This is a genomic window from Paenibacillus sp. sgz302115 (genome assembly GCF_056120445.1).
This window is the reverse complement of record NZ_JBVYOK010000006.1, coordinates 57,672-115,342: the sequence shown is the minus strand read 5'-3', so window position 1 is coordinate 115,342 and position 57,671 is coordinate 57,672. Positions and strand designations below refer to the sequence as shown.

The window sequence follows — 57,671 nt, the reverse complement described above, 5'->3', positions numbered from 1 at the left end:
GCCATAGTCCAGCCCCATACCGGGACATAGGCAAAAAGAATAATATACAGCATCAAGGGAACAGACATCCAAATTAGCTGGTTCTGATTTTTAATCAGCGACCAGGTGATAGGCTGCTTCTTTTTTTTCTTTGGATGCAAGGCGACGCTTTCTTTCCCTAGGGTCTCATCCATATAAGTTTGTCTCCCCACACAATCATTTTAATGCAGGAGGTGAGGGCCAGCCTTCGGCCCCGCACCTCCTGTCAGATCCTACAAGAATACTTTCCGCCTATTTACTCCACTTTTCGATTCTCCATTTAATCTGCTCGTTGATCTTGTCTTCGTAGGCTTTCACATTCGACTTGGCAATCTGTCCAACATAATCGCTCCATACAGAGTCGAAATCGCCCGCATTAGCGAGGATGGCCTTCGGCAGGAACTTGGTAGACAGCTCATTCAGCTTGGTATTGGCAACTTTGGCATCCGAGCCTTCCACGAGGTCAATGGACCAGGCCGGGTAATAGACAGGGTTAGCCGGCGGTGTACTGAAGAAATCCACATAGCTGTTATATCCGTATGCAGCAAGGACTTCCTTGTCGTACGGCTTCACACTGGCTGCATATTCTTCAGGCTGCGCTGCCGCATCTGTAGAGTTGCCGTCACTATAGCTGCCTTCAAGCTTAGGCAGGAAACCGTAGAAAGTCTTGGCCTTGTTAGCCATTTGCCAAGTCGGATCGGCGGCATCATCCCGCTGCTTCTGGGTTTTCATAAATCTGCCGTCCTTGACAATGTAATCTTCACCCTCAATACCCCAGGAGAAGGTCTTCTGCCAATCCTCGCTGATCAGCGTTTCGAGCAGCTTGATAATCTTCACAGGGTCCTTGGCATTGATGCTGATTCCGAATCCATTGTTCAGGTTCAGCACTGCAAGATCCCGGTAGTAGTCTTTGGTGGATGCGTCATAGACCAGAGGAAGCCCAACATAGGTCCGCTCGATCTTCCCTTGTGTGGTTAAGGAGTCCTCCGCTGCGTTGAAGTTCCAGTGCTGGTCGAACATACCGAGAACCGTACCGCTGGACAGCTTCGCCATATACTGGTCGTAGTTCTGGACGAAGGTTTCTTTGTCAATCAGCCCCTGCTGATTCATTTCGTTCAGCTTCTGATAATATTTCTTGGCATAATCTTTATCTGCAAAAATCTCGGCTACGCCATCCTTCACCACAACGCCGCCATTGTTCGGTTGGCCGATCAAATGTTGAGGCGCATTGAGCAGACCCCAGTTTTTCCAGTCATAGTTAAGTATTTCGAAGCCAACGGTCGGGCTTCCGTCAATCTTCGGATATTTTTCTTTGTATTTGGCAATCAGGTCGAAATATTCATCCAGTGTTTTAACTTTTGGATAACCGAATTCCTTGAGCACGGCTTTTTGAATCCAGAAGGCCGGTCCTGAATACCATGAGCTCTTTACTTCACCGTTGTATACACCATAGTTAGGCAGAATGTAGATATGTCCATCATTCGGGTCCTTCATCATGTTCCAGTAATCTGCGTAATGCGCTTTCAAATTTGGTGCGTATTTCTCAATGAGATCTTCCAGCGGAATGTAGGCGCCTGCCGCCGTAAGCTTCGTATTTCCTGTCATCATATCCGGGTAATCCTGCCCTGCGATCATAACGCCGAGCTTCTGATTGATATCCCCGGCCAAATATTCGAAATTGAAGTTGGCTCCTGTTTCGTCCTTGATCTTCTTGAAGATCTTGTTATCCGGCGTCGGCGGCTGGCCCGCTTCACCGATGAAGACACTGATGTCGAACGGCTCAACCTTGCCATCCGTGCTAGCTGCCGTTTCTGTTGCAGCAGCCCCACCATTCTTCGCCGCATCCTTGCTATTGTTGCTGTTGTTGCCACCACAGCCTGCCAGTGTAAAGCTTAGGGATAGCAGAACAATTAAGGATAACTTAAATACGTTTTTCGACTTGCCCCCCATAAAGCACCTCCATATTTTGTTTGCACAACTTTTTTGTAAGCACTTACATATTTGAATTATAGAGGCGGAGCAGAGTGGAAAAAACGGCTGAACTAAAGGTATACCCCCAAAAAGTTTAGAACTTTGCGTTGCGGTATTGTCCTGGGCCCACTCCCATTTTCTTTTCGAACTGCTTCAGAAACTGCCCATAGTTGGAATAACCTACCTGCTCGGCGATCTCCGAAATTTTCAATTCATTCTGGCGCAATAGTGCAGCTGCCTCTTCAATCCGCAGGCTATGAAGCTGCTCGTTGAAATGAATCCCGTTCTTCTTGCGGAGCAGCTGCCCGAGATATACCGGATGCAGATAGAAGATTTCTGCCAGCTTTTGTATCGTCAGGCTTTCGCGGTAATGCCCCCCGATATATTGATTGATCTCCCGCACAATTCCGTATGAGTTCTGGTTCTGTTCTTGTACAAGCAGGCCGATTCCGGCTTCGCCGCAGTCCAGTAACCGGTCCATTAACCCGGTTAATGAAGTTATGGTCTGCGGAATTTCAGCAGCGCCAAAGCCGCCCGGCAGGGCCGACCTTCGGCCCCCGCCCTCCTCCGGGATAAGCTCGAAGATCCGGTACATGATATGAATGACCAGCTTTTTCACCACTTCTGGTGCCACAAGCTGCTCGCGGAAGCTTCGGGCGGCCGCAGCTACCGCCTGCCGGAAGCCTGCCAGGTCCAGTGTATTGACAGGTCCCATAATGGCATCCATAAGCCGGATATGATCATAGTGGTAGCTGAACGGTCTGTCCTTAATTTCCTGGTAAGCCAGAAGACCGTAAGGCTCCGTTTGATAAAAGAAATGCATAAGCGCTTCCTTCGCCGTACGGTAGCTGTCCGCCAAATGAAGCGGGGATGACACAGCGGCTCCAACCGCTATGAGCAGCGGCTTATCCGCATATTTTTGCTGCAAGGGAGCCCGTACAGCCTCCGCTGCTTCGGGTTCCCCGGAAGACTCTCCCGTGCCATATACGATGGCTAAACTGCTTGTATCCAGGTCTATCAAATACATAGCCGCATGACCAGCTGAGAGGGCTGCCGCACTCCCCCTCAGCTCCGCGTACAGCTCCGGCACACTCTGGAGCAAAATAACGTTCCACGAATTCAGTCCCTCCGGCAGTCCCGCCGGAAGCTCCGGTTCTCCCTTGTCCTCCGGTTTATGGTGCATCAGCATCTTCAGCTGCGCTGTCGCCGCCTCCGAGAAAGCGATTTGATCAAGCATCACCTTGCGTCTCTCCTGCTCCAGCTCCTCATGCATTTCCCGCAGCTCTTCGGCAGCTTCCTCCGGAAAAATCGGCTTCAGCAAATAATGATAAATGCCATACCGGATTGCCGTCTGGGCGTATTCGAATTCGCTGTAGCCGCTTAATATGGCGAACCGGACGGTCTCCGGCGATTCCTGGCGCCAGGCGGCAACCATCTCCAGCCCGTTCATCACAGGCATGTTCACATCCGTAATGACCAGATCCGGCTGCAGCCGCTTCATCATTTGCAGCCCCTCCCGGCCATTAGCGCAGGTGCCGCAGATCTCAAAGCCCAGCTCCTCCCAATCAATCCATAGCAGCAAGCCCTCAAGGCTGCTTGGCTCATCATCAATCAAAAGCACTTTATATTTCATAATCCTTCCTCACCTTCTAGCGGGTTCAGCCTCTCCAGCAGCCGGAGCGGGATGCCAATGGATACTACCGTTCCCTGGTCCGGCGCACTGATGATCTCAAAACGGACCTGATCCTCGTAATACAGCTCCAGCCTGCGGTAGACGTTGCGCAGCCCGATATTCGCTCCCGAGGAATCCTCATTCCGAATGGCATAGAGCAATTCCTTGAGCCTGGCGGCTTCAATCCCTTTGCCGTTGTCGGAGATGGTAATCTGCAGCCGCTTCTCCTCCACGGTAGTCTTCACCGTGATAATGCCAAGCCCTTCTATCGTCTGCAGCCCATGCTTGCAGGAATTCTCCACCAGCGGCTGCATGCTCAGCTTCGGAATCTTGTATTTGCGCGACTGCTCGTCAATCTCAAAGACATAGTCGAACTTGTCCCTGAACCTGAATTTCTCAATCTTCAGATACATCTCGATAAAGATGATCTCCTCATCCAGCAACACCAGATCCTCTTTCCAGCTAAGAAGCCTGCGGAGCAGTTTGGACAAGCTTTTCACAATATCCGTCACGTCGGAGTAGTTGTTCTTGGTACAGACGACCAGAATAGCATTGAGGGTGTTGAACAGAAAATGGGGGTTCATCTGGCTCTGCAGGAAATTCAGCTCGGCTCTAACCCGCTCCATTTCCAGATTTTTTTTCTGAATCTCCAGCTTGTACACATCGTTGATGAGTGAATTGATCCGGGTAGTCATCCGGTTGAAGTTATGGATCAGGCCGCCGATTTCATCCCGCCCCTCGTCGATGAGGATCAGCTCGAACTTCTCATTCGTGACCTTCTGCATATGTCTAGCCAGCCGTTTGACCCGGTAGTTGTAGGATCTCAGCATCACATAGATAAAGCCGCTGGTCAGAAGGGTAATTGTCGTCGCCAAAAAAGCGGCATACAGCCGCATGTCCAGCACTGCCTGGGTAATCCGCTCGCCCTGGGTTATCCCGACAAGCTTCCAGCCCTTCAAATAGCTGGCCGTACCTACTGGCACGACACGAACATCCTGCTGCCCAGCATCCATCTGCTTGAAAAGCGGATAGGGATCTTGGGTCACCCGCTGGTAGCCGCTGTCCGCCGACATCACAATCTTATTCTGATCATTGACCAGATAGAGACTTAGATAATCTTTTTCACGGACAATGACGTCATAGATTTCGCTAAGATCCAGATCAATCCGCAGCAGCTTCTCGTACTTATTGTATGCGCTGTATTTATCCATTGTCTCAAGCACGCTGAGGGTGGGAATTGAAGAGGTGCTGCCGTTCTCGCTTGTTCTGTAAGCGGTAACAATTAACTTGCCATTCGAAGACTTGAGTTGTCTGTACCAGTCACTGTTCCAAACCTGCTCATTCATGACATGATAGTTGCCCCCGGATACGATAGTCTGGTTCTTCGTGAATACACTGATCCGCTCAATCTGATTGTTCACCGGCATATAGCTGTTCATCCGGTCACGCAGCTGTTCATCAAAGGCACTGTAAAAATCAATAGAATCCTTATAATTCCGGTCCAGCATTTCATACAGGTTCTTATCTGCGGCCAGCGTATAGCTGACGGCAACTCCGCCCTCGATATAGTCATGGATATCCTTCCGTGCTCTCTCCAGTGAAATTTCCAGGTTCTGCTGCTCTCTTGATTTGATCAGATCAGTAATCCGGCCCAGAAACACAAGATTAATAATCATAATGGGCAGCAGCACACCTACGAAGTAGATCAGGAAAAATTTATAGTTCAGCGGAATGTCATTGACGAAACGGGCGAATCTGAATCTCTTTTTCTCCATGGCGCGCACCGGCTTTCTTATATCTGCTTTTTCCTATCCGCATGCTTATAGACAGAGGGCGGAACCCCCACGATCCCCTTGAATTTATCAATAAAATAGTCCGTATTCGAAAATCCGACCTGCTGCGCGATATCCGATATTTTTAGCTGCGTCCGCTTCAGAAGGCCTTTGGCGGCTTCAATCCGTTTCTCATTTACGTATTCGCTGAAGCTGCGCCCCGTCTCCTTGCGGAACAGTTGTCCCAGGTAGGTGGAATTCATATGGAAGTGCCTTGCCAGGTCCTGGAGCTGCAGCTTGCCCCGAAACTCAAGGTCCACGTATTGTATAACGTTATACATCGTGTTCCCTTCATTCGCCCGCTTCAATTCCGCCAGGTAGCCTGCGGTCTCCATACACAGCTTGTGGACATAATGGCTCAGCAGAAAATAATCCCCCAGCCCGCCTAAATTCCCATGCTCCGCCTGCAGCTTACTCATGATCCGGTCAGGATCGCCATTCATCTCCTTAACCTGCCGGCATAGGGTCATTTCCAGATGGGCAACCTCGGCCTGAACCTCTTCAACCGTCAACAGCTCCCCGGCAAACACAGCGAAGGCATCCCTGACGCATGACAGCAGATCTGCCGTATCACCGGCTTTGACCTTCTGCAGCAGCTCTTTGAAGCTGTCCTCATGAATCTCCCGTTCATTCTTGAGCTTTTTTAGGTCGCTGTAATAAAAGATTCTGCTCTTCTCTCTCCGGTACTTCAGCTTCCACACCTCAAGGGTCTGCAAATAGAGCTCCCGGATGGAACCGATCCCTGTCAGCCTGTCACTGACAACCACGGCGACAGGCTCCGGCTGCAGCTCCGCAAGCTCCCGTTGCAGCAGAATGGCGGCTGCTTCCAGACTTTCGGGTGTGAGCGAAGCAGACTGGACAAGCAGGCCGTAGCGTCCTTCATTATCCTGAAAGGCACTGCTTAGCTCCCACGGAAAGCCCTCGCTCATCTTCAGCTCTGTATCGAACCCGGAGGAAGCGGCAGGGATAAGGATGCATACCAGTTCAGTATCCGGCTGCAGCTTCAGCAGATGATGCGCCAAATGCCTTAGCTCTTTGTTGTCTTCACCTTGAATGAACCTTCCCAGCAGATGACTGCAAATTGAGGCCTGTCTTATGCGGCTCTCGTTCTCGGAAGCGATTTCATTTTGAATCAGACTGCCGAGCCTGCTTAGCAGTGTCCCGATTTCCTCATCATCAATCGGCTTCAGCAGATATTGCTCCACCCGCTGACGCAGCGCTGTCTTGGCATATTGAAAGTCATCATAGCCGCTGAGAATTACAAAACGCGGGGGCTTCGCCATGACTTCATTCAGCCTGGTGATCAGCTCCAGGCCATTAATGGCCGGAATATTGATATCCGTCAGAACCAGATCCGGCCGCTGCTCCTGAATCAATCTCAGTGCATCCGGCCCGTTAAGGGCTTCCCCGCATACCTCGAAGCCGTATTTCTCCCAGTCCACCATTGTTCTCAGCCCTTCAAGCACCAACGGCTCATCATCAACAATGATTACTTTTAGCATAAACCCTGCTCCCTTTCCCATATTATAGAAAAATGTGTCAGCAAAATAATATAAATTATGCTAGCACACTTGGATAATGATGTGAAACATAACTTGTAACAGGAAATTGTGTTAGATAACGTGACATCATCATTTACATTTTGGTTTTTTTCTCTATAATTCTTTGTAATAAGGTTTTATTCAGGCTAGGTATTTAGCTGAACTAAAGATGAATCGAAATGGGCTGAGGCGTGACTGCAGGGAATGTTTGGACTTCCGGCCGCTGTTATCTTCAAGTTTCTTGATTTATACCGCTTTTAGCGGATGAAACTTGAAGACAAAGGCGGACGCGTTCGCTCCTCCAGTTCCAAACTTCCCCTCCGTCACTTTCGCCCTTTTTGGTAAATTTCAAGTTCACTATTAGCTGAACTAAAGATGAGTCGAATGGGCTGAGACGTAACTGCGGGGAATGTTTGGACTTCCGGCCGCTGCCCGCCTGCAGATTTCTTGATTGTATACCGCTCTTCGCGGTTGAAATCCGCAGACTGCCGATGCTTCCGAAGCGAGCTTTCCTACGGAAAGCTTTCAGGCGGACGCTGACGCTCCTCCAGTTCCAAACTTCCCCTCCGTCACTTCCGCCCTTTTTGATAATAAATTCTTTATTTCACTGTATATATCCAGTTATAAGGGAAGTGGGATGCATGTCGGTGGCCGGGCTTCTTTCATCCAATGAATTCAAGAAACGCTTGTCCCGCTGTTATAACGAAGTGCACAAGGAATTGTATGGCGTGGGAGTGACACAGCTCAAGATTGAAGCTGCCAGCGAAGCCATGATCATGTTCCTGGTCAAGCATCAGCGGGTAACTGCTCTGCGGGCGCTGGAAGAGCATTATCCCGAGCTTAAGCAGTCCGTCGATGCCGCGCTCCATCAGGAGTTCAAGCAGCGGATACAGAGGAAGCTCACCGAAGAGCTGGGCCTGACGGTCACAGGGGTGCTGCGGGATTATGATCCCGGAACCAACTGGGCCTGTACGATTGTAATTAGTGAAGCCGGTTCAGGGCAATGATGCAGGATTTATCTTGCTGACCTCCTGCTGACCCGGCAAAAAAATAAGGCTTGCCCGATTTCTGTTCACAGACTGAAGGAAGCCGTTGATTAGAGAAGGTCTCTATTTCAACGGCTTCTTTTTTTGTTTTTGCAGCGCAAAATCCACACCCAAAGGAGCATAAATTATGAAAATTATTGTTGCAGTTACAGGAGCCAGCGGGGCGATCTACGCCTATTCGCTGATCCGCAGCCTCCATCAGCTTGGGATCGAAACCTATGTCATAGCGACCAGCGCCGGTGAAAATGTGCTGAAATACGAGTGCGGCGTCCAGATGCAGGAAATCGCCGAATATGCCACCGCGCTGCACAATAATGACCTGTTCGCTCCAGTAGCAAGCGGATCATTCAAGACGGACGGCATGGTGATCATCCCTTGCTCGATGAATACACTTGGCGCCATTGCGAACGGCATGGGCGACACGCTGCTCAGCCGCGCGGCCAGCGTCATGCTCAAGGAGAAGCGCAGGCTGATCATTGTGCCTCGCGAAACGCCGCTGCATCTGATCCATCTGGAGAATATGCTGCGGGTTGCCCGCGCAGGAGCGGACATCATGCCCGCGTCCCCGGGCTTCTACAATCATCCGAAGGAAATCTGGGAGCTGGTGAATTTCATGAACGCCCGCGTCCTCGACGCGCTCGGCATTGATCATCAGCTAATGAAGCGGTGGGGCGAAGCTTAGCGGGAGCGGGAGCGCCGATGTCCAAGAACAAAGGTGCTTCAACAACTGCATTTCTGCTGTTGTTGCTGAACAAACTGACCGTTTGCGCCTCAACAACGGCATTTCTGCTGTTGTTGCTGAACAAACCGACCATTCGCAACTCAACAACGGCATTTCTGCTGTTGTTACTGAACAAACCGACCGTTCGCGCTTCAACAACGGCATTTCTGCCGTTGTTACTGAACAAGTTCATCATTTCCTCAATAAATGAAAATTGTAATTTCCTAAACAGTAAAAAAGGGAAGACCGCAGCCTGCCTCACATGGCTGCGGTCTTCCCTTTTAGTGCCGAAGCCGAATAACTCAATAGGCTTCGCTTCGTGCTGTCATTTCCGGACTTCAAGCTCCGCGCGAAGCTTCAGGAACACTTGATAGCTCCGCTCCGCAACCTCCGATATCGCAATCGGGTGGAAGCCGGGCAGATCGGCATACAGCGTATCGTTAAGAGGGGCCGTCCATTGGGCCGGCAGCCGCGCGGCTCCCAGCTTCGCTCCCATGATGGAGCCAACCGTAGCGCCGTTGCAATCCGTATCCATTCCCGCGTATACCGAAGCCACTACTGCCTTCTCGAAATCATCGCCCCCATACACCAGCGAGGCGGCGACAATGGCGGCATTGTTGTTCGCATGTACGGGATCGTAATGGCTGAACCGGTCCCACAGCCTGCTGACCAGTTCCCGCTCGCTGCCTGCCTTCTGCGCGATTTCGATCCCCTGCAGGACATCGCTGGCCAGCCTGCTCGTCTGTGGAATCTCGCTCAGCCCGATTTCCACAATACGCTCATTGTCCAGCCCGGCGAACGCGGCGGAAATCATCGCGGCATTGAACATTTCACCGTAAATTCCGTTCTTCACATGTGAAAAGGAGGCATCCCGGAAGCCCAGCTCCGCCGCCAGCTCGGGATATCCGGCCGCTCCATAGGCCAGTCCGTCCGCACGGATAGCCGCTCCGATCCATTCCCGGTACGGATTGAGGTGCATCCGCACCCGCTCCTGCCGCAGCGGCCAATCCTCCGGCTTCTCCCCATGCAAATGGGAGGTTTCCTGGGCGAAATTCATATAGGCCTGCGTTTCCGCTGTGCATACCTGACTGTAGGTCAGATGGCCGTGCCACAGCTTGCCGATATCCCATGAATCCCAGTCCAGCCCCTTCTGCTCCAGCAGCAGCAGGCTTAAGACGGTATAACGGATATCATCGTCGCTTTCCATATATGAGATTTTCTCCCGGGTGCTCGTGAACGACCAGTCGCTCAAGCGGAGGCCATATTCCTTCTCCGCCCGCGAATGCTCCGGGGTATAGCCAGTGATCGGCCAGGCATCCGCGCCGCGGAACCACAGCTCAATATTCTCCCAGCCCGGACGCCCGTCCTTGCCGTACAGATAATCCCAATATTCCAGTGGCTTGCCGAGTGCACAGCCAACGCTTCTGCCCAGCCAGGCTCCGTAGAATCTGTCCATCCACTGCTCCGGGGTCCACTCCACCGCAAGCCTGCGCGGCCCATCCGGGCGCAGCTTCCGTATCGCCGGAAGGTCCGACGGCTCCTGATACGGGAAGTCCTCTGCCACAGTCAGTGCCATCAGCTCCCGGTAAACTTCCATAAGCTTGCTTTCATCGCTTCCAGCGGCAGTAAACTTTTCTGACAGGCTACCGGTCCGGCAGCCCTCCTCTCCGCGCTGCAGCAGCTCCAGCCGCACCGTCTCTTGCAGACGTTCCCAGCCCGCCATCCGCTATTTCTCTCCCGCCGCAAGCCCATGCTCACGGTCGAGTCTCTCTAACGAATCAAACAGCAGCTTGATGAAGGCTTCGCGGTCCACTCCCATCAGCACCTGCGCATTTGCAGCACGGTCCGGCTTCTTGCGCCGGTCGGCAACGGTCATGCCCCGGGTCAGCTTGCCTTCGGTTTCTACCGTAACGTATAGCTGCTCTGATTCGAACAGCTCAGGGTGCAATAACCAGGCGACGGCACATGGATCATGCAGCGCATTGCCGATATAGCCCATTTTTTTGCCATAGATCGAATAGAAATCCAGCAGCTCACCGACCATTACGGACACGGGTCCCCGGGTTTTCAGCTCCAGAATCTCCTCTTCAAAAATAGCCGCCTTATCCGTCACATCCAGCCCGCTCATCACAATCGGAATCCCGGATTCGAAAACAATCCGCGCCGCTTCGGGGTCTACATAAATATTGAACTCCGCTGTTGACGTTACATTTCCGTAAGCCAGTCCGCCGCCCATCAGGGAAATTTTCTCGATTTTGTCCTTCACTTCAGGGTAAGCCGTAATGAGCAGGGCGATGTTCGTGAGCGGTGCTGTCGGCACCAGCGTAATTTTCTCTTCCGATGACCGGATGATCTCCAGCATGAATTCTACCGCTCCCTGGTCCACCGGCTTGAATTTGCTGGCCGGAAGCGCCGGGCCGTCCATGCCGGACTCGCCATGCGCCTCCTCCCCCGTTACCAGCTTGCCCAGCAGCGGCGCCGCCGCGCCTTTGGCTACAGGAATGTCGGCATTCACAAAGCTCAGAACTTTGAGCGCATTGTCGGTGATTTTATCAAGGATCTGGTTGCCGCCAACCGTGGTGATTCCCCGGATCTCCAGCTGCTCAGGATGAGCCAGCGCAAGCAGTATGGCAATCGCGTCATCATGCCCCGGATCGCAGTCAATAATGATAGGTGTTGGCATCGTTGTCGCTCCCTTGTATGTTTATCGTGAAAAATAATAAAACGAAATGAAGCTGTTGCTCCAATTGTGGTTGGTCGTAACTGCGGGGAATGTTTGGACTTCCGGCCGCTGTTATGCCCCAATTTCCTGATTTGAAACGCTGTTCGCGGTTGAAATTGGTCCATAAAGGCGGACGCTATCGCTCCTCCAGTTCCAAACTTCCCCTCCGCTACTCACACCTTATTGCCTATGTCTTTATTCCGTCTTTTATAAGGCAGACCTAGCAGGTCCCCACCTATTTCGCAGTAGTCTTAAGCTTCTTGTTCTTCTTCCGCGATTCGGATACCGCGTAAATAATCAGACCGATCACCGTCGCCACATAAGGAAGCGTACCGATCAGCTCGGCTGGAATCTTCAGCACCTGAAGCGCATTAGCGAGTGCGTCGGCGGCTCCGAAGAGGAGTGAGGTCAGCGCTGTTCCAATCGTCGTGCTCCGGCCCATGGATTCGGCGGCAATCGCGATCCAGCCCCGGCCTGCAACCATATCGCGGGTGAACAGCGACAGATAGCCCATCGACATATATGCGCCGCCCAGACTGGCGAAGAATCCGCTAAGCAGGAGCGCAGTATACTGGATTTTGATCACACTGACCCCGACCGACTGGGCCGCATGCGGGTTCTCGCCTACCGAACGGATGCGCAGCCCCAGCGGTGTGCGGTTCAACAGATAATAGACCACCAGCACGGACAGAATGGAGAAATAGGTCAGAATATGATGTCCCGACAGAATCGGCCCCAGCACCGGAATGTCCTTCAATAGCGGAATTTCCACACTCGGCAGCACCTTGCTGGCCAGAGTGGTAGACGAACCTTTATCCCCGCTGAGCAGATACAGAATGAACACCGTACCGCCCGATGCGAACATATTGATCGCCACACCGCCAAGAATGATATGGGTTTTGAACTTCAAGGTGAAAAAAGCCAGCATTCCCGCAATAAGCGTACCGAGCAGCACCGCACCGAGCAGTCCGACCCATGCGCTATGCGTATAGGCACTGACAATTACCCCGGCCAAGGCCGAAACCAGCATGATCCCTTCCATCCCGATGTTGATGATGCCGGCACGGTTCGAGATCAATGCCCCCAGCGCAGCGAACAGAATCGGTGTCGTTACACGAAGTACGGAGAAAGCAAAATCCGTCGTCAAAATAACATTCAACAGACTGTTCATGCTTCTTTCGCCTCCTTCAGCAGCATCCGGTTCTTCCAGAACTTAAGGAATTGCTCTGCAGAAATCAGCAGAATAATAACAGCCTGGATGATCGAGATCATCTCCGACGGCACATCGGACAGCCGCGCCATCAGGTCGGCCCCGATCCGAATGTAGGCCAGGAACAGAGCAGAGGCAATGACGGATAGCGGATTGTTTTTGGCGAGCATCGCCACCAGCGCTCCATCCAGGCCGTAACCCGGCAGTGAGGTCCACTGGAACCGGCTGTACATCCCGAGCACCTCCACCGATCCGCCCATTCCGGCAATGAATCCGGCGATCAGATGGACCAGAATAATCACCTTTGCCGTCTTCATGCCCGAGTAGCGGGCGAAATCCCGGTTCACCCCGGTCATCCGCAGCTCATAACCCCATTTGGTTTTGTAGAGAAACAGATGGGCCAGCACAATCAGCACGAGCACAATAATAAGTCCGGTATGAATCCGCGTGCCTGTAAAAATCTTGCTGAGCTGCGCAGTCTTCTCAAATTTGAAAGAGACGTTGGCGAAGGCCTTGGCATCCCGCAAATGGTAATTCAGCAAGTACAGTCCAATGCCAAAAAGAATGTTATTGAACATTAGTGAAGTTACCAGCTCGTTGGCGTTCCATTTGGCTTTGAGAATTCCGGGAATCGCCGACAGCAGCGCCCCCACTATGGAGCCTGCGGCAATCGCCACAAGCGGATGCAGCCAGCCGTTCAGACTGAGATGAATCGCCAGCACAGAAGCCACGACCCCGGAGAAATAAAAGATTCCTTCCGCCCCCAGGTTGAACATATTCGCCCGGAACAAGAGCGAAACGGCCAGTCCTGTGAACATCAGCGGAATTGCCATTTCAATGACGTTGCCGATATGCCCCTTCGTAGATAAAGGCTCCAGCAGAAAAATACCGATCGTCTTCACCGGCTGGTCGCTGACCAGCGAAATGATCAGAAAAGCGATAATCAGCGCGATCACAATAACCGCCGCCGTCCGGATAGCCTCAAAATATTTGACTTTAAACATGGTTAACGGCCCTCCCGGTCTGCTCTTTGTCCTGACGGTGGATGCCCAGCATATACAGTCCCAATTCCTCTTCGCTTACCTCGGAAGGCTTATCAAAATAAGCGACGATTTGTCCTTCGTACATCACAAGCAGAGTGTCGCTCAGCTCCAGAATTTCATTCAAATCCGCTGAGACCAGCACAATTGCACAGTTGTTCGAGCGCAGCTCGAGCAGCTTCTGGTGAATGAACTGCGCAGCTCCGATGTCCACGCCCCGGGTCGGCTGCTCGGCAATGAGCAGTTGCGGATTGGTGGAGCATTCTCTGGCGACGACTACCTTTTGCATATTGCCCCCGGACAGCATGCCGATCGGCTGCTGCGGCCCGGAGCAGCGCACCTTGAATTCTTCGACCAGCGAAGCGGCCAGGGCGGCAATTTTGGAACCTTTGAAAAAAGGCCCTTTGTTCAGTTCCTTGGAACGATACTGCGTAGAGATCAGGTTGTCCGCAATGCTGGCGTCACCAGCCGCCCCTTGGCGCATCCGGTCCTCAGGGATATACGATACCCCCAGGCTGCGGATGCCCAGAATATCCGACTCCCGGATATCCGTACCTCTGACACTCACCGCCCCGCTGGTGGTTACGCCGTGAAGCCCTCCGGTCAGCGCCTCGATTAGCTGGGTCTGCCCATTTCCCTCAACTCCGGCAATCCCGACAATCTGGCCTGCCCGGACGGAGAAGCTGATCTCCGACAGAAGCGCTTTTCCCTGACTGTCCGTAACACCCAAATGGTCCACCGTGAGAATGGGCTCACCCTGCGGAGTGTTATCCTTATCGTATTTCAGCACAACATCGCGCCCGACCATCAGCCGCGAGATTTCCTGCTCGGTCACCTCGCTGGTCTGAAAGACACCCTCGCTTCTGCCGCCGCGCATAATGGTAATCCGGTCGCAGATTGCTTTGACTTCCTTCAGCTTGTGCGAGATGAACACGATGGTATGCCCTTGCTGCTTGAGCTGCTTCAGCTCATGGAACAGCTCCTCTGTTTCCTGCGGAGTCAGCACCGCCGTCGGCTCATCGAGGATAAGGATTTTCGCTCCGCGCACCAGCGCCTTCAGAATCTCCACCTTCTGCTTCATGCCGACCGTCAGATCCTCGACCTTTGCTTTGGCATTAACTGCGAGATTGTATTTGCGCGCCGTTTCTTCTGTCAGACGTACCGCTTCGCTATAATTGAAGCCGATCGCTTTGCGCGGCTCCATGCCGAGCACCATATTTTCAGCCACGGTAAAAGAAGGCACCAGCATAAAATGCTGATGGACCATGCCGATGCCGCGGTCAATGGCGTCCTGTGGGGACTGCAGCTTTACTTTTTCTCCCCGGATATAAATCTCGCCGTCGCTTGGCTCTTCCATTCCGAACATGATCTTCATCAGAGTCGATTTACCGGCCCCGTTCTCTCCGGCAATCGCATGGATTTCGCCCTCAGTGAGTGTAAATTCAACGTCCTTGTTCGCAACGACGCCGTTTGGATATACTTTCGTGATTCCCCGCATTTCCAGCAGAGCATTTGGCATGGGTCATCAACGCCTTTCAACATAGGTGATCTGCAAAAAATGGCAGTTGGAACCCTTCGTATCCGGAAGAGATTCCAACTGCGTGAGCTGTCTTTTTGATGATTGTCTTATGGTTTAACCGCATTACGGATCGCTTCGACTTCGGAAGTTTCCATCCCCATCGCATTGTCGACCTTTATTTCCTTATTGATCAGCTTCTGCTTCACTTCTTCTACCTTAGCCTGCAGGTCCGCCGGGAATACACCTTTGTAAATGTCGTTCTCAGCGATGCCCACACCGTCCTCTACAAAGCCCAGTACATCACGTTTGCCCATTTGCAGCGTGCCTTCCTGCAGCTTTTTCACTGCACCGAGAATGGCCATGTCGATTTTTTTGATGGCGGAAGTGACGATCAGATTGGCTTTTTCACTATCCGTGTCCTTCAGCAGATTTGCCTGGTCGGAATCGACGCCGATGGCGTATTTCTTCTTCTCCTTGGCTGCATCAAAGATTCCAAGCCCTGTACCACCTGCTACGTTGAAAATCACATCCACGCCCGAGTTATACTGGATCAGCGACAGCTCCTTACCCTTGGCCGGGTTCACAAAATCGCCCGCATAGGATACCGCCACCTTCACATCAGGATCAACATATTGCGCTCCCTGAATGTAGCCGACGAGGAACGCATTAATGCCGGGGATATCCATCCCGCCCAAGAATCCGATAACGTTGTCCTTGTTGGCGTTCGGCATGTTGGACTTTGTAGCAAGTGCCGCTACAGCTCCGGCCAGAAAAGAAACTTCATTGGTTGCGTAGGACATGTTGTACATATTTGCCGGCGCTTCATCGATGTCGGTGTCGTAGTTGATGAATTTTTTATCCGGATTCGCTTCAGCCGTTGCATTGAACATTTCCGTAATTTCCGATCCGCCCGAGATGACCACATCCCAATCCTCAGCGGCGATATCGTTAAAAGTAGGCTCCCATTTCGTCTTGTCAGTGCCCATTTCCACCACTTTGGTTTCCGCGCCAAGCTCGTCCTTCACCTTTTGCAAACCGCTGTTGGCTGCATCAAAAAACGACTTGTCTCCCAGCGTCCCCGGAATCAGCAGCACCACCTTCAGCTTGTCCCCTGCGGCAGCTTCTTCGCCTTTCTTATTTGTTCCCGCATTCGTACCTGCATTCGCAGCATTCCCGCTGCCTGACGAGTTGCCCCCACAAGCAGTGACCAGTACCATTACCGCCAGCAACATTAAAGCCAGAACATTCTTTTTCATTTTCTAAGCTCACACCCCTGTTTGAAGTTGATTAACCACTGAGGAAACAGCATAATGTTCCAATTGCACGTTTTGATATATCTTTCTTTATGTGGTGCTTGGACAAGAGACACTTGAAATATTGAAAATGAGTGAATCAGGTTGAAAACCAAACAATTCATGTTACATTTTGTCGTAAAACCTTGCAATTCCCGAACAAGATGGCCAGTCTGGTTGCGAATCTTCGGTTTTATTGATACGATCATAACAAATCGATCATTAAATATTTATATGCTTTCGGTCAAATTTTTGCATGATTCGGCTAAATGATGAGAAATGGAGGGGCATCATGGATCGTGTCCTATATATTGTAAATGCAGAGCATGAAGCGAATACGTATATTCCCCCGCATCAGCATGAGTGTTTCGAGCTTGTGTATTACATTCACGGCCATGGGACCACGAGCATCGGAAACCGCAGCTTCCACTTCCGGCCCTTCACCTTCGCGCTGATTCCGCCCAATTTCAAGCATGACGAGAATCATCAGCCCAGACCGGAGGTTCTGTTCGTCGGCTTCCACTGCGGAAATCCGATTATCAACACCCTGTACGGCGTGTATGACGATGATAAGGAACACACCGTACTGCAAACCCTGCAGCGGATGAATGCGGAGTTCAAGCGCAAGCGCGACGGGTTCGCCGAATTGCTGAATTTGCAGATGAGCGAGATCACCGTATTTCTGCAGCGTCTGCTTGGCGCGTCGGATTTTCACTCCCCGGCAGAGGACCAGATGCAGTACATGCTGAATTATATGAATGAGCATTACCGCCACAAGCTTTCGATCGCATCGCTGGCAGAAATGTCCGGCTACAGCTATGACCGGTTCCGGCATTTATTCAAGGAAAGATTTGGACACTCGCCGCACCGTTATCTTTTACTGAAACGCCTGGATTATGCCAAGTCCCTGCTGCTGCATAACCAAATGCATATTTCCGAGGTGTCTTCGGCTGCTGGTTTCGTGAACGACGCCCAATTTTGCAATATTTTCAAAAGAGAGGTTGGAGTATCTCCGCGCACCTTCCGCATCAGCAGCAAGAAGAAAAGTGAAGTGAATTAATGTAACATTGATTATTTACTTTTCGCAGGTTTTCACTATAATGGAACTTAAGCTTACGCGTTTATGACTTGTACCGGCTGGCTTCCCCCATATTTGCGGGATTTATCTTGCAGTTGGGAATATAGCTGACCCCGGTTTATAGTGCGGACGGTTCATGAACATCAACGGCTTCATCTCGATTGCATCCTGATAAGCCGCCTCAACATAAGGTTTGCCCCATTTCTGTTCACAGAATGAAGGAAGCCGCGATTTAGAGAAGAGACTCTCTATTTCTGCGGCTTCTTTTTTTGTTTGTTGAAGTGATGGAAGTTAATGACGAGCTGGAGGTGTCTTGTACTATGGCTTTTATGAATATGCGCGAGCTGCTCGCGTATTGGGAGCAGACCGGCAAGCTGCTGCATATCCGCAAGGAGGTTGACCCGCGCTTTGAGCTTGGGGCAGTGATCAAAGCGGTCAAGGGAGCACATCCGCTGGTGTTCCAGAAGGTCAAGGGCTATGACATGCCGATGGCCGCCGGTCTTGGCGGCTCAAAGGAGCTGATGGCCGAGAGCATGGAGATGCAGCCTGCGGAGCTGCTGCCCCGGCTGATCGAGGCCGTGGTCCAACCGCTGCCGACGCGCAGCCGGGAGCAGGCTCCGGTGCACGAGAACGTGCTCACCGGCAGGATCAACCTGCGGGAGCTGTTCCCGGTGTGCACCTACAATGCGCTGGACAGCGGAGCCTATTATGTCTCCGGCGTCATGGTTGTTAAAGGTGAGGATGGGCATAAGCGTTACACCTCCATCCGGCGCATGCAACTGCTGGAGGGCAACCGGACCAGCATTCTGATCTCCTCCCCCGAGCTGTTCCAGCAGTTCAGGGAATTCGAGGAGCGCGGCGAGCCGATGGAGGCGGCATTTATGTTCGGCATTGTGCCGGCGGTGGTGCTGGCCTCCCAGATCAGCACCCATCTGTTCCATGTCGACAAGCTGGAGGTCGCCTCCGCTCTGCTCGGCCAGCCGCTGGAGGTGGTCCGCTGCAAGACGGTGGACCTGGAGGTGCTGGCGGAGGCCGAGGTCGTATTCGAGGGCCGGATTCTCCCCCGCATCCGCGAGCCGGAAGGCCCGTTCGGCGAGCTGGGCGGCTACTACGGGCCGCGCACGGAGCAGCCGGTGGTCGAGTTCTCCGCTGTCACCTACCGGAACAGCCCAATCTGGCAGACCATCCTCCCGGCCAGCTATGAGGAGAAGCTGCCTATGGCGATCTCCCGGGAGATCGCCCTCCTCGGCTCCGTCCGCCAGGTGGTGCCCGGCGTGCAGGATGTGCATATCAGCATGGGCGGCATCGGCCGCTACCATGCGGTGATCCGCATCCGCAAGGTGAACGAGGGCGACGGCAAAACCGCCCTGCTCGCCGCCTTTGCCAGCGACAAGGACCTGAAGCATGTCGTCGTTGTCGACGAGGACGTCAATCTGTTCGACCCGCTCGATGTCGAGTGGGCCATCGCCACCCGGGTGCAGGCGGACCTGGACACATTCATTGTCACAGGCGCCAAAGGCTCCCCGCTGGAGCCTTCGCACAACCTGCGGGGAGTCTCGGCCAAGATGGGCATCGACGCCACCTTCCCCCTGGCCGAAGCCGAGCATTTCCGCCGTACTCACATCCCCGGCCAGGATGAGATTGAGCTGGCCCGGTATTTGTAGTTGAGCCGATGGGCCAGCAGGCTGTTTCCAGGCTTTAACTGTATATCGTGCAACTATATAGATACTTTTTGACGCTACGGAAGAGTTAATTGCACTTCGTACAGCTAAAATATCAGCTTTTGCGAAAAGAAGGCCTCTCGCCCTTTTTTAATTGTACCGAATACACTTATTGTCAATAACGGCTTATTTCCGGTCCATTTAACTGCAGCAAATGCAGCTATCTCTTCCGCTGAACCAGATCGGCTCCAAACGATATAGAAGTTCATCTGCAATCTGCTCTGCAAAAGTGAGCCGAATGAAGCCTTGTTACTCAGAGCAAATGTTAATGTGTACAATTTCCGCTTTGCTCTACAAAGCTAAGCCCATGCTTTCGATGCCAGCTTTGCTCCGCAAGGCTTATAAGGAGGTGGATCATGCAAGCTATCGGATTAATTGAGACCCGGGGACTGACCCCGGCGCTGGAGGCGTTGGACGCCATGTGCAAGGCGGCCAATGTGAAGCTGGTCAGCTTCAAGCGGGTAGGCTCCGGCCTGGTGACCGTAATTGTCGCAGGCGATGTCGCCGCTGTGCAAGCAGCCGTGGGGGCTGGAGTTGCAGCTTACGGGCGAACGGGCGGCGAGCTTGTGGCTTCAAATGTCATCCCGCGGCCGCATCATGATTTAGCCAAAATGCTATAGAAGCCCTGTTGCCGAATGGGGGCCACCACCAAAGAAAACGCTCATGTTCTCCTGTGGTTCCTCCGCCCTGAGCCTTTCATTCTTAGGTTCAGGACCATGAACCCGCTATTCGCTTCAAAGACCAAAGCCCGACTTCTCTCTGACCCAATACTGCTGCTTCATAATGTTACTCAAAACCTTGAGGGGGTGATGAACATGTCCGATTTCATGAAAAACATTGTCGCCGAGGTGCTGCTGAGAAACCACCTCCCGGCATCTGCCGGAGCTGCCGTCGCTCACGCTAATTCAGGCTTCTCCGCTTCATCCAGCATTTACGCCGCTTCCAGCAATTCCACTGCGTCGAGCGTCCCCAGTGCTCCGGGAACTATCCGCAGCTATGGCACAACTGGCGCCCCCACTCTTTCCACAGCTGGCAGAACTGCCCACGCCTGTACAGCGAACAGCAAAGCAGATTGCCCGCATACGTGCTTACAGCCGGGAAATTGCAGCAAACCGTCCGGGGAGATCAAACGAATTAATTACCAGAAGGAAAAAGCGGATAAACGGCTGGGGCTGATCACCCGCGCTGCCGGGGGCGGACAGCTTCAGAACAGACAGTTTCAAAACAGACAGTTTGCCGAACAGTGTCTGTCTCCTCTGCTGCTGCGCACTCTGCCGGTTAAGCCCTCACCGCCTCGGAACGTTGGGGAGAATTCCCGCGCAGCCTCCGCTTCTTCAGAGCTGCCCGCCCTATGGGTTCCCGGCTCGCCGGAACCCTGCCGTCTCCCTTCTGCAGGAGGAATCGAGTGCTGGCTGTTCCCCGAGATCAGCAGCAGGTTGCGCCCGCTGCTCGGTATATCCGGCCGTAATTATAGCGCGGCGGGGATTTTGATTGCCCCGGCCTGCCACCCGGGGCAACTATTCGCCGCCGAGGAGCTGCTCTCTGCAGATCCCGGGCTGGAGGCTGATGTCCGCTGGAGCCCTGCCGGAAGCGGGTTTGAGCTTATGCTGTTCAGCAGTGATGCCGATGGAATCACTCGCCATCTGACGGAAATAGCAGAACGGCTGCACAGCGAAGCCGCCCAGCCAGTGCAAGTATACATCAGCCCAAATCCCGGTTCCTTGCTGCGGCGGCATTTGGGCGCAGGGCTGCAGGAAGCTATAGCCGTGATTGACGCCGGCTCCCGCTGGAGCAGCATTGGGACCGTGGAGCGGCTGCTGTACAGCCAGCCCGATGCTGGCCTAAGCATTCGTACGGAGCATAGCTGCTGTATTATAAGCGGGACCCCGGCCGGGATAACGGCTCTAGAGCCTGCTTTGAACAGCTTAATGGTTGAACAGCGGCCATAGGCCACTGATGCAGATCAATAGAAGGGGAGGCCGTAGATATGCAAGCATTGGGATTGATTGAGACACTTGGATATACTACCGCCGTTTCTGCTGCGGATGCGGCTCTGAAGGCGGCAAATGTGCAGCTAGTGGCGGTTGAAAAAATTATTGGCGTCGGCGGTTCTCTTGGAGTAACCATCCATCTGAGCGGAGATGTCGCTGCCGTCAGTGCTTCGGTGGAGGCGGGCCGAGCAGAAGCGCAGCGTGTCGGCAAGGTTGTTTCCGCCCATGTCATCGCCAAAGCCCATGAAGATGTCAGCAGCAAAATACTGACGAAATTCCTTCTCGCCCCGCCGCCACACAGCGCTGCAACAGCCGCTCCAAAGGAAACAGCCGACAAGAAGCTACCGGATGAGCCGGAATAAAGCCTGTCGTACCTCCTGCACAGCAGAAGCGTCAGCCAAGATAGCATGGTCGGTCTAAAAGCTACTAATCTGCTTGGGCAACCAAGCGCTGGAATCTCTCTGGCCTTTGGTCATAACTTATACCTTCGCAGCTCGTAACTCTTAGTTTAGTAGCACTTAACTCTTAACTTTTAGCTCTTAGCTCTTAACTCTTAACTCTTAACTCTCAACTCTCAACTCTTAGCTCTTAGCTCTTAGCTCTTAGCTCTTAACTCATAACTCTTAACTCTTAACTCTCAACTTACAACTTACAACTTACAACTCATAACATGCAGCTCCTAACTCACAACTCGCTTAAGTACACCCAATAATTTCATGGAGGTTTTTATAATGGGAGAATCACTCGGATTGATTGAAACCAAAGGTCTGGTAGGCGCGATTGAAGCTGCGGATGCAATGGTCAAGGCAGCGAACGTGGAAATTTGCGGGTATGAAAAAATCGGCTTCGGTCTCGTTACCGTCATGGTCCGCGGAGACGTAGGCGCCGTGAAAGCCGCTACCGATGCGGGAGCCGCTGCCGCCAAACGGGTCGGAGAACTGGTATCCGTCCATGTTATTCCACGTCCGCACAGCGAAGTCGAACGTGCCCTGCTGTCCAAAGGCATTGAATAAGCGCTCCAATGGACAGCCGGCGTAGCGCGGTTGCAGCCAATGCCCTGCTGGGGTTGTCTTACCGGTCACGAGCGGCAGCGCTGCAGGAGGACTATCCCCGGGTTCTGGTGCTGCTGGCCGGACATTTTATCGGCATGGAGGAAGGTTATGCGGCAGTTCGCAGCCTAAGCAGCGAAAAGATCCGGCTACAATTGTGGGCGGAGGAGCAGCTCCTTGCTGCAATAAGCGCCGGGGAACTGGCCAGCCGCACAGGGGTGGACGATTTGATTATCCCCACCTCCTCCCTGTGCTCTCCGGGAACTACGGATGCCGATGCCCTGTTTATTCCAGTGCTGTCGCTGTCCCTGCTCTCCCGGCTAACCCGGCTCGATACCAGCCATCCCTTCGTGAATCTGATCATAGCATCGCTATGTGCCGGCAAACCGGTCGCAGCTTTGGCGCTTGGCGCGGAGCCGGAGCATTACCGCTGGGGCGAGCAAGGACTAGCGCAGGCCTCCCCTCTGCTCAAGGCCGAGATGTACGCTATGCTCGACAAAATCGATGGCTACGGCATTAAGCTGCTGGAGCCGGATCAGGTGTGCAAGTGGCTGTCCGGTGCGTCCGGCGGCAAAGCAGCGGCGCACAAAAAGCAGGTTCTGACCGCAGAGGACATCTACGCCGCAAACAAGCTGCGCAGAACCTCCATCGCGCTGAACGGGCCTGCGGTAGTCACACCGCTTGCTGCGGATACCGCCAGACAGTACGGAATAGATCTGCTATTCCAATAAGACGCATTCAAATCAAAGAGGTGACATTCACATGAAGCTGGGACTCATTACCGGGCACGTCGTCGCGACGAGAAAGGATGAGAATCTCGTCGGCGCCAAGCTGCTGATTATACAGCCGATTCTTCCGGCCGGCACCCCCGCCGGGCAGCCGGTTATTGCCGTCGATACGGTTGGCGCGGGCATCGGGGAGACGGTCATTTACGTTATAGGCAGCGTGGCGTCAAGAGCGACACAGCATCCGAATGCCCCCATCGACGCCGCAATTGTGGGTATTGTGGACAGTGTGGATTGTCCCGGAGCAGGAGGTTTGTAGCATATGCTGACTACAGAGATTAAAGATGCGATCCAGCGGCGGCGGATGATTGATGTCCTGCTGTCCGATCACCTTCACGCCGACCTTGTGCTGAAAGGCGGCTACATTATCAACGTGATCACCCGGGAGATCTATCCCGGTGATGTAGCGGTCAAAGGCGACCGGATTCTGCTCGTAGGCAAAGCTGATAAGCTGATCGGTCCTGCCACCGTCACCCGGGATATGAGCGGGAAGTTTATCAGTCCGGGCTTCATTGATTCGCATATGCATTTTGAGAGCGCGATGCTGACCGTTACGGAATTCTCCAAGCTGTCCATTCCTACAGGCACAACAACATTGATCGCTGATCCGCATGAAATCGGCAATGTGCTGGGTGTCCCCGGCATGAAGGCAATGATTGAAGAAGCCAAAACCTTGCCGAACCGCGTCCTGTTCACCGTCCCCTGTCTCACGCCAGATGTGCCTGGCCTGGAGACCGCCGGCGACGACATCGGCTCCAAGGATATGCAGGTGCTGCTAAGCGATGATTATGTGCAGGGAATCGGCGAGCTGCAGGGATTCAGCAATGTTCATCCCGTGTACCGCAATGCGCCTTATCTCATTGATGATCTGCTCGCTTCCGTCTCTTACGCCAAGTCCATCGGCAAAAGCATTGAGGGCAACGCCCCCGGCCTGTCCGGCCCGGAGCTTGCCGCCCACATCATCTGCGGCGGCGGCCATGTCTCCTGCCATGAGACGACGACCAAGGAAGAAATGATGGAGAAGCTGCGCTACGGCGTCAGTGTCTTCATGCGCGAAGGCTCCTCGCAGCGGAATATGGCTGAATGCATCCGGGCGATTACCGAGGAGGGCATGGATTCCCGGCGGGCTATCCTGGTCTCCGACGACATGGTGCCCGAGGATCTGCTGAAGCACGGGCACATGAACGATATTGTGCGCCGGACGATTGCCGTGGGCATTGACCCGGTTGAGGCAATCCAAATGGTGACGATCAATCCGGCCACCCATTTTGGCTTCGAGGATATCGGTCTGCTGGCTCCAGGGGCCAAAGCCGACATTGCCGTTATCAGCGATCTGGCGCAAATGACAATTGCAGAGGTGTACATCAGCGGAGTCAGGGTCGCCCAGAATGGCGAGCTTACCCGTGAGATTCCCTCCTACAAGTATCCCGACTCCGTCAAAAAATCCGTCAAACGCAAGCCCGTCAAGCTGGAAGAGCTGCAGGTGTCCTCCGGCGGCGCACACGGCAGCGTGCGGGTCCGCGCCATCGAGGTGATTCCCGATCAGAACCTGACCGGGGCCGGCATCTACACTGCCGCTGTCAAGGACGGGGTTGTGCAGCCCTCTGTCGAAGAGGATCTGCTGCCCTTGCTCGTTGTCGAGCGGCATGGCCGCAGCGGCAAGATCGGCAAGACCTTTGTGCGCGGCATGAAGCTGAAGGCCGGGGCCATTGCCGAAAGCGTAGCGCATGATACCCATAATATCATCGTCACCGGCACCAATTACGCCGATATGGTGACGGCAGTCAACCGCGTCATCGCGATGGACGGCGGGATTGCCATGATCGAAGGCGGCAAGGTGGTCGGCGATCTGCCCCTGCGCATCGGCGGGCTGATGACCGACGAGCTGAGCGGCAAGGAAATGAGCGCCAGAATTGCCGAGCTGCACCGGCTGGCCCGCGAGGAGCTGGGCTGCACGCTGCATGTGCCGTTCATGCACCTGTCCTTCCTCTCGCTCGTCACCAGCCCGGCGTGGAAAATCACCGACGTCGGCCTGATCGACGCCGATGCCTTCACCGTGCTGCCGCCGCTGGCCTAAGAGCCTGCACGTACGGCTTTGATCAGCCAATCCCCGCTACCGGCAGCGCCTGCCGGAGCAGTGGGACGCTTTTGACTATCACACATAAGGAGGTGTCTTTCATGGGAATTCAAGTCATTGACCTCTCTCAGGAAATTTACCAGGGAATGCCGGTATTCCCGCCCCATCAAAAAACGATGATCTTTCCCAACATGAGCCATGAGGAGAGCCGCCAGAAGCTGGGCTTCGAGTTCGCCACGAACAATCTGATCATTAATGAGCATGGACCCACCCATAGCGACGCCATCTACGAATATGATCCGCAAGGCCCGACCATCGACGAGATGCCGCTGGAGTATTTTTATGGCCCGGCCGTCTGCCTTGACGTCTCTCATATTTCGCCGGACAGCTATATTACCCGCCAGGACTTGGAGGAAGCACTGCGCAGAGGGTATCTTCATCTCGACAAAGGCGACATTGTGCTGCTCTACACCGGACACTATAGCCGCTCTTACGGAACGGATGAATGGCTGACCCGCTACACAGGACTGGACTACGAGGCGGCCAAGTGGCTCGCGGAACAGGGCATTGTCAACATCGGCATTGATGCCCCTTCCATCGACAATCCGCTGGATACACGGTTTTCCGGTCATCTGGTCTGCCGTGAGTATCGAATGACCAATACAGAAAATCTGTGTAATCTGGATAAAATCGCTCAAAAGCGCTTCCTGTACTTTGGACTCCCGCTCAAAATCCGTAAAGGCACCGGCTCCCCTGTCCGGGCCGTCGCGGTGTTCGTTGACTAAACACTTTAGGCAGGTGAAGATAACATGAGAAGCGGCAATATTGTTGAGGAAATTACTGTCCCTCCTTATGAGGGCAGAAGCCTCTTGGTACGCAAGGGCCAGACGCTCTATATCATTGATGTGGAAGGCAAGCAGGTCGGCGATTTTATCTGCTTCAATGCGGAGGACCCGGGCGAGCATGTCTCGCCGGTGCATATGCGTTCCTCGCTCAGCAGCATCCGGCTGAAGGTCGGCGACGGGCTGTACAGTAACCGCCGGAGACCGCTCATGCAGCTAACGAAGGATACCGTGGGCAAGCATGATTTCTTTTTCCCGGCCTGCGACTATTACCGCTACATGGTTGATTTCGGACTGGAGGAGCACCCGAATTGCCATGACAATCTGCAGAAGGCGCTGCACAAATACCAGCTCGGCCACCTGGAAATCCCCGATCCCATCAACTGGTTCATGAACAATGCGCTGGACGACAATCTCGACTATGTAATTGAGGAGCCGCTCTCGAAGCCCGGAGATTATGTGGCTCTGCTGGCGCTTACCGATGTGATCGTCGCCCTCTCCTCCTGCTCGCAGGATTTAGCCCCCGTCAATGGCTTCAAGGTCACCCCGCTCCAAATGCAGATTGCCGAAGGCTAGCCAAGCCGCGCAGTCATCTGCTTCACTTCCTATGCCGGGACCTTCATAGCGGGAAAATCTCCCTCTATTCTAGGCAGGAGCAGGTGTTTTGAGAAAATTGAGGGAAAACCTCCCCCTATATTTGGCCGGTAGCCCTTTCCGTGGTAGATTGGGCGATTTTACAGGGAGAAATTCCCCTTGACCCGTGGATAATGGTGCTTTCATACAAAGTAGCGGGGCTTTTTCCCTTTATTTTTATCAGGCATTTCAAAGTGAGTTCAGAGTTATGCATGCCGAGGTCGCTCATTGTTCTCTCAGCCGGCGAGAAATCAATTATTCAAATGATCCAGCTTGCCACAGCAGGCTGTACACACCGCCCTCCAGCTTCGCCCCGCAGCCATTACTTTCGCGCACATTGTAGCTTTTGTACATAAAAATTAGATTTGTTCACTGCCCCGAACATCATCTTTGTACACTGTTTCCAGCTTGATCCACTGTTCTGTTCACGGTGTGAAGATTATACTATTACTGTGAACAATAAAGAGATGAGATGACGAATACGTCAGTACACAGTGAATTAGGGGGATGCTTATGAGACTGAACAAGATCGGCAACAAAAGAGCACTTTACAGCAAAATATTGGTCAGTATGACGTTATGTGTATCCTTAACCTTCCTCGTATCTACCATTATTTACTACAAGTACTACATTGGCGTGGAGAAAACACAAGCCTTCCGCTCCGACCTCAGCAACCTGACCCAGACGAGCAAAGAGGTTGTTAACATGACCGAAGCGGCGCAATCGCTTTCATTTCAAATTTACCGCAACAGCACCGTCTCCAAAATTGTTTTCTACGACAAACCGGATATTTATGATGTCACGGCCGCCATGTCGGAGCTGCGGAACTATCTGAGTTCCATGCCTTATATCGAATCCATTTATGTCTACAATCCTACAAGCGGGCGGCTGTACATCTCCTCTTCCGAAGGCCAGAACGGCGTATTTACCGAAAAAGAGCTCGTGGACACCAATATTCTGGATATTCTGAACCACTACCGGGAATACAAGCCGTTTACACCCATTCCCCGGGTATATTCGAACGGTGCTGAGCAGAACGATCAGGTCCGGGCCTACACCTTTTTATGCTATGATGCCATCGGCTGGGACCGGGCGATTAACTCTGCTGTTATCGTCAATATTTCCGCTCCTTGGATCAACAAGGAGATTACCAGTCCGGCAGATTCCAGAAGCGCAACCTTTATTCTTGGCGACCAAGGGGCTTTTCTGTCCGGCAACACGCTGGAGCAGCAGCCATTGTCTCCGCAGGAAGCGGACTGGGTTCAGCAGCGGATCAAGGGGCAGCAGGCCGGTTATTTTATCGACAAATTCGGCGGAAAGAGTTCGCTGATCTCCTATACGGCGCCGGATGATTTAAGCTGGCAGTATGTGCGCATTACACCTTATGACATTATTACCGAGCAGACCAATAACATCCGTAACGCCACCCTGCTGATTGCAGCGGTTATATTTGTTGCAGGCATCGGCTTCTCCTGGCTTATGTCACGGAGCCTCTATCTGCCGATTGACCGGATTGTCAGTGAGATGAATGTTCTGGAGAGCGAAAAACGCGATAGCATGTTTACGATCAAACAAAATACGCTACGGGATCTGGTCCTCGGCCTGAAGCCTCTGCAATCCATTCAGCAGGTGGAGAAGCTGCAGCAGCTCGGCATCCATTTTACCTTTAGCGATGATTATCGCCTGATCCTGCTGCGGATTGACGATTACAAAGAGTTCAGGGAGGCACGTTCCTCCTATTTGCTGGCTTATAAGTTTGCGATTATGAACATTGCTTCCGAAATTTGCGGCCAGACCTACCGGGTGGAGACCGTGGATATGAATGATGATGGCATCCTTGTGCTCCTGAACATCGTTGATTCCAAGGAATATACGGACACAGTGCTGATCGAAACCCTGCTCCGGCAGATTCAGCAGGCCTGCTCCGACTACTTGAAGATCAGCCTTACTTTGACCTACAGCCATATTGACCACAATCCCCAGCAGCTGCATCAGCTATACAAGCAGGTTAGAGAAGCATCTAATCACAGGCTGTTCTATGGGCACGGCTGCATAATCAACGCTCAATCCATCAGTGAGTTTCAGGCCAATGCCTATCACTACCCTACCGAAAAAGAGAAAAAGCTCGTGGATACCCTCATGAGCGGTAAAATAGAAGATGCCCGGGAGCATTTCAGCAGCATTATCCGCGAGACAGCAGCCTATCCGTTCCCAACGGTTCAGCTCGCCGTATCGAGGCTCAGTGTAACGATCAAGGAAATCATCAATACTGTCCAGAAACGTAATCGTTTACAAAGTGAGGGGGACGTTGAACTGCCCACTTTGGATTCTGTAGAAACTGTTGATGAGCTGGAGATAGCCTTTTTCGCCCTGTTCAGCGGAATGTACGAACAGTTGGCCGAGAAAAAAAGCTCCAAGCAGCATGATCTGGTCCGCCTGATTAATCAAAAGATCAACGGGGCTTACATGGAGCCCAGCCTAAGCCTCAATCAAATCGCGGATGAACTGGATATGTCCCCGATTTATATCAGCCGTCTTTACAAGCAGCAGACGCTGACGAGTATCGTAGACGTCATTCTGGAGGTACGAATGCGCGAGGTATGCAGCCTGCTGGAGAACACCGATCTGCCCGTGACGACCATTGCCGAACGCTGCGGCTTCACCAGCAGCTCTTACCTGCACCGGATGTTCAAGCGCAGCTTCGGCACCACCCCTAACGACTATCGGCGTTCCAAACATGCATAGTATTGGTCTTAAGACACCTTTAGGGGTGTCTTTTTTATTAGGTCAGCCAGAAACTACTGGTTGGCCTATTCTTGTATGTGTTTTAATTTAGAAAAAAATCAATCGTTTTTCCGGTCAGCTCCGTCTTACTTGCGAAAACAAATTTTTGGGGCGACTTCTTCCATAGTGAGGCACAAACAAGGAAGAGGGGGGTGTTGAATGGTGGAGAACATAATGAACAAGGCCAATACAGCGGATTTTGCACTGATGGATGAGGAGGTATTCTTTCAGCGGCTTGCGGGCGAGCACCGTAAACTGTATGCGATCGCGTTCAGCTATCTGCGTTCCGAAGCGGATGCCCTGGAAGCGGTGCAGGAAGCGTCGTGCCGGGCCTGGATGAAGCGCAAAAAGCTTAAAAACGAGCAAGCCTTCGCGCCCTGGCTAATCCGGATTACCATCAACTGCTGCATGGATGAGCTGCGGCGCAAAAAGCGCGTCGTGCCGGCGGAGAAGCTGGAGGAGAAAGAAACTCAGGAGATGAGAAGCAGTGACCGGCTCGATCTGGAGCGGGCGATGAACCGGTTGAAGCCGAAATACCGGCATGTTGTGATGCTCAAATATTACCAGGATATGACGACCGCCGAAATTGCCAAGGTGCTGAACAAGCCCGAGGGCACGATCAAAACCTGGCTGCGCGAAGGACTGAGGCAGTTGCGGAACTATTTGTGAACATGCGGGAGGTGACAGAAATGTCGGAAAAAGAAGAGCGCATCCTGCTTCAGGATGCCCAGGAGGTCAATCTAAATGCGGAGACGATTCGGGAAATGAAAATTTATAATGCGATGCGCAGCGGAATGGCGCAGGGAAAAAAACGCAGCAAGCGGCGTTTCTATTCTTACGGAGCGGGAGCGGTACTGGCCGCGGCGGCAGCCGTTTTTCTAATCTTCTCCTCCATCGGCCTGCCGGCCGGAGATACAGACGATTCCGGCCTCAGCGGTTCAGTGCAGGCGGCCAGCACCAAAAGCTGGGATGATTTTGCGGCCTACCGCAACCAGCCATTACACAATCGGCTGGTTGCCGACATACTTGAACGGGATCTGGTCAAGCCGGTCCGTCAAAGCGCGACAAACAAAGGTTACCGCATGGATGTGGACGGCGCCGTCACGGATGGCCGTAAAGTGTATATCCTGTTCAGCGTACACAACGATACGGATAAAGAAGTTGCACCCGCGGATACGAAAATTCAATTCGGGGATTTCGAGGTTCCATATCCGCATCGAGGCGCAGCCCTGGAAATGGCGTACGATAGCGACTCCCAGATTCAGCCTGGCCAAAGCAAGGAATTTATTTATTCCACCAACTATCCGTCTTCTATCGCCTATTCCAAGGATGTGAAATTCACTCTGATTCTCACCGGAACGTCCGACCAGGCGCTCGTTTCCAGCAGCAACAAGTATCGGACCGGCCTGGAGGTATCGTTCGAGCTTGATCCGGCCAGGTTCAAGGACCAGGAGCATACGCTGCCTGTGGATCGCACGTTTACAGTGGACGGTCAAAAGATCAAAGTGCGCCAAGTGCAATATACTCCGCTTAATACCTATGTCGATCTGGAGTATGACAAGGCGAACACCAAACGGATTTTCAGCCTGCTTAATCCCGTTCTGATCACAACAACCGGGAGTCAAACCGATAAATTGGTTTATCCGGGCAGAATCACAGCCGATAATTCCGAGGTGTACAAAGACCACTCACAGGCAACGCTGGTGTTCAAACATACCGGGCTTAAACAGCCGGACTCCGCCACACTGAAGATTGCCGGTATCTCGGCTCTGGAGCCGGACCGGATGAAATTTGTGGTCGATCTCAAGAAGCAGCAGATCATTGAAGCGCCGACAGACGATTTTGAAATTGTCACATCCAAGCAAGAGCATAATGCAACAGAGGCAGAGATTCTGCTGCGGCGCACAGAGTCCCACCTGTTTTATTATACCGATTCGCAAGGGGCGGTTCAGGCGGAGTACATCGGCACTTGGCTCGACAACAATTTCACCGATGCGAACGGCCGGGTGCATGAAAGAACGAATCGGGAAACTGCGCTATACAATTTTGGCGGCACCTCGACCTCCAGAGAGGGTACGGGAGTGCATGAGATGAGTTTGTTTTTTAACAATCAAGCTGCAGATTATCCACAGCCGCTTACCGTATCGGTTGAATACATTTGGAATCCAATTTTGACGGCGCAAAGTATCGAGCTATTCTCAAAGAAATAAGATTATGTCGCAGATATCGCAAAAAGCGTGTGGGCGTGTCTCCAGATACTTGGAGACACGCTCTCCCTTGCCTCTCCCCCCCTTTGTCCCGAAAGTGACAAAGGGGCTTTTCTCTCTTGCTTGATGCGTTAGGTGAAAAGTAACGGAGGGGAAGTTTGGAACTGGAGGAGCGTAGCGTCCGCCTTTATGTTTGGATTTCTACCGCGATCAGCGGTTCCAATCAGAGAAATCCAAACATAACAGCGGCCGGAAGTCCAAACATTCCCCGGAGTTACGCGCAGCACCTAACAGTGATCTTTTATGATCTTTTATGATCTTTTACATCTTTTATCATTCAAGCAAAAAGAAGCCCCGACACCGCTGCCGGGGCATTCCTCTATTATTTAATACCTTTTTGCGTAGTATAAGCGTTCCACTGCTTCGTCCATTCTGCCTGAATCTTTTCCAGACCGGCCTGTTTGGCCTTCTGCATAAAGGTTTCGAGCCCTTTATCCACATCATCTACCAGCCCGGCTTCCAGCGGATACAGGTACTGCTTCTCTACCTGCTCAAGCGCCGCTTTCTCTGCCTGGTACGAACTGTAATCCTCTGCAAAGCCCAGGAACAGGTCAGGCTTCTGAATCTTGTCAAGCTCGTTGAAAATCGCTTTTACCCCGTCAAATCCTTTGTCGAACAGCATGAACTCCGGATTTCTCCAAGCCCAGCCGTTCATGCCTTCACGGGTGAAGCCATTGGATTGGCTGGTGCCGACCATTTTGTAGTAGCCGTCTTCCACAGTGTAGTTCTTGCCTTCAACACCGTATTCCGTCAATTGGTTATACCGTTTGTCGAGAACCAGCTTCTGGTAGAACGCAAGTGCTCTTTCAGGGTTTTTGCTGCTCTTCGGAATCGCAAAACCATTGTGAATCGGATGCACAGGTGTAGCATAACCAGTAGTTTTACCGAATGGATAGTAAGCCAGTTCCCAATCCGGATGCGTAGTGGCGATCTTCATCTTCATGTCGTTATAGCGTGTCGGGTTATCCCCGAACATGCTGGCCGCTTTACCCGAAGTAATCGGATCTTGCATCGTATCCTTGATATTCAGCACGTTCTTAGGAATAAATCCTTTGTCTGCCCAGCGTTTCATCGTCTTCAGCTCTTCTTTTTGCTCATCGGAGCCCCAGTAGGAATACACTGTAGTTGGTGTTTCATATTTCACGCCCATACCGTAAGGCAGCGCGCCGACCATTTTGTTCAGCTCAGTATAAATGTAATGAAGGTTGTTGCCGACATCACTGTTCAGGGACATAGGCATCAAGTCCGGCTCGTTCTTGGCAATGCCGTCCATGTAGGCCTCATAGCTGGCCAGATCCGTTGGTGCTGGAAGATTATATTTCTTGCGCAGATCCTCGCGGTATACAAAACCGTTGGTTACGTACTCTTTATAAGTTGCAGGAACCGTATAGATTTTACCGTCTACCTTCACATCTTCCCACATGGATGCAGGAACGAATTTTTGCAGCTCCGGAGCGGCTTTTGGCAGCAGATCATCAATAGCCAGGAATGCGCCGCGTTTAGCATAGGATTGATATTGAGTCCAATCTGCTGTAAAAATCAGATCAATCGCTTGGCCGGAGGACAGCAGCAGCTTGTATTTCTGATCCCAATCCGTCCAGCTCGTATAGTTGAACTTCACGGTGGCATTCAGATCTTCTTGAGCCATCTTGTTAATTTCGTCTTGAATCACCGGCAGATCCTTGGGAGCGTCTCCAAGCATGTAGAACTGCAGTTCAACCTTCTTCGAGGTATCAAGTCCGGTATCCGCTTTGGTTGCGGTGTTGCTGCTTGAGTTCTTGGCAGTATTGCCGCTGCTGTCCTTGCCAGCGTTAGCGCTGTTGCCATTGTTGTTGCCGCCGCATCCCGCCAGAAGCGAAAGGGACAGCATTCCCGCCGTAAGCACAACCAGAGATTTTCTGCCTGCTTTCTTTCTCATTATGAACCCTCCTAAAAGTTTTGTAGCATACCCTTCCTGATTCACTTCGCAAAACTTACTTCGGAAGCATATACTTAAGTTTTGTAGCATACACTTCCTTGATTCACTTCGCAAAACTCGCTTCGTAAGCATATACTTAAGTTTTTGTAGCATACGCTTACAAAATCCACTACTCTATGTTAGCCGAATAACAGATGCACCGATAATGGTGCTTTCTGCCATTTGGTTCTAACCTTTTACAGCCCCGATCGTCAGACCTTTTACGAAATAACGCTGAATGAACGGGTACAAAAACAGGATCGGTCCGGTAACGACGATAGCCATCGCCATCTTCGTTGACTCTGTAGGCAAATCGCTGCCCAGGCTGACACCGGTACCGGCGCCCATGTTGGCAATGAAAGCCGCCGAGTTGATGACATTGTACAAATGGAACTGCAGCTGGTACTTATGCGGATCATTGATGAACAGTGAAGACGAGAACCAGTCATTCCAGTAAGCCAAGGCGAGAAACAGGCCGACGGTAGCGATGCCGGGCATCGACAACTGGAGCACAATTCTCCAATAGATTTTGAAATCACCGGCCCCGTCGATCTTGGCGGATTCGAACAGCTCCTCAGGAACGGCCGAGCGGATGAAATTCTTCATCAGAATAATCAGGAACGGGGTCATTAGCCCCGGAAAAATCAAGGCTCCATACGAATCCGTCAGATGCAGGTATTTGGTGATCATAATGTACCAAGGCACCAGCCCCCCGCCGAACAGCGTCGTGAAGTAGATGTAGAACGAGAAGCCATTGCGGTACTTGAAATCTTTACGGGCCAGCACATACCCAGCCATTGTCATAAAGAACAATCCCAGCGCTGTGCCTACCACCGTTGTAAAAATAGTAACTCCATAAGCGCGCAGCACCTCATCCGGGAACGTAAACACTGTTTTGTACCCTTCAAACGAGAATTCCGCCGGTATCAGATGGTAGCCTTCCTTAATGATTGATTCATTGGAAGACAAGGAGGCCGATATAATCAGCAGGAACGGAATCAGACAGGCCAGCGAGCCTATAATGATAACCGTGTACGCAAGCGCCTGCAGCAGCTTTGTATAGTTATCGTCCTTGATATGCATACTTTTTTCCCCTCCTAGAACAAAGCGTAGTCGTCATTTATTTTGCGGATAATATAATTGACCGTCATGATCAGAATGAAGCCGAACAGGGATTGATACAGGCCGGCCGCCGTCGCCATTCCGATGTCAAAGGTAACCTTGAGCGAACGGAACACGTACGTGTCCAGAATATCCGTTGTGTTGTAGAGCACGCCGTTGTTGCCGATAAGCTGGTAAAAGAGGTCAAACTGCCCCTTCATGATACTTCCGAGCGAGAACAGCAGCAGCACGACAAAGGTCGATTTCAGCATCGGCACCGTGATATACCAGATCCGCTGGAAAATATGCGCTCCGTCAATCTTCGCCGCTTCATAATACTCGTCGCTGATTCCCGTAATGGACGCCAGATAGATGACCATGCTGTAGCCGAGGTTTTTCCAGAGATAGAATATGATGATCAGAAAGATCCAGATCACCGGTTTGTTGTAGACATCCACTGGGCCAGCCCCAAACTGTGCCAGCAAGGTATTCAAGAAACCGTTATCATAATTGAACATGTTGTACACGATAACGCTCAGAATAACGAAGGATACGAAATACGGCAGGAACATGATGGATTGGGTCAGCTTTTTGAACCATTTAACCCGCAGCTCACTGAGCAGAATCGCACAGACGATAGCCAGTATATTCCCCAGCAGAATGAAAGCCAGGTTGTAGCCGATCGTATTCAAGGTAAGCTTCAACAATGTGCCGGACTGCCAGAGAAACTCGAAGTTTTTAAATCCCACAAAAGGAGAATCAAACAATCCAGAGTTGAAATCAAATTGGGTAAACGCATAATACACACCGACCATCGGGAAATATGAATTTACCAGAAAGAACAGTAATGTCGGCAGCAGCATCAGGAAAAGAACCCGGTTGTGCACCAGCTCATGCAGGAAGCCCTTCTTTTTCTTTTTCCCTACCTCCATCTGTGACGGCAACTGCCCCGCTCCCTTAATGGGAAGCTCTATGGCGAGCGGCGTTCCGGCGTTGCGTTTGCGGTGTCTCAAAGCCTTCACTCTCCTATCTATATATAAGTTGCGGCGGCACCCGCTTTCCGCCTCCGCTTGGACACTCTGGCTGTGTATAGCGCCCCGTCCAATGTATGTTTTGAGTATAGATGACCCCCTCCGGCGGTGAACAGTGCAGCTTGAGGGTATTCCTGTATTATGTGGTTAATTGGCTAGTGCACAATTCGAACCTTTGTGCAGTTATCTAATATCGGACGGCAAAAAACCCCGTAAACTCTCCTGTTTCAGGACAGCTCCGGGGCCTCGCACACGGGCATACAGCTATATTTTTTTCTAGGATTCCATGAAAAGAGTTCCGCCAAACGGCTCACGTTGCACAGGCTGCTCCGCCTCCACCTGCTCTTCCACTTTGCGCAGCACCTTCCGCTTCCGCCAGCGCAGCAGCACCAGCAGCCCTCTGGTTGCTTCATCGGCAATCATACAGCAGTAAATACCGATAAGCCCCCAGCCTGCCCCGATGCCTAGCCAGTAGGAGCACCCCACCCCGATGAGCGACATAGAGAAAATGGAGACATACATCGTATAGCGGGTGTCGCCGATGGCATTGAGGGAATTGCCCATAGCCATGTTTAGCATTTTGCAGGGCTGCAGCAGCAGGTTCAGGGCAAGCAGGGACACGCCAATCGAGATAATCGCCTCATCCTTTGTGAAAAAGCCCAGCAGCATTCTGCCGAACAGGAACAGCAGCAGCACATTCGCACCCACAATGGCAAGCCCGATATAGAGTGTGCGGTAAGCGCCACTGTAGACCTCCTTGGTCTTTCCGGCGCCAAAAAGATGGGCAAGCTGAATCTGCCCGGCCATAGCCACAGCATAACCCAGGGTGAAGCAGAAGGACTCCAGCGTATTCAGATACGTGCGGGCAGCCAGTTCTTTGGCACCCAGCATCGCCAGAAAAGAATAAACCACTAGCTGTGACACAACCCATGAGGAGGAATTGAGGCCGAGCGGCCAACTGATGCGGACTATTTCCCCGAATAGCTTCCGCTTGAAGATCCGGAAATCCCGTAATCTTACTGTATGTTCAAAAGACTGGGTGAACATATACAGCAAAATCCCCACACCCAGCAGTCTGCTGATCATATTGGACACCGCAATCCCGCCCAAACCCAGCTCCGGCAGTCCGAACACACCGAAGATCAGGATATAATTAAGAGCGATATGAATGACATTCACCGCCACTCCAGTATACATCGGTCCCCGTGTATTCCCGGTATTGCGAATCGCTGAGCCCAGCGAAACGGTCAGGCCCGTCATGAACAGGCTTCCGCCCACATAAGTCAGGTAGACATGGGCAAGCGGCAGCAGCTCAGAGGAGATATTCAGCATTCGTGCAATGGGATCGGAGTACAGAAACATCAGAATACTGACTACAAAGCCCAAAAGGCTGCTGGACGTTACCCCCATAATGGCTATTGTGCGTGCTTCCTCTGTCCGCCCGGAGCCAAGACGCTGGGCAATCAAAATCCCCGCACCGCCGGCCAGGGTAGTGAAGAGCGTAATTAACGCACCGAACAATTGATTGGAAATCCCGACAACCGCAACCGCGTCGTCGGATATCCGGCTGACCATGACCGTATCTGCCGTTCCCAGGAGGGTCTGCAGAAAAATCTCGATAAAAATCGGCCAGGCCAGCATCCACAATCCGGCTTTTCCAGCTATCGGCTTCACAAAACCAACCCTTCCCATCTGTTCATCTCTGTAGTATTTGAGCGCAAGCTTCCTTGCAAATCCTATTGTCAGAAATAAATTATAGGTGATATACTCTGAAAAATGTACCACATCCGAAACCTAAACTTTCAATATCCCAACCTTCACTCAGGAGGAAGCTCCATGGATATCCTGGAATTTTCCATCCCGCCTTTGCCGCATTATATTATCAGCGGGCTTAACCAATGCCAGCCTGGTTATCTTCATTTGAACCGCCAGCACCTTCAGGTATTCGATCTGCTGATTGTTCGCCAGGGCTGCCTCTACATCGGCGAGGAAGACCGCCGCTTTGCAGTACGGGCCGGAGAGGCGCTAATCCTGCGCCCGGACTGCCACCATTATGGAACCGAGGGCTGTCATGAAGACACCGCCTATTACTGGCTGCATTTTCAAACCTCCGGCAGTTGGAGTGTGGACAGCGCGGCTTTGGAGGCCTCCATTGAATCATCCAAAGTTGCGCTGGCTGGTGAATCCGGCAAAGACGGGCTTGATTCAGCCGCCGATTTCAGTCAATCGGACAGACTGGGCGAATCTGCTAAACGCGGGGAATCCGGTCCATCCAGTGTACCCTTAGCGGATGCTAGGCCTGGCGGATCTAGTGTATCTACCACGCTGAACGTCCCCGGCAACACTGATGTCTCCAGCGCGCTCAGCAAATCCGGAGATTCCGGTGTATCTGCCGAGCCGCTTCCCGCTGCCTATTTCGGCATCGGCCCTTTCAGCCTGCGTTTGTCCCAATTCATCACCCTGCTCCAGCCCGCCAGAGTAGATGATCTGCTCTTGCAACTGGAGCAATTAAAAAGCAACGCCCACCTGACAGCCGTTCGCTTCAAGCAGCAGATCCTCTTCCAGGAAATTCTGCAGCAGCTTGCAGCTTCTATGGACCAGAACCGTTCCGGCTCCCAGTCCACCGCCTGCGCTGAACAAGCCGCCTCCTTCCTGCGCGCCCATTACCGCGAGGAGATCACCACCGCCAGGCTGGGCGACAGCCTTAACTTCCATCCGGTCTACATCGCCCGCTGCATGAACAGGGAATACGGCTGCTCGCCGATGGAATATTTGCTCCGCTACCGCATCGAGCAGAGCAAGCTGCTGCTGATGCAGACCAGCTTCCCGATTGCGCGGATTGCCGAAGAGGTCGGCTTCAACCAGGCTCCCTACTTCAGCTCCAGCTTCTTGAAGCTGGAAGGCATTTCCCCGCGCCAGTACCGCCAGCGTTTCTCTTGACGTCCGCGCACAAATAGGCCATTACCCGCTCTTCCGGGTAATGGCCTGTGCTCGCTATTCCGATAAATGTCTGTCTGCTACTGCTCTCCCTTTAAGAGTAAACCTCCAGTTTCCCGTACAATTCCCACGCCACCAGAATCACTGAACGTTTCGTTCGTACGGATGTTCATTCCGATGCTCATTTGACGTGTGAATGGTCAGCAGCAGCCGGTCCTCCAAAGATCTGAAATGCACTCCATGTCCGCCATCCTTGCTCAACAGCTTCCCAAGGTCCTGTACTCAGGAACCGTTAACGATTCCACTCGCAAAACGCGTAGCGCAAGATTGCAACCTGGGTGAACATTACTGACCTTTCACACTTTGATGTTATTGGCGGTGCTTCAACAACGGCATTTCTGCCGTTGTTTCCGAGCAAACCCGCCAATCTTGCTTCAACAACGGCATTTCTGCCGTTGTTCCTGAGCAAACCCGCCAACCTCGCTCCAACAACGGCATTTCTGCCGTTGTTCCTGAGTAAACTCACCAATCTCGCTTCAACAACGGCATTTCTGCCGTTGTTCCTGAACAATCCCGACAATCTTACTCCAACAACAGCATTTTTGCCGTTGTTTCCAAACAAACCACCGACATCACTCCATCAACGGCATTTCTACCCGTTCCTCGCCCCTGCTCCGCCACTGATCCGGCGGTGCAAGAAGCCTTTTGGAATAAACGCTCAACTCTTCCAGTGTCAACTCCCCAAGCTTCCCACATTACTTTCACCACTCAGCTTTACCGCCCCGGTTCTCCTCCTTCCATCAGCCTTTCACGACAGTGTTTCTCTCCTTGTACTCCTCAAGGGTCACCACTTGGCCAAAGATTCCAATATCTCGCAGTCCCGAGATATGCATCTCTTCATCCTTCGACGCGCAGCAGTCGCTGATGCACATCACCTTGTAGGTGTGGTACATCGCATCGGATGCTGTCGAGCGTACACAGACATTCGTCCATACACCGGTGACAACGACGGTATCAATTCCTTCTTCACGGAGGAACAGATCCATGTCAGTGTAGCTGAAGGCGCTGTGGCGTCTTTTTTGCACAATATAGTCGCCCTTATCTTCTTGCGGCGTCAGCTCCGCGATGAAATCCGAGCCCCAGCTTCCTTTGATCGCATGGATAGGACGCACTCTGAAGTCGGCATCGTTCTTGCGGTGCGCCTCCTGCACGAAGATCACCTGCATGTCGTTCTCATGGCTGAATTCAATCAGCTCCTGCAGCGCCGGAACAATCCCTGCACCGTTCGGACAGGTCAGCGCCCCATCCGGGTGAATAAAATCATTTAACATATCAATAATGACAACAGCATGTTTGCCCATTGGATTCACTTCCCCTTTATTCTGAATTCTTAGTATTTCAGCACGCGCGGAAGCTCGCTGATCGTCTGACGTTTCACAAATTCACCATACCCCGGTTTGCCGACCACACCCAGTTCATCGTCGTAGACCAGCGTGCCTCTGACAATGGTTTTATCTACTTTGCCCTTCAGCTTCATGCCGTGGAACGGCGTGTATTTTGGCTTGCAGTGCATTTTATCCTTGTCGATCGTCCATTCCTTCTCCAGATCCACAATCGTAAAGTCGGCATCCGTGCCAATTTCCAGCGCGCCTTTTTTCGGATACAGGCCGTAATGAATCGCAGGATTCGTGCACAGCAGCTCTACCAGCCGGGACAGGCTGAGCCGGCCCTTGTTGTAGCCTTCACTGATCATGATCGGAACGAGCGTTTCCACACCCGGAATGCCCGGGAACGAGGTCCAGACATCCATGCCGGGGGCATCCTTTTCCGTCGCAATCTCATATGGAGCATGGTCCGTCGCCATGAAGTCAATCGTTCCATCCGCGAGGCCCTGCCAGAGCGCTTCATTATCTTCCGCATGGCGCAGCGGCGGCGCAATCTTCGCAAAGGTGCCAAACTCCGTCATCGCATCCACCGCGTTCAGCGTCAGATAATGCGGACAGGATTCCGCAGTTACTTTTACACCCTTAAGCTTCGCTTCCTTGATCAGTTGATTGCCTGCCGCCGTGCTCATATGAACAATATGCAGACGCGCCCCCGTTTCCTCCGAGAAGCTGATGCCGAGCTGAATGGCCGCCTTCTCCGCCAAAATCTTCCGCGCCTCCGCCCAAGCCGGATAATCCATACGTCCTTCCTTTTTCAGCTTCTGGGTATAGTAATCGCAGATCGCATAATTCTCGGCGTGGATTCCGATCGGCATGCCCGTCTCCGCTACAGCATAGAACGCTTCAAGCATTTCCGGGTCCGTCACACGCGGATAAGAAGGCACGGATGGCGTCATGTAGACTTTAAAAGCAACAACCCCCTCAGCGGCCTGCTCCTTCACGATGTTCAGCACATCATTACGCACATCCTCGCCGGTAATCCCGCCCCACATGGCATAATCGACAATCCCTTTGCCTTCCAGCGCATTCAGCTTATTGTGCAGGTTCTCCACCGAGCGCACGGAAGGGACGCTGCAGCACGGCATGTCAACAATCATCGTTACCCCGCCGGCTGCGGCGCTGCTGGTACCGGTAACGAAATCCTCCCGGTGGGTAAAGCCCGGATCATTAAAGTGTGTATGCGAGTCAATGATTCCCGGCAGCACCAGCTTGCCTTGGGCATCAATAATCTGATCGGCCTCCGCTTCAATATCCTTTGCAAATCCAACGATAACGCCCTTATCGACCAAAATATCCGTCAGTACCTGTCTGTCGCCTTGCGGAATGTTCGCGTTCTTGATGATCAGTTCATAGCCCATAAATACACACCTCTTCTTCATTATTTTTTTCTCCCGATTTCAGCGCACAACAAAAAACCCCGGGTCACAAAAGGTACACGACAGAAAAGTTTCGTCTATCCGCCAGATCTGCACAGCGAACAGCACTCTCCTATCCTATACCTCTTGTAGCCTGGGGCAATTTACGGTCGCCTGGTCGAAACGCTCAAACCAAATTATTGAGCTTATACAAGAGTCTATCTTGTTAGTCCATCTTATCAGCAAGCACTCCAGAGTATTTTAATGTTATATTACATAACACTAATTCTTAAGCACTTTGCTTTAATTACCTATATCATAACATCGCGGTCTCTTTCGTCAATACACCAAGGCTGTTTGTCAAGGAATGGTCAAATTTAATGTTATGTAAAATAACACGACCCGATTACCCTGGCACTTCTGACTGTATTATTTATGGTTCGAAAGCCGCCGCCGAAGTTCGTGAAGACAGTGGTCTCTTGCTAGAATGAGACTTCCATCAACATCTCCTTGTGTTTCTTCTAGCTTCGCCCATTCTAAATATAAGCGCTCCAACAACTGAGCTTCTCTAACCAAATCATCGCCGGATAGTCCACGAAAGAACTCTTCTGTCCGCTCCTGTACCGGGTTATATCGAAGCTGTCTCTCCGAACGGTACTGAGCTTCAACTATTGAGATAGGATGACCGCAAACAGAGCAAAGTGTCTGAATGAATTGGTTTCCTTTTTCGTCCTTTTTGGACGTTTTGGCCACGTATTCATCCACAGCTCCGCATACGCTGCATACTGGAATATAATCATAAGGCAAGATGTGCACCTCCAATTGCTCTAGTCATAATAAATTGGTAATTCCACTATAACATGCGAACACACATTCGTAATACAGGAAATTATCATACAATTTTTCGAATTCGATTCCATTTTGTCCTATACTCGATGTTCATTTCTCCGCTCCTCCATTTGAATAAATTACGACGGGGAGCTGTCTGTTGTCATATATGGTCATAAAAAAAGACCTGTCCGCTCAACCTCCCACGACAAGCCCAATATACTAATATTTTTTGGCGCATCCTGCATCACTGTTCTCCATTTTTGAAGTATAAGCTCTCTTAGCAATTCACCTCTCTCCCCGCTCCTCCCCGTCTTCTTCTATAAATATACTATGGGCATTACAATATTTAACCAGCAACACAGGGGTAAAATTAAAAGAAGATGTATGATAATATGTTGGAAGGAGTGCTCAGAACCTCCTCTCTTCCCGGACTATAATTTTAGTAAAATTGATTATGAGCTAGAACCTAATAATCTGTTAAGCTGGTAATTGTAGCAATGCATACTGAACTGAGTATTATTTCGTCGGAGGTGGATAATGGTGAGGGAAGTTATAATTCCCGCCTCAAAGATTACCCATGTCATTGTTAATAATCCCCCTCAGATGAGTCTGTCTGAAATACTTCAAAAAGTTACAAATAGCGAGGGGATCTGTTAACAATGGACAATTTGATGAGTAACGCCCAAGTAACAGCCATCGCTAATGAACTACAGCGCAGAGTCCATTCCGGTGAAGCTGAGGGCGACGTTATTGTCGTCACTTTAATTTCCATGGCAAAAGCAGGCAGATTAAGTCCGGAGCATATTCATAAAATTTTGCATACGATCTATGACGACAAGGTGAAAATTTTAGCAGTTTTAATTGAAGCGCAAAAGGTTATGGATGAGGATTTAGTTAATTCGATCATAAGTGAAGTCAGGGCCACGTAATCGTGGCCTTTTGATTTGTCCTGCCGCAATACTTGCCAAATAATTCATAATGCAGTTATACTGAGATGCTTAAAAGAATCCAAACCACAATACCCGCATGATTCGGGGAGAACCCGCAGTCGTGACATCGTATTGCGGAAATCTAAGGAGGAGAAAGAATGAAACCAGCAAGACGAGCCCTTTTACTTATGGCCACGATTCAAGAGATGATCGAAGCCGCACAAACTTTGACAAGTGATTCAGATCTTGACGAGGTAATGGACGCGCTGCAGATGGCCGGGTTAAATGCCGAGGACCTTGTACAGAATTATACATTTTTCGAGGCTATCCAGATTGTCTGCAGGGAATTTGCAGCTATTCATGTTACTCAGGCTGAGATGGACGAATTAATTGATGAGGAGAACAACATTGTTCTAAGCTAAACTGCATTCCCCCTCTGCTTTTTCCTCTTTCCCCTTATGCTTCAGCTTGGCTTCGTTCTTCCGTCATACTTCTTCGGCACTACTTTTGCCGATCTCAATCACCCCAAGTTCCCCTTTGCAAAATATTGAATCCCCCCTAAATTCCGTCCAGTACCTCGCGTATAAAACATCAGGAAGCGTTACACTGAAAATCCGCTGATTAGGAGGAATTGCATAGTGATCCCACAACCGAAATTTATCTCCCTTGGAGGTGGAATATGAGCCTTCAAACGTACCGGGTAACCTATACCATCGACGGAACAGAGATTATAGTTTTCGAATTTTCCAGTGCCGCCAGCCTTATGGAGAATGCTATTGAGGAAGCTATGAATAAAATTAGCATTGATCAGCTCAGCCACACACAAATCGAGGACGTGGTTGGATTCAGCATTCTTCGTCTCCCCCCACTACAATAAACTGTTTTGGTCTTATGCTCATTTATGTAAAAGTACAGCAATATACGACAGCTATCGACATTTTGCAAGTGGTATATTTATCTAATCAAGGTTAAAAAAGCATGACTATAGGTTTATATACGAACTCATGTTCGTATAATATAATAGGTATACGAACAGATTTTTTGATACGTTATACCTAATTTTCAATAGTTGTTGATAGTGAATATACAAGCAATCAACTCGGGAGGAAGCAGAACTAACATGGGGACTGAAACACTGGACGAGCTTTACGCACTGGGGGAAATGGACGTCTTTTTTCAGAAAAGCAAGGAAAAAGTGGAGAAGCGGGTACACGGAATGCGCCTAGCTGGCACCGATGGTGAGGATGTAGTGCAGGAAGCGTTGATCAAGGTATACCGGTATCTTCCTAAATATGACAGCAGCAAGGCTAAAGTGTCGACTTACCTGGACCGTATCATAACAAGCGCCATCCGGGATTGTCTGAAAAAAGCTGGAGCAAGATCCAACTTACAGGTGGTTAATGCTATTCCCTTGGCTATTTTCGATGGTGTCGATGATACACAGGTTACCTACGAAGCAGGGTCAGAGGATTTGGGCTATGAAAATGCTGAGTTGATGATGGATATTATGGACCATCTGGGACTGACAGAACGCGAAAAAGAAATATTCCGGCTGCGGGTGTCGGGATATGAATTCAAAGAAATTGCACAGGTATTCAACATCAGCCGCGGACGAATGTCTCAAATATGGAGCAATATCACGACAAAGTGTGCTGTGGTCATTTGAATTTCTTTAATACTCTCCCTAAATTAACATCCCTTCCTCACGTATATAGTGATTGGAAGGGATTTTTTATTTTTATATAGGAGGCTGTTATGAGAACTATTAAGGAAAACGTCAAGCTGCTTGTATCGCTCATGCCTTCCCTGATCGAAAGAGAGAATGAGCTCCTGCATGCTTACTGGGTAATGTTCGACGAATTGAAGCATCCGCGGGATATGATTCAAGCGACTCCTGCCGGCTCCATCACACGCAGATTGCGTGAGCTGCAAAATGAGCACAATCCAAATGAAAGGAATGAACTTGTATGAGCAGACAAATCTACACCCACACCATCACTGAAGAAGAGGTTATCTCTCTTGCCGGCAAATATATTTCTGTGCCTCAGAATACCCACACGGGACCGGACGGAGAATCCGTAAATGCCTGGTTTGCAGGTCAGATCGCAGGTTACGAGAAAGCTGTCATTTCTTTTGACTATGTGACCGGAGAATTTCTGAATAAGCCCCTTGTGTATATCAATCTGCTTATGACAGACGGCGCAGGCTGGGTACTCTCCAGAGAAGAGCTGGAAATTCAAATCATCACCAAAGAAGAATTCGACAATATCCTCGCAGAGCACCTGGCTAATCAAGTCGTTGAAGAAGCCTAAACCCATTCGAAAGGCGTGACCACCATGAAGCTATTCTCCAAACACTCCGTAACATCAACACAAACAGAAATTGCCCCCGCAGTAAAAACAGATCTGGACCAAATTGATGACGCCCGCAAGGTAGTAGCGGATGCTCTTAGTCTATTCACCTTCGCCTCTGAAGAGCTTACTAGAGCAAATGGAGCCCTTGCAGCGCTAATAGTCCGCAAAGAAGAAGAGTATAGCGAGATCGAAGCCACCATCAAGGCAGCGAAGCAAGACTTATTTGCCAACGGCAAGCTCAAAGTGCGTTTGGATGAATTTAATCCTAACAGCAGATAAGCTCCGAATAATCCCCCCTCAAAATCCTCCTTCCACGAAAATATTCATATTATATGAGGTGTCCCCACTTGAGCAGCTACCCCGAACATATCCGCAATAACCTGGAACGAGATAAGAACTTTTACTCCTTAAATAATATGTCCAACATTGACCTTGCCAAAAGAGATTCGGATTTCCTGGGTGATCTTTTAATTCTACATGAGACCTTAATCTGGCACAGCGTTCACAAATACATCGGCAAGCCTGAGAAGCTTGTTCAGAACTATTGCGTGGAAAAAGATGATATCATTCAACTCGGCCGTCTGGGATTTATAAAGGCAGTCCTGGCTTTTGACACAGAACGAGGGGTGAAATTCTCTTCTTACGCAGTACCCTCTATTGTTCGCGAAGTCCGCTGCTATCTCCGAGACAACGCCCCGATTATACGCCCTACCCGAACCGCCCATGAATTAATGAATCAAATTAACAGCTTGACCGGCAACGGCTCCGAAGAGGAATCTGTCGAGCTTCTGGCAAAAATTTTGAAGAAACCCGAGGAACAGATCAAAAAAGCTATGGTTATTGGATCGAGAGTGAAGTATTTGCAGGAAAAGGTAGCCGATCGCTCCAGTATAGACTCGGACCCTACTTATATGGACTTTCTTACCAGTAGCGACAATACTGAAGAAGAGGCCACCGACAGCAGCTATGTCAAAGACGTAGTAGCCTCAATTCAGGAACAACTTTCCGAGCTGGAGCTGCGGGTTCTTCAGCATCGTATCGCCGGTTTAAACCAGACTCAGACAGCAGAAATAGAAAATATTTCTCAAATGCGTGCCGGGAGAATTATGAAAAAAGTAGCGGAGCTGCTGCTGGATTCTAAATTAAGTGTCACTCTTCTCGACCTGGATACACTGGAAGTATTGAACAACTACATTGACCGTTCCTCTTCGGGCAGGAAACAAGAAAATAAGAAATAACTGAGCATGCTATTATCCCAACAAAAAAACCGAGAGAATTTCTGCTCGGTTTTTTGCTTTTTATTTGGAAGCAAGCTCCTATGATCTGCCTGTGATAATCCCTATTTGTTTTAACAAGCCATTGATATAGTTGGAGCCTCGTGAAGCAAGAATACCGCATAGAACGATAGATACATAATGTCCGGGCCCGGTAAGGTTGAATAGATCCGCCTCGAAGACAAAAGCCAGGACCACACCGACAACAATGGACAAAAGATAGGTTTGCTTATCCCGAATCGGAAACGCCTGTTTCAGAATCTCAGTTAATGCTTCGGATAAAAAAGCTACTAATGCCATTACAGCGAATATGTTCATGCCTTATTTTTCACCTCCCGTATCTAAGAATTATCAGGGTCTTGCAGAAGCCACATCCCTCACTTGATGCCCCGGTTTAGAATTGCGGTGTTGATGAACAACAGCTCAGAAACCGTAAGTTTCTTTGCGGCAGCCTTGTCGATCCATGTAGAATCCGTGATAAGCTTTTTATCATAAAGCTCTTTGAGCTGATTAGTGAGTATCGTCCATTGATTCACTGACAAGTTCAAGTCCTCTTCCTCCTCTTGTGGTTCCAGTCGGCTGTGTACCATCCGCTTAAAGCGTTCAAATTCACTCGGGTTCTTGACCCACGGGAGCGGGCAATCCTTCCAGCCGACAACCCCTTTATGGGTAAAAATCACTTCAGGGAAGCCTTCATGCTGAATAAGGTAAACTACCATGTCCACGGCATTGTTGAAGGTATCCTCATGAATTGATCCATCCGCTTCAATACACATCTCGATGCCCACTGTAGAATTGTTCGGGTACGAGCCAAGCTTCGCCAGAGCCTCCGCAAGGTAAGGCTGCTTGCTGCCGCAGTGGTAGCCCATCTCGTCAAAAGGCAAGGACTGGACAATAGTTGCACGGTCGATCTGAATGTGCGCGCTGGCGTAACGGTCGGCCGTTCCGTAATCAGGCTTCTGATCCTTTAGACTGATAAAATAGTTGCCGATTGCCCGTGCAGAAGCACCAGGATCAGCCGTATAATGCATGACGATACCCCGCTTGGCCACAAGCTTCTTCCCTGGACGCGAGAATGGATTGACCGGTATTAGCTGCTGCTGGATCGCTAACAAATTAATCACCTCCTTCGCGTTGGTTGAGACGTTTCTCCAGCTCTTCAATTCTGGCAGTCGCCTTGATATAATCGAGCTCCAGCGTTGTATATTTCTCTTTCCAGTTCCGCAGCTCGTCCTCCAGATGCAGGCTGCGGTCACGCCAGATTTTCATCTCATCACGCAGAGACTTAATCTCTTCTCTCAGCTCGTCCCGAATCTGTTTCTGCTCCTGGGAGAGCTGCTGGCGGTCGCTGAGCGTGAGGTCCTTCCGGTTATTGAACTTAGTCACAGCTACACTGCCGAGCGCGGTAACAAGCACGCCCGCCAGAGCTACTAGCGCATTAACGTCCATGCTTTTGCTCCCCCACTTTCACGTAAGCCCATGAAGATAATAATGCATAGTTCAGGTAAGCGCCCCACCCGGTAGAAGCGGGATTCCCTGCAAACAGCAGCGAGCTGACAAAGAACCATACAAAGGTTGACGCCAGCAGCGCAGCTCTCCTGATGTGATAATTCTGCCCGAGCATACCGGCCAGCGTTACCGCCGAGAGAATCAGCATGACCCATCCCCATGTATTTTCGGGCAGAGTGTTTAAGAATTTGGCGTAGACAGCACTGGTACCAAATGTGTCTAGCGGTATAAGTAGCAGTAGCCCCCAGAAGCCTGCTATGAAGGCCAGAGACGACTCCACAGGCTTACACCGGTGAATGAACTTACTGAGCTGCTTATGCAACGGCTCCACTCCTTTGATCTTCTAGTATGATTAGGATAGGCCGAATGGAGAGAATGCTCTCATAAATAAAGCAGTCCATTCTAAGCAAGAACGGACTGCTTCATTTATTTCAACTCCAAAGCCTCAATGATGATGTGAAAATCTATAGCTGCGCCTGTGCTCAGGGTATTTTTTAGTGCAACATGGATACTTCTTGTTCCGTCTCCATCTACATACGGAATATCTACAAGATCATAAATACCGTCAGTTGTATTACCGGTACTGTACTCCGTTGTATTGGTATAGACGACTTCTTTCATGTCACTGATTACTGCCGCCGCACTTCGAGTGATTGTCAGTTCACAACTGGAAGATGCACCTATCGGGATCACTTTGACTGTCTTGAGCAGCAGTTTGTCCTTGCCAGAGTAGAAGGATTTCCGGACTGTACTCCCAGGACCAACTGCGTTTACCTTGAAATCAAGGTCTATCAGCTTCATCCCGCCACCTGCCGTCTTCTGATATTGCAATAAGAAAAAATCTCCGTTCACTGCACTCAGCTCCTTTTTGGCAGGAACTCTAGAGGATACTTCCGGGGCCGTTTGGTATTTGCACTCCCCGATCCGCTGAGCGAAATCCCCTTTAGCTCCTTCGCTTCCTGCTGGCGTGAATCCATGATGATATATTGCGGGATAAACTGTGCGTACGTTCTGGGACCGTTTTTATATTCACTGGTTGATCCTTTTGCATGAAGCGTGGTACGAAATATATCGTTGAAAATCAGGTTTTGTGCGGGGACGATTTTGTTTGGGGCGCTTCCAACATAGCAATTGGCGCTCACCCCGCCGAGGGTTGCAGATGGCCGTGATGAGCGATTAAAAATCAGATTCTGCGGTACTGCAACATCATACGAAAGTGTGAGCGGCAGAGGATTACTCTGACTTCCGTCCAGCTCCGGGCGCACCTGGACTTGTCCTACCTGAAAGACATCCATCAGGCCAGACAAACAGCAACTGTTGTACTTGGAAGGAAGCTGCTGCCGTTTGTGGTGAGCTGTAGAACCTTGTATTCTTTACCATTCATCGTTATTTTATCTCCCGCAGTTACACCTGAGTAATGCAGCGCCAATATATCCAGCAGTTCTCCTCTTGCGCCCTCGTACATATTCGCGAGTATAACAGGATTGCCATTGTATAATGTCCCCCAGCCCGGATTCAATGGAACAATGACACTTCTTCCCTGATAGATGTTGTAGTATTGCTGCGCAGTGATGTCCTGTAGACAGCAGAATCCATTATCCCCCTGGTAGGATACGCCAATGCCTTGAGCCATCGAATTAATCTCAGGACTGTAGCGTTTAAAAAGACCCGCGTAAGCAACCATACTGACATTGTTGTTGGCGTAAGGATCCCCCTTTACACAGAGGATGATTCTGTCTTTGGTAACGGATAAATCATACTCACAAAGTAGATTGGTATCCACAGCAGCCGAAAAAACAACGACATTCCGCTCGTTTTTCGTAGAGCTGACTGTACCATCCTCGCTAATCAGGTCGGTTACTGTCAGTACGAGTTGATTCCCTGTTGCTGATTTGGAGTTACCCGCATCCAATTTAACAAAAAGATTATCCGTGCCGCTTACCCCTGTAGAGGTCAGAGAGATCGCTGATGCCGCTTCATTAACAGGAGTCCATAAAGCAGCAGCAGATGAGCTTTTTAAGTGACTGACAAGAGCATCGTAAAGCTGGTTGATTCTAACTTTTCCAAAGAATGCAGGCATAGTTCTCCTCCTTAATTAATTTTGAACAGCAAAATACGCTGGCCGTTGTTGGGAAGGACCGGAGAATCGAAGAATTTGGGGAGAGCGCTCATTGATACCCCGGAACCGTTATACCAACTGGAATAAGCTGCTTTATTGATGTTCGCAGCAGTACTAACATGGACTACATAGTACTCATCGTCCCCAACATTCATTATGGAGCCGTCTGGATAAGAGGATAGGGAGGATGGCTTTAACACAGCGGTACGCATGCCATAAAATTCGCCACGGACACCTTCATTGTAGTTGTAGACATAGAATGGAGAAACAAAGACAACTCCTCCTACCCCCGGAGATAATTGCTGAGACTGCGGCATGAAGCTGTAATACTGGTACGCTTCTTTTGCACGGGAATACTTGACCACACCCCGTCCAAAATTTAGGTAGTTCGGAAAGTTTGTCTGATAACTACTATTCACCCCTACAGGAACTTGAGGGAAGTATCCGTAGAAATCATCGGCTACGGCCGGATCTTCTGTCTCAAAGGCCTTGCAGCGGCCAAGGTACAAACGGATGGGGTAGTGCACATTGAGATAGGTAATGGGCTCAGAGAGAATCATCACGTATTCTTTGTGAGATATTAATACTATTTTTTGAGATCCCGATATATTCGACTGATTCGTTCCGCTGAAACAACCAAGCCCAGCATCGAGATAATGCCCTCCCCAGCCCCCAAAATTCGGAGCATTGGGTAAGGCAAGTGCCGTAGTATTAGTAAAGCAATCAGGCTTGGGAGTTGCGTTCTTGAACAAACCAAACCGGAGAGATGAAGGGTAGCTCGTATTTTGTGTACACACTCCTACTGTAATCACCATATTGGGATCATTTTTGTTAGTAAAAACGGTACCCCCGTGGGTAACTCCGTATCCCAGTCCACTCCCTGCCAAGAATTGAACAGACCAAAAAGGGTCATCGGCTAGCGCGGTACTAATTCCTTGCATGAGGTTTGAAAGGGCTATTGAAGGAATGTCATATCTCCGAATGTTTGACATTGGCATTGTGGTTCACCTCCTAGACTTTAAATAACATCACTCTTGTGCCTAGCGGAACGGCCACGGAATCAAAAAAGTTATATCCGTACTGACCGACAATGTGAGTGGCTGTAGCACTTTGGGGCCACCAACTGGTCGCATTAATATCGCAGTGAAGTACGTAATACCGGACACCATCAATATCTATGACTGAACCATCCGGGAAGAATTGTGTGCTTCGCAACACAGCTGTATTCACGTCCCAGAAAGTGCCACGAACGCCCTCTTGAGCATTGCCCAGTAAAAAAGGAGACATAATAATCCGTCCACCCGGCCCGGGAGATAGTACCTGTGAGCTTCCCACAAAGTCGTACTCTCCATATAGCTGGTTTGACCGGTTCTTCTTGACTACGCCACGGCTAACTACATATCCAGTTGTACTAGAAAACTCCACAGAAGCAGTATCAGCCACTCCTAGAGGAACATGCCCAAACACGCCATAGAACTCACTCCCATAGCTGCTGTCCTCAGCCTCAAAGGCTTTGCAACGCCCCAGATATAGACGAACAGGAACATCTGAATCGTTGTAGGTTATTGGCGTAGTCATAACAAAAATACATTCTTTCTGTGTGATCACATCCATTCGGGATAACGCACCAGTAGCTGTATTTTTAGGAGAACCAGGAATTTGAAGCTGCAAAGCCATGTCATACTGACTGCTCTTTCCACTCTCTGTATAACAATCAAGAGATGGCGTTGCACCTTGTTTTTTAAGGCCAAATCGCAAGGCAGCTCCATAGTTTATACTCCAGTCCAACCCTACTAAAAACTCCATATTGGTATCTGCTTTGTTCGTTAGCTTAATTACTCCATGCGTCGCGCCAGTAACTCCGTTAGTCGTTGTTAGGCTTGTTATAGTCCAGAATGGATCGTTAGCAAGCAGACTCCCCAGTTGATTCACGAATTGCTGCCTGGTATAACTTGCTAGCGTATAGCGCCGGATAGCACTTAAATCGTAGGACACTTTTCCCCCTCCTCCTAGACGCCAAAGCGTATCTGCATTTGATAGGCCGTCTCTTCCTCTACCAAGGTTCCAAACGTAAAAGCTATAGCCTCCGCATTTGCTTCAAGGTCATCAGCCAAATAACTGAAGGAAGCCGCAAACATTGATCCTGTATTTGGAAACAGAATTTGGCTGTTCAGTCCAAACATCAGGATTTCGAACTCCTGACGGGTCAATATTTTGTTTACTGCAGGTTCTGAGGATACTTCCTCTTCAACTGGGGCATTATGGCCATAAAATAGACCCAATAGCTTACTGAAAATACGCCGGTAGTTACTCTTCAAGGTGTAAATATTAAGTTCATCTTGTGCCACAGACATAGCAGTTGTAGCAGACTGATCCACGATCATCCCTCCATTTTGGTGATATCTACGCCAGTTAAGTTACCGTCCAGATTATAGAAAAAGGTCTTTACCACTGTGATGCCAGCCTTGTTGACCGTTTCCGTCTCCAGAAGGCCTTCTTGGTTATAGGTGTACGTGGTAGTTTTCAGGATATTGCGGGGGGTTTGTTTATCGTAGACTGTTTCTTTGGAGATGTTTTCACCGGCATACTCATACTCCACGCTAACATCTATCATTTCGGAGAGGTAAGCCAGTCCTGCCTGAAGAGTGCTAAGTGTCCCACCGTTTAATAAGGCAATCAATTAGGCACCTCCGATCGGACTGTTAAGGCCATTATTTTAGTTTTGAAAGTTGTCGTTAGTGCTCCGGTATTCTTGATCCGGCAATGCAGCTTTGAGGTGTCGTCTCCGTCGATATACAGCATATCAATGTTGTCGTAAATTCCCTCTTGGGGATCACCAGTGCTAAAGGTCGTATCATTTTGGTAGAGTTCTTCAGCCTGAGCCTCTGAACTGCTGCTTAGGATCGTTAGCTCAACATCACAGGCGTTCTCCTGAGGAACTACCCTCACAGTCTTTATATTTAGGTTTCGTGCATTAAAGGGAATTGAAACGATCTGTGCCTTACCACTCTCCAGTCTTGATTCAAACTCGATAGTAAGGGGCTTGTTATCATACGTCAGCATCATCCACACCTCATTCACTTACTTCACTCCCTTCGTTAGAGGGATATGCGGATTCGGGAACCGGCGGTACTTTTTCTGTTTTGAGCTGCCACCCAGAACAACTCCCGGCAGTCCCGGCCTTTGAATGGCATTATAAATCAGGAGGGGCTGATAGAGAGGAATAGCACGTTGGTGAATGTCGGCAGCCCGCTCTGTCAAACCTTTGGGAATGGCGGGAGTTCCTATAGACAATTGAGTGGAGTTAAGGACTAGCAGAGGTTGGTATAAAAGGAAATTACGTTTGAGGATGTTCACAGTATGCTCAGTCAGTCCTACAAGGGCATTGGAAGTGCTAAGAGGTAATTTATTGCCAATTAGCGGAGGTAAACATACCTTAGTTTCTTTCGTGTACATCCGGGCTCCAGCCCGGCCTTGTATTGCTTTACCGTCAAATGAAGGCAAGGTCAATCACCCCTATCCCATGTATACGGCAACTTTTGGGCCAGCGAAGTTATTATAACCAGTCCCGGCAGGCTGAGGGCTCAGCGCATATACTGTGTAGGCTTTTCCCCCGACATTCACAATGTCCCCCTGACCGACTCCGATAGGTGGAATATGGTAAATATCAGGAAGCTCTCCGCGTGCCCCGTCTACTGCATTAGCCAACACTTGAGGAAATACATTATAATCTCCTCCAGGGCCCGGGTTTGCAGGAACCAGTGTGGAATATGACTTGTAAAGAGAGCTCGCTGTGCCTCCTGATGAATCTTTTATCGCCCGGAAGCCATCTTCTGGAGATTTATAACTTATGCCAATAGAAAAGCCATTGGTTACCGAAGTTTCCGGTTTGTAGGGAGCAATAAGTCCGGCAAAAGCCATTACAGATAGTCCCGTTGTAGAATTGGCATCCCCTGCGACCCAAAGAAAAATCCGGTCTGCCAGCACAGACATATGATAGTCAATAAGAGCGTTAGTATCCACAGCAGCGGTATGAAACTGAATTATTCGGCTTACTGCTATAGAGGGGGAAGGAACAGTGCCATCCGTAGAGGACATGTTGTCTGATATCGTCATTCTCACAGTATTTCCCGTGGCGCTCTTGCTGGTATCCGGTTCAATTTTCAAGTACATCTTTTCATTGCCGGAAGTGCCAGCAGATTTCACTACAAGCATAGTGGCACTCTCAAACACTACAGTCCAGGAGCCATCGCTAATGCTTTTGAAATTCGCCACCAAAAAGCTGAATAGTAAATTGATTTTGATCTTTTTGCTGAAAAAAGCCATATTATCACCGCCTCCCTTTATATTTTGACGAGGATCGCCCGCTGGGGTTTATCGCTATTGGTATGAAGAACCGCAGTATCAAAGAAATACCATCTGCCATGGGTCGTTATACTTGACTGTGCTCCTGAGGGCTGGTAGCTCTGAGGAGGAATCTGATCTACAACATGAAATATATAGTACTTATCATTTCCAACCGAAAGCACCGAACCATCCGGATAGGCAGTTCCATCCCTAAAGCACACGGTGTACATATCAAAAAATTCACCCCGAACACCCTCGGCATTATCATAAATATAAAAAGGAGAGATGAAAAAGCGTCCTCCAGCACCTGGGGATACAAGCTGGCTGTTAGTTGTAAAATTATAGATGTAGTTCTTTGTACCGTTCCTTGATCTCCTTACAAATCCCCGGCCTACATTTTTGGCTCCATTGGCATAGGCTGTGTTATCAGAAACGTTGTAACCAACAGGGAAGTGAGTGAACAGCCCTACAAAATCATTTGCAATAAGGGGGTCCTCTGTTTCATACGGCTTTAATCTGCCCGCATATAGACGTAACGGATACTGGTCGGCTGTCCCGTCACCCTCACCGTTTATATAAATAAAATTATTGGTGGTAAGAACAGTAAGTTGATAGGAACTATTGTTTACATTCGATACATTTAAAGGAGTGGATGCATAAACACCTGGATACTGAGCATCCCTGACAATATCGGCAACAATAGTCCCTGCTTCGGATTCATAAAAACCACATTGTATAAAATGATTAGAGTAAGTGTTGACGTTAAGCATAAAGTACAAGGAAGAATCCATCTTATTCTTAAAAATCATACTTCCACGATTTATACTACTAAAAGGCTTAGGCACAACATCAGAGTATGAAACTGACCAGTAAGGGTCGTCTGCCATAGCGGCTGCAATCGTGCTCGCAAGGTTGAAAATAGATACCTTGCCTAAATTATATCTATTGGGTGCTCCCATTGTTTCACTCCTTACAATTTTCTTGATATCACACGTACAACGTTAAAAGAAGCATCATACTGAAACGTTTTTCGGATGGTGACATTCCCCTGGCTCACACTTTCTGTCAGAACCCGGCCGCCTTCATAAGTGTAAGCCACTTCCTTCAATAGGGACGGCTCACTGCCAGTACTGTATGTCCGCTCCGTTTTTATGGATTGGTCTTCGTTGTATTCATACTTAATATCTACATCCACTGATTCTGAGGGAGACTCCGCATCTCCACCCCCAACACCAAGACAGATGAAGATTATCCGCTGATCCACAGGAATACTGTCGTTAAACTTGATCCTGGTCGTGCTTATTTCGTGATAATCCTCTTGTGAGGACATTAGAATACCTTCCGCGAACACAAGTAATGAATTATTTCCAACGGTGTACGCGGGGACTGTAAAATCTGTCTGTGGAGAGGTTCGGGTTCCTGGAGCTGACTCATAGCGGTACTTCAGGCCTCCGTAGCCTCCCTTGCCTCCTCCACCGCCGCCAGTTGAGTTCTCCTGAATATAAATTAATCGGGCATCCAAGCTGTTGAAATCTTTGCGTGCGGCATCAAGCTCCGAAAGGGCGGTATCAATCTCAGCATGTGTGTGAGTACCTTTATTCAGCAACTGGTTATGGTCTGTAACTTTGCTATTAATTCCGGTACGCGTAAAGCGAACGGCCAACTTATTCACCCCCACCCGCCTGTTCTTTTATATACGAGCTACTGCTTAGTTAATATAGGTTGAGATCATATTTATCCCAAAATTAACATCAGAGATCCCCTTCGAGGCCATAGAATCGGTAATCCGGCGCACTCGTAGCCAGAATGGAGTAACTGTACCTGCAGCAATTGAAGGATAATCAAGAACAGCATATTTCACAGCGGGTTCCCCGTTAATATCCCGGTACAGATCCGCAAGCTTCATATCCGCCGGGGTCCCGTCCGGCCAGGTAATGTTGATTTTCACACTCTTGATTGTCCCGCTGGTCATATTGTTGCGGATCAATATTCGGAAATCCTTATAGTCCTGTGTTGTAGACTGCACGTACCCTAAGAATTTCTCCATATTTTCGATTAAGGGCAGTTCATTGCCATTCCCTTCAACGAGGTACAAATCAGCGTTAGGTTCAAAATTATATTCGTCACCTCCCCAAATCTCCTGTACTTCAGTACTGGTAAAGGTGTTATTCTCAGGCAGCCTGACAATGAAGTTCCCGGTAAAGGGTAGCTGCACCCCCGATACGTCCAGTTCTGTCTCAGACATTCCAGTACGGCAAATGGCGGAGGAGACAACTTTTCCCGCCTGAACCAGCTCCACATGACTGCCTTCTATGAGTCCAGTAACCTTTATCTTTGTTGAGCTAAATATCCGAATTTCCTCCACATCCATGCTCTCTTCGCCCGTCAGATAAAGGCCAACCTTAGGCGCTGCCACGTCAAACTGATCCGTACCTTCTATTTTCCAGTTCGCACCTTCCTCAGACCAATAAGCACTATATGCGTTATAGCTGCGTATCAGCCGAATCCACGGATAGGATCGGGCTGTGCCTTCAACTTCATCGTAGTACTCCTCCATATCAATCCGGTCCTCGGCCGTTCCGAACACAGTAAGCCCACCCAGATTATTTTTGGCGGATGGATTGTATAGATTCTTTAAATCAATCACAAACTCTTCAGTCGTAGTCAGCGG

General features: G+C 50.5%; 60 protein-coding genes and 1 riboswitch (2 of these 61 cut by a window edge). Of the genes, 26 read left to right on the top strand and 34 right to left on the bottom strand.

The features are described from left to right. From AC0LWN_RS14075 to AC0LWN_RS14055, 5 genes are all read right to left on the bottom strand, one after another. Window positions 1–173: the beginning of an ABC transporter permease gene (locus tag AC0LWN_RS14075; protein WP_458967293.1), read on the bottom strand. Its footprint begins 796 nt before the window's first position; only the first 173 of its 969 coding nucleotides appear in the window; its start codon is at window positions 171–173; the stop codon falls past the left edge of the window. Window positions 174–270: 97 nt separating this feature from the next. Next, window positions 271–1,968 carry a type 2 periplasmic-binding domain-containing protein gene (locus AC0LWN_RS14070; RefSeq protein WP_474666272.1) on the bottom strand — a complete coding sequence of 566 codons (1,698 nt, stop codon included), beginning with the start codon at window positions 1,966–1,968 and terminating at the stop codon, window positions 271–273. 115 nt (window positions 1,969–2,083) lie between these two features. Next, window positions 2,084–3,622, bottom strand: coding sequence for a response regulator (locus AC0LWN_RS14065; protein WP_474666270.1), 1,539 nt, complete (start codon window positions 3,620–3,622; stop codon window positions 2,084–2,086). After that, on the bottom strand, window positions 3,619–5,436 hold the full coding sequence (locus AC0LWN_RS14060) for a sensor histidine kinase (RefSeq protein WP_474666268.1): 1,818 nt from the start codon (window positions 5,434–5,436) through the stop codon (window positions 3,619–3,621). The genes AC0LWN_RS14065 and AC0LWN_RS14060 overlap by 4 nt, the downstream gene beginning before the upstream one ends. 17 nt (window positions 5,437–5,453) lie before the next feature. Beyond that, on the bottom strand, window positions 5,454–6,995 hold the full coding sequence (locus tag AC0LWN_RS14055; protein ID WP_474666266.1) for a response regulator: 1,542 nt from the start codon (window positions 6,993–6,995) through the stop codon (window positions 5,454–5,456). Between the two features lie 680 nt (window positions 6,996–7,675). Here AC0LWN_RS14055 and AC0LWN_RS14050 point away from each other — a divergent pair. The 3 genes from AC0LWN_RS14050 (at window position 7,676) to AC0LWN_RS14040 (ending at window position 9,172) form a co-directional block, all read left to right on the top strand. After that, window positions 7,676–8,041, top strand: a complete 366-nt coding sequence (locus AC0LWN_RS14050) for a DUF2294 domain-containing protein (RefSeq protein ID WP_458967288.1) — start codon at window positions 7,676–7,678, stop codon at window positions 8,039–8,041. A gap of 166 nt (window positions 8,042–8,207) precedes the next feature. Next, a complete protein-coding gene (locus tag AC0LWN_RS14045) occupies window positions 8,208–8,762 on the top strand; it encodes a UbiX family flavin prenyltransferase (RefSeq protein ID WP_474666264.1) in 555 nt (184 codons plus the stop codon). Between the two features lie 17 nt (window positions 8,763–8,779). Further along, on the top strand, window positions 8,780–9,172 hold the full coding sequence (locus AC0LWN_RS14040) for a hypothetical protein (protein ID WP_474666262.1): 393 nt from the start codon (window positions 8,780–8,782) through the stop codon (window positions 9,170–9,172). Here AC0LWN_RS14040 and AC0LWN_RS14035 read toward each other — a convergent pair. The 6 genes from AC0LWN_RS14035 to AC0LWN_RS14010 all read right to left on the bottom strand — a co-directional run bounded on the left by AC0LWN_RS14035 (window position 9,127) and on the right by AC0LWN_RS14010 (window position 16,548). Further along, window positions 9,127–10,524, bottom strand: coding sequence for an ADP-ribosylglycohydrolase family protein (locus AC0LWN_RS14035; RefSeq protein WP_474666260.1), 1,398 nt, complete (start codon window positions 10,522–10,524; stop codon window positions 9,127–9,129). The genes AC0LWN_RS14040 and AC0LWN_RS14035 overlap by 46 nt on opposite strands. Before the next feature lie 3 nt (window positions 10,525–10,527). Then, window positions 10,528–11,484 (bottom strand): nucleoside hydrolase, encoded by a 957-nt coding sequence (locus AC0LWN_RS14030; protein WP_474666258.1) that lies wholly within the window; start codon window positions 11,482–11,484, stop codon window positions 10,528–10,530. A gap of 274 nt (window positions 11,485–11,758) precedes the next feature. Then, entirely contained in the window at window positions 11,759–12,694 is a 936-nt protein-coding gene (locus AC0LWN_RS14025) for an ABC transporter permease (RefSeq protein ID WP_474666256.1), read from the bottom strand. After that, window positions 12,691–13,737, bottom strand: coding sequence for an ABC transporter permease (locus AC0LWN_RS14020; protein ID WP_474666254.1), 1,047 nt, complete (start codon window positions 13,735–13,737; stop codon window positions 12,691–12,693). The genes AC0LWN_RS14025 and AC0LWN_RS14020 overlap by 4 nt, the downstream gene beginning before the upstream one ends. After that, a complete protein-coding gene (locus AC0LWN_RS14015) occupies window positions 13,730–15,292 on the bottom strand; it encodes an ABC transporter ATP-binding protein (protein WP_474666252.1) in 1,563 nt (520 codons plus the stop codon). The genes AC0LWN_RS14020 and AC0LWN_RS14015 overlap by 8 nt, the downstream gene beginning before the upstream one ends. 107 nt (window positions 15,293–15,399) lie before the next feature. Continuing rightward, complete coding sequence (locus tag AC0LWN_RS14010; RefSeq protein WP_474666250.1) at window positions 15,400–16,548, bottom strand: BMP family ABC transporter substrate-binding protein; 1,149 nt, start codon at window positions 16,546–16,548, stop codon at window positions 15,400–15,402. Between the two features lie 328 nt (window positions 16,549–16,876). On the opposite strand from AC0LWN_RS14010, the gene AC0LWN_RS14005 reads away from it, so the two are divergent. From AC0LWN_RS14005 to AC0LWN_RS13940, 14 genes are all read left to right on the top strand, one after another. Next, complete coding sequence (locus tag AC0LWN_RS14005; protein ID WP_474666248.1) at window positions 16,877–17,644, top strand: helix-turn-helix transcriptional regulator; 768 nt, start codon at window positions 16,877–16,879, stop codon at window positions 17,642–17,644. 338 nt (window positions 17,645–17,982) lie between these two features. Beyond that, window positions 17,983–19,326: a UbiD family decarboxylase gene (locus tag AC0LWN_RS14000; protein WP_474666246.1), complete on the top strand. Its 1,344-nt coding sequence runs from the start codon at window positions 17,983–17,985 to the stop codon at window positions 19,324–19,326. Window positions 19,327–19,739: 413 nt separating this feature from the next. Beyond that, entirely contained in the window at window positions 19,740–20,003 is a 264-nt protein-coding gene (locus tag AC0LWN_RS13995) for a BMC domain-containing protein (protein WP_474666244.1), read from the top strand. A 195-nt stretch (window positions 20,004–20,198) separates the two neighbouring features. Next, window positions 20,199–21,332 (top strand): hypothetical protein, encoded by a 1,134-nt coding sequence (locus tag AC0LWN_RS13990; protein WP_474666242.1) that lies wholly within the window; start codon window positions 20,199–20,201, stop codon window positions 21,330–21,332. Window positions 21,333–21,370: 38 nt separating this feature from the next. Next, the gene (locus AC0LWN_RS13985; protein ID WP_474666240.1) at window positions 21,371–21,736 is read left to right on the top strand and encodes a BMC domain-containing protein; all 366 of its coding nucleotides are present in this window, start codon (window positions 21,371–21,373) and stop codon (window positions 21,734–21,736) included. A 369-nt stretch (window positions 21,737–22,105) separates the two neighbouring features. Next, entirely contained in the window at window positions 22,106–22,387 is a 282-nt protein-coding gene (locus AC0LWN_RS13980) for a BMC domain-containing protein (protein WP_019908484.1), read from the top strand. A gap of 8 nt (window positions 22,388–22,395) precedes the next feature. Next, entirely contained in the window at window positions 22,396–23,154 is a 759-nt protein-coding gene (locus AC0LWN_RS13975) for a hypothetical protein (RefSeq protein WP_474666237.1), read from the top strand. A gap of 31 nt (window positions 23,155–23,185) precedes the next feature. After that, window positions 23,186–23,467 carry a EutN/CcmL family microcompartment protein gene (locus AC0LWN_RS13970; protein ID WP_458967273.1) on the top strand — a complete coding sequence of 94 codons (282 nt, stop codon included), beginning with the start codon at window positions 23,186–23,188 and terminating at the stop codon, window positions 23,465–23,467. Between the two features lie 3 nt (window positions 23,468–23,470). Next, a complete protein-coding gene (locus AC0LWN_RS13965) occupies window positions 23,471–25,285 on the top strand; it encodes an adenine deaminase (RefSeq protein ID WP_474666235.1) in 1,815 nt (604 codons plus the stop codon). 101 nt (window positions 25,286–25,386) lie between these two features. Beyond that, on the top strand, window positions 25,387–26,070 hold the full coding sequence (locus AC0LWN_RS13960; protein WP_474666233.1) for a cyclase family protein: 684 nt from the start codon (window positions 25,387–25,389) through the stop codon (window positions 26,068–26,070). 24 nt (window positions 26,071–26,094) lie between these two features. Then, window positions 26,095–26,703 (top strand): DUF1989 domain-containing protein, encoded by a 609-nt coding sequence (locus tag AC0LWN_RS13955; protein ID WP_474666231.1) that lies wholly within the window; start codon window positions 26,095–26,097, stop codon window positions 26,701–26,703. Between the two features lie 570 nt (window positions 26,704–27,273). Next, entirely contained in the window at window positions 27,274–29,505 is a 2,232-nt protein-coding gene (locus AC0LWN_RS13950) for an AraC family transcriptional regulator (protein ID WP_474666229.1), read from the top strand. Between the two features lie 198 nt (window positions 29,506–29,703). Next, window positions 29,704–30,213, top strand: coding sequence for a sigma-70 family RNA polymerase sigma factor (locus AC0LWN_RS13945; RefSeq protein ID WP_474666227.1), 510 nt, complete (start codon window positions 29,704–29,706; stop codon window positions 30,211–30,213). A 20-nt stretch (window positions 30,214–30,233) separates the two neighbouring features. Then, a complete protein-coding gene (locus AC0LWN_RS13940) occupies window positions 30,234–31,754 on the top strand; it encodes a DUF4179 domain-containing protein (protein WP_474666225.1) in 1,521 nt (506 codons plus the stop codon). A 379-nt stretch (window positions 31,755–32,133) separates the two neighbouring features. Here AC0LWN_RS13940 and AC0LWN_RS13935 read toward each other — a convergent pair whose 3' ends face one another. From AC0LWN_RS13935 to AC0LWN_RS13920, 4 genes are all read right to left on the bottom strand, one after another. Then, window positions 32,134–33,729: an extracellular solute-binding protein gene (locus tag AC0LWN_RS13935; protein ID WP_474666223.1), complete on the bottom strand. Its 1,596-nt coding sequence runs from the start codon at window positions 33,727–33,729 to the stop codon at window positions 32,134–32,136. 228 nt (window positions 33,730–33,957) lie between these two features. Next, window positions 33,958–34,851: a carbohydrate ABC transporter permease gene (locus tag AC0LWN_RS13930; RefSeq protein WP_474666221.1), complete on the bottom strand. Its 894-nt coding sequence runs from the start codon at window positions 34,849–34,851 to the stop codon at window positions 33,958–33,960. Between the two features lie 14 nt (window positions 34,852–34,865). Beyond that, a complete protein-coding gene (locus AC0LWN_RS13925; protein ID WP_458967307.1) occupies window positions 34,866–35,801 on the bottom strand; it encodes an ABC transporter permease in 936 nt (311 codons plus the stop codon). 375 nt (window positions 35,802–36,176) lie between these two features. After that, window positions 36,177–37,574 carry an MATE family efflux transporter gene (locus AC0LWN_RS13920; RefSeq protein ID WP_474666219.1) on the bottom strand — a complete coding sequence of 466 codons (1,398 nt, stop codon included), beginning with the start codon at window positions 37,572–37,574 and terminating at the stop codon, window positions 36,177–36,179. 162 nt (window positions 37,575–37,736) lie between these two features. Here AC0LWN_RS13920 and AC0LWN_RS13915 point away from each other — a divergent pair, with 162 nt between their 5' ends. Next, window positions 37,737–38,840, top strand: coding sequence for an AraC family transcriptional regulator (locus tag AC0LWN_RS13915; protein ID WP_474666217.1), 1,104 nt, complete (start codon window positions 37,737–37,739; stop codon window positions 38,838–38,840). Window positions 38,841–39,129: 289 nt separating this feature from the next. Here AC0LWN_RS13915 and AC0LWN_RS13910 read toward each other — a convergent pair whose 3' ends face one another. The 4 genes from AC0LWN_RS13910 to AC0LWN_RS13895 all read right to left on the bottom strand — a co-directional run bounded on the left by AC0LWN_RS13910 (window position 39,130) and on the right by AC0LWN_RS13895 (window position 42,444). After that, entirely contained in the window at window positions 39,130–39,459 is a 330-nt protein-coding gene (locus tag AC0LWN_RS13910) for a hypothetical protein (protein WP_474666215.1), read from the bottom strand. 178 nt (window positions 39,460–39,637) lie between these two features. After that, a complete protein-coding gene (locus tag AC0LWN_RS13905; RefSeq protein WP_474666214.1) occupies window positions 39,638–40,198 on the bottom strand; it encodes a cysteine hydrolase family protein in 561 nt (186 codons plus the stop codon). Window positions 40,199–40,227: 29 nt separating this feature from the next. Then, window positions 40,228–41,661, bottom strand: coding sequence for an allantoinase AllB (gene allB, locus AC0LWN_RS13900; protein ID WP_474666212.1), 1,434 nt, complete (start codon window positions 41,659–41,661; stop codon window positions 40,228–40,230). 106 nt (window positions 41,662–41,767) lie between these two features. Next, window positions 41,768–41,871: riboswitch (purine riboswitch) on the bottom strand. 195 nt (window positions 41,872–42,066) lie between these two features. After that, entirely contained in the window at window positions 42,067–42,444 is a 378-nt protein-coding gene (locus AC0LWN_RS13895; RefSeq protein ID WP_474666210.1) for a hypothetical protein, read from the bottom strand. A 683-nt stretch (window positions 42,445–43,127) separates the two neighbouring features. Here AC0LWN_RS13895 and AC0LWN_RS13890 point away from each other — a divergent pair. The 8 genes from AC0LWN_RS13890 to AC0LWN_RS13855 all read left to right on the top strand — a co-directional run bounded on the left by AC0LWN_RS13890 (window position 43,128) and on the right by AC0LWN_RS13855 (window position 46,989). Then, window positions 43,128–43,397: a hypothetical protein gene (locus tag AC0LWN_RS13890; protein ID WP_474666208.1), complete on the top strand. Its 270-nt coding sequence runs from the start codon at window positions 43,128–43,130 to the stop codon at window positions 43,395–43,397. 158 nt (window positions 43,398–43,555) lie between these two features. After that, window positions 43,556–43,819, top strand: a complete 264-nt coding sequence (locus tag AC0LWN_RS13885) for a hypothetical protein (protein ID WP_474666206.1) — start codon at window positions 43,556–43,558, stop codon at window positions 43,817–43,819. A gap of 257 nt (window positions 43,820–44,076) precedes the next feature. Continuing rightward, entirely contained in the window at window positions 44,077–44,274 is a 198-nt protein-coding gene (locus tag AC0LWN_RS13880) for a hypothetical protein (RefSeq protein WP_474666204.1), read from the top strand. Window positions 44,275–44,517: 243 nt separating this feature from the next. Then, on the top strand, window positions 44,518–45,063 hold the full coding sequence (locus AC0LWN_RS13875; RefSeq protein ID WP_474666202.1) for a sigma-70 family RNA polymerase sigma factor: 546 nt from the start codon (window positions 44,518–44,520) through the stop codon (window positions 45,061–45,063). Window positions 45,064–45,152: 89 nt separating this feature from the next. Beyond that, complete coding sequence (locus AC0LWN_RS13870; protein WP_474666201.1) at window positions 45,153–45,368, top strand: hypothetical protein; 216 nt, start codon at window positions 45,153–45,155, stop codon at window positions 45,366–45,368. Further along, complete coding sequence (locus AC0LWN_RS13865) at window positions 45,365–45,709, top strand: hypothetical protein (RefSeq protein WP_474666199.1); 345 nt, start codon at window positions 45,365–45,367, stop codon at window positions 45,707–45,709. Before AC0LWN_RS13870 ends, AC0LWN_RS13865 begins: the two co-directional genes overlap by 4 nt. 24 nt (window positions 45,710–45,733) lie before the next feature. Then, entirely contained in the window at window positions 45,734–46,030 is a 297-nt protein-coding gene (locus AC0LWN_RS13860; protein WP_474666197.1) for a hypothetical protein, read from the top strand. Window positions 46,031–46,098: 68 nt separating this feature from the next. After that, window positions 46,099–46,989 (top strand): sigma-70 family RNA polymerase sigma factor, encoded by an 891-nt coding sequence (locus AC0LWN_RS13855; protein WP_474666195.1) that lies wholly within the window; start codon window positions 46,099–46,101, stop codon window positions 46,987–46,989. Between the two features lie 78 nt (window positions 46,990–47,067). On the opposite strand, the gene AC0LWN_RS13850 is transcribed toward AC0LWN_RS13855, so the two are convergent. From AC0LWN_RS13850 to AC0LWN_RS13780, 15 genes are all read right to left on the bottom strand, one after another. Then, window positions 47,068–47,343 carry a hypothetical protein gene (locus AC0LWN_RS13850; RefSeq protein WP_474666193.1) on the bottom strand — a complete coding sequence of 92 codons (276 nt, stop codon included), beginning with the start codon at window positions 47,341–47,343 and terminating at the stop codon, window positions 47,068–47,070. A gap of 59 nt (window positions 47,344–47,402) precedes the next feature. Beyond that, window positions 47,403–48,140, bottom strand: a complete 738-nt coding sequence (locus tag AC0LWN_RS13845; protein ID WP_474666191.1) for a peptidoglycan recognition protein family protein — start codon at window positions 48,138–48,140, stop codon at window positions 47,403–47,405. A 1-nt stretch (window position 48,141) separates the two neighbouring features. Next, entirely contained in the window at window positions 48,142–48,474 is a 333-nt protein-coding gene (locus AC0LWN_RS13840; RefSeq protein WP_074083714.1) for a hypothetical protein, read from the bottom strand. Then, entirely contained in the window at window positions 48,464–48,856 is a 393-nt protein-coding gene (locus AC0LWN_RS13835; RefSeq protein ID WP_474666189.1) for a hypothetical protein, read from the bottom strand. The genes AC0LWN_RS13840 and AC0LWN_RS13835 overlap by 11 nt, the downstream gene beginning before the upstream one ends. A gap of 104 nt (window positions 48,857–48,960) precedes the next feature. Then, on the bottom strand, window positions 48,961–49,386 hold the full coding sequence (locus tag AC0LWN_RS13830; protein ID WP_474666187.1) for a hypothetical protein: 426 nt from the start codon (window positions 49,384–49,386) through the stop codon (window positions 48,961–48,963). Window positions 49,387–49,828: 442 nt separating this feature from the next. After that, window positions 49,829–50,614, bottom strand: coding sequence for a hypothetical protein (locus tag AC0LWN_RS13825; RefSeq protein ID WP_474666185.1), 786 nt, complete (start codon window positions 50,612–50,614; stop codon window positions 49,829–49,831). Window positions 50,615–50,625: 11 nt separating this feature from the next. Beyond that, window positions 50,626–51,651, bottom strand: coding sequence for a hypothetical protein (locus tag AC0LWN_RS13820; protein ID WP_474666183.1), 1,026 nt, complete (start codon window positions 51,649–51,651; stop codon window positions 50,626–50,628). Window positions 51,652–51,664: 13 nt separating this feature from the next. Continuing rightward, a complete protein-coding gene (locus tag AC0LWN_RS13815) occupies window positions 51,665–52,648 on the bottom strand; it encodes a hypothetical protein (protein ID WP_474666181.1) in 984 nt (327 codons plus the stop codon). A 14-nt stretch (window positions 52,649–52,662) separates the two neighbouring features. Next, entirely contained in the window at window positions 52,663–53,031 is a 369-nt protein-coding gene (locus AC0LWN_RS13810; RefSeq protein WP_474666179.1) for a hypothetical protein, read from the bottom strand. Between the two features lie 2 nt (window positions 53,032–53,033). Continuing rightward, window positions 53,034–53,333 carry a hypothetical protein gene (locus AC0LWN_RS13805; RefSeq protein WP_474666177.1) on the bottom strand — a complete coding sequence of 100 codons (300 nt, stop codon included), beginning with the start codon at window positions 53,331–53,333 and terminating at the stop codon, window positions 53,034–53,036. Next, window positions 53,330–53,734 (bottom strand): hypothetical protein, encoded by a 405-nt coding sequence (locus AC0LWN_RS13800; RefSeq protein ID WP_474666175.1) that lies wholly within the window; start codon window positions 53,732–53,734, stop codon window positions 53,330–53,332. The genes AC0LWN_RS13805 and AC0LWN_RS13800 overlap by 4 nt, the downstream gene beginning before the upstream one ends. Before the next feature lie 435 nt (window positions 53,735–54,169). Then, window positions 54,170–54,979, bottom strand: coding sequence for a hypothetical protein (locus tag AC0LWN_RS13795; protein WP_474666173.1), 810 nt, complete (start codon window positions 54,977–54,979; stop codon window positions 54,170–54,172). Window positions 54,980–54,996: 17 nt separating this feature from the next. After that, window positions 54,997–55,959 (bottom strand): hypothetical protein, encoded by a 963-nt coding sequence (locus tag AC0LWN_RS13790; protein WP_474666171.1) that lies wholly within the window; start codon window positions 55,957–55,959, stop codon window positions 54,997–54,999. Between the two features lie 11 nt (window positions 55,960–55,970). Then, entirely contained in the window at window positions 55,971–56,672 is a 702-nt protein-coding gene (locus tag AC0LWN_RS13785; protein ID WP_474666169.1) for a hypothetical protein, read from the bottom strand. Window positions 56,673–56,708: 36 nt separating this feature from the next. Then, window positions 56,709–57,671 carry the 3' portion of a hypothetical protein gene (locus AC0LWN_RS13780; RefSeq protein WP_474666167.1) on the bottom strand. It continues 171 nt past the right edge of the window, so 963 of the gene's 1,134 nt are visible here — the last part of the coding sequence; the start codon falls outside the window, past its right edge — the gene reads right to left on this strand; its stop codon occupies window positions 56,709–56,711.

Bases quoted from the DNA above. Each gene is read 5' to 3' on its own strand.
- allB (WP_474666212.1), bottom strand. From the start codon at position 41,661: ATGAAGAAGAGGTGTGTATTTATGGGCTATGAACTGATCATCAAGAAC.
- AC0LWN_RS13825 (WP_474666185.1), bottom strand. From the start codon at position 50,614: ATGCCTGCATTCTTTGGAAAAGTTAGAATCAACCAGCTTTACGATGCT.
- AC0LWN_RS14025 (WP_474666256.1), bottom strand. From the start codon at position 12,694: ATGAACAGTCTGTTGAATGTTATTTTGACGACGGATTTTGCTTTCTCC.
- AC0LWN_RS14070 (WP_474666272.1), bottom strand. From the start codon at position 1,968: ATGGGGGGCAAGTCGAAAAACGTATTTAAGTTATCCTTAATTGTTCTG.
- AC0LWN_RS14035 (WP_474666260.1), bottom strand. From the start codon at position 10,524: ATGGCGGGCTGGGAACGTCTGCAAGAGACGGTGCGGCTGGAGCTGCTG.
- AC0LWN_RS13865 (WP_474666199.1), top strand. From the start codon at position 45,365: ATGAGCAGACAAATCTACACCCACACCATCACTGAAGAAGAGGTTATC.
- AC0LWN_RS13980 (WP_019908484.1), top strand. From the start codon at position 22,106: ATGGGAGAATCACTCGGATTGATTGAAACCAAAGGTCTGGTAGGCGCG.
- AC0LWN_RS13990 (WP_474666242.1), top strand. From the start codon at position 20,199: ATGTCCGATTTCATGAAAAACATTGTCGCCGAGGTGCTGCTGAGAAAC.
- AC0LWN_RS13880 (WP_474666204.1), top strand. From the start codon at position 44,077: ATGAGCCTTCAAACGTACCGGGTAACCTATACCATCGACGGAACAGAG.
- AC0LWN_RS14020 (WP_474666254.1), bottom strand. From the start codon at position 13,737: ATGTTTAAAGTCAAATATTTTGAGGCTATCCGGACGGCGGCGGTTATT.
- AC0LWN_RS13975 (WP_474666237.1), top strand. From the start codon at position 22,396: ATGGACAGCCGGCGTAGCGCGGTTGCAGCCAATGCCCTGCTGGGGTTG.
- AC0LWN_RS13970 (WP_458967273.1), top strand. From the start codon at position 23,186: ATGAAGCTGGGACTCATTACCGGGCACGTCGTCGCGACGAGAAAGGAT.
- AC0LWN_RS13955 (WP_474666231.1), top strand. From the start codon at position 26,095: ATGAGAAGCGGCAATATTGTTGAGGAAATTACTGTCCCTCCTTATGAG.
- AC0LWN_RS14015 (WP_474666252.1), bottom strand. From the start codon at position 15,292: ATGCCAAATGCTCTGCTGGAAATGCGGGGAATCACGAAAGTATATCCA.
- AC0LWN_RS13925 (WP_458967307.1), bottom strand. From the start codon at position 35,801: ATGGAGGTAGGGAAAAAGAAAAAGAAGGGCTTCCTGCATGAGCTGGTG.
- AC0LWN_RS14000 (WP_474666246.1), top strand. From the start codon at position 17,983: ATGGCTTTTATGAATATGCGCGAGCTGCTCGCGTATTGGGAGCAGACC.
- AC0LWN_RS13985 (WP_474666240.1), top strand. From the start codon at position 21,371: ATGCAAGCATTGGGATTGATTGAGACACTTGGATATACTACCGCCGTT.
- AC0LWN_RS14065 (WP_474666270.1), bottom strand. From the start codon at position 3,622: ATGAAATATAAAGTGCTTTTGATTGATGATGAGCCAAGCAGCCTTGAG.
- AC0LWN_RS13905 (WP_474666214.1), bottom strand. From the start codon at position 40,198: ATGGGCAAACATGCTGTTGTCATTATTGATATGTTAAATGATTTTATT.
- AC0LWN_RS14060 (WP_474666268.1), bottom strand. From the start codon at position 5,436: ATGGAGAAAAAGAGATTCAGATTCGCCCGTTTCGTCAATGACATTCCG.
- AC0LWN_RS13860 (WP_474666197.1), top strand. From the start codon at position 45,734: ATGAAGCTATTCTCCAAACACTCCGTAACATCAACACAAACAGAAATT.
- AC0LWN_RS14010 (WP_474666250.1), bottom strand. From the start codon at position 16,548: ATGAAAAAGAATGTTCTGGCTTTAATGTTGCTGGCGGTAATGGTACTG.
- AC0LWN_RS13870 (WP_474666201.1), top strand. From the start codon at position 45,153: ATGAGAACTATTAAGGAAAACGTCAAGCTGCTTGTATCGCTCATGCCT.
- AC0LWN_RS13850 (WP_474666193.1), bottom strand. From the start codon at position 47,343: ATGAACATATTCGCTGTAATGGCATTAGTAGCTTTTTTATCCGAAGCA.
- AC0LWN_RS13875 (WP_474666202.1), top strand. From the start codon at position 44,518: ATGGGGACTGAAACACTGGACGAGCTTTACGCACTGGGGGAAATGGAC.
- AC0LWN_RS13885 (WP_474666206.1), top strand. From the start codon at position 43,556: ATGAAACCAGCAAGACGAGCCCTTTTACTTATGGCCACGATTCAAGAG.
- AC0LWN_RS13795 (WP_474666173.1), bottom strand. From the start codon at position 54,979: ATGGCTTTTTTCAGCAAAAAGATCAAAATCAATTTACTATTCAGCTTT.
- AC0LWN_RS13930 (WP_474666221.1), bottom strand. From the start codon at position 34,851: ATGCATATCAAGGACGATAACTATACAAAGCTGCTGCAGGCGCTTGCG.
- AC0LWN_RS14005 (WP_474666248.1), top strand. From the start codon at position 16,877: ATGGATCGTGTCCTATATATTGTAAATGCAGAGCATGAAGCGAATACG.
- AC0LWN_RS14050 (WP_458967288.1), top strand. From the start codon at position 7,676: ATGTCGGTGGCCGGGCTTCTTTCATCCAATGAATTCAAGAAACGCTTG.
- AC0LWN_RS13790 (WP_474666171.1), bottom strand. From the start codon at position 55,959: ATGGGAGCACCCAATAGATATAATTTAGGCAAGGTATCTATTTTCAAC.
- AC0LWN_RS14030 (WP_474666258.1), bottom strand. From the start codon at position 11,484: ATGCCAACACCTATCATTATTGACTGCGATCCGGGGCATGATGACGCG.
- AC0LWN_RS13840 (WP_074083714.1), bottom strand. From the start codon at position 48,474: ATGGACGTTAATGCGCTAGTAGCTCTGGCGGGCGTGCTTGTTACCGCG.
- AC0LWN_RS13820 (WP_474666183.1), bottom strand. From the start codon at position 51,651: ATGCCAATGTCAAACATTCGGAGATATGACATTCCTTCAATAGCCCTT.
- AC0LWN_RS13890 (WP_474666208.1), top strand. From the start codon at position 43,128: ATGGACAATTTGATGAGTAACGCCCAAGTAACAGCCATCGCTAATGAA.
- AC0LWN_RS13945 (WP_474666227.1), top strand. From the start codon at position 29,704: ATGGTGGAGAACATAATGAACAAGGCCAATACAGCGGATTTTGCACTG.
- AC0LWN_RS14040 (WP_474666262.1), top strand. From the start codon at position 8,780: ATGTCCAAGAACAAAGGTGCTTCAACAACTGCATTTCTGCTGTTGTTG.
- AC0LWN_RS13950 (WP_474666229.1), top strand. From the start codon at position 27,274: ATGAGACTGAACAAGATCGGCAACAAAAGAGCACTTTACAGCAAAATA.
- AC0LWN_RS14055 (WP_474666266.1), bottom strand. From the start codon at position 6,995: ATGCTAAAAGTAATCATTGTTGATGATGAGCCGTTGGTGCTTGAAGGG.
- AC0LWN_RS13940 (WP_474666225.1), top strand. From the start codon at position 30,234: ATGTCGGAAAAAGAAGAGCGCATCCTGCTTCAGGATGCCCAGGAGGTC.
- AC0LWN_RS13935 (WP_474666223.1), bottom strand. From the start codon at position 33,729: ATGAGAAAGAAAGCAGGCAGAAAATCTCTGGTTGTGCTTACGGCGGGA.
- AC0LWN_RS13915 (WP_474666217.1), top strand. From the start codon at position 37,737: ATGGATATCCTGGAATTTTCCATCCCGCCTTTGCCGCATTATATTATC.
- AC0LWN_RS13965 (WP_474666235.1), top strand. From the start codon at position 23,471: ATGCTGACTACAGAGATTAAAGATGCGATCCAGCGGCGGCGGATGATT.
- AC0LWN_RS13995 (WP_474666244.1), top strand. From the start codon at position 19,740: ATGCAAGCTATCGGATTAATTGAGACCCGGGGACTGACCCCGGCGCTG.
- AC0LWN_RS14045 (WP_474666264.1), top strand. From the start codon at position 8,208: ATGAAAATTATTGTTGCAGTTACAGGAGCCAGCGGGGCGATCTACGCC.
- AC0LWN_RS13960 (WP_474666233.1), top strand. From the start codon at position 25,387: ATGGGAATTCAAGTCATTGACCTCTCTCAGGAAATTTACCAGGGAATG.